Source organism: Kribbella sp. NPDC059898, assembly GCF_042730855.1.
GTDB lineage: Bacteria > Actinomycetota > Actinomycetes > Propionibacteriales > Kribbellaceae > Kribbella.
The window spans coordinates 1-56,236 of sequence record NZ_JBHWKR010000006.1; the positions used below are offsets into that span (position 1 = coordinate 1).

56 protein-coding genes and 1 pseudogene (1 of these 57 cut by a window edge) are annotated in these 56,236 nt (G+C 70.1%); 39 read left to right on the plus strand and 18 right to left on the minus strand.

What is annotated here, in order from left to right:
• Positions 1-189: 189 nt before the first annotated feature.
• Entirely contained in the window at positions 190-351 is a 162-nt protein-coding gene (locus ACFV9C_RS19915; RefSeq protein WP_380195532.1) for a hypothetical protein, read from the minus strand.
• Positions 352-423: 72 nt separating this feature from the next.
• Between ACFV9C_RS19915 and ACFV9C_RS19920 the strand changes: the two genes are divergently transcribed.
• The 4 genes from ACFV9C_RS19920 (at position 424) to ACFV9C_RS19935 (ending at position 3,474) form a co-directional block, all read left to right on the plus strand.
• The gene (locus ACFV9C_RS19920; protein WP_380195534.1) at positions 424-1,059 is read left to right on the plus strand and encodes a hypothetical protein; all 636 of its coding nucleotides are present in this window, start codon (positions 424-426) and stop codon (positions 1,057-1,059) included.
• A 42-nt stretch (positions 1,060-1,101) separates the two neighbouring features.
• Positions 1,102-1,860, plus strand: coding sequence for an SAM-dependent methyltransferase (locus ACFV9C_RS19925; protein WP_380195535.1), 759 nt, complete (start codon positions 1,102-1,104; stop codon positions 1,858-1,860).
• Positions 1,861-2,056: 196 nt separating this feature from the next.
• Positions 2,057-2,284 (plus strand): hypothetical protein, encoded by a 228-nt coding sequence (locus ACFV9C_RS19930; RefSeq protein ID WP_380195537.1) that lies wholly within the window; start codon positions 2,057-2,059, stop codon positions 2,282-2,284.
• Between the two features lie 80 nt (positions 2,285-2,364).
• A complete protein-coding gene (locus ACFV9C_RS19935; protein ID WP_380195538.1) occupies positions 2,365-3,474 on the plus strand; it encodes a Gfo/Idh/MocA family protein in 1,110 nt (369 codons plus the stop codon).
• On the opposite strand, the gene ACFV9C_RS19940 is transcribed toward ACFV9C_RS19935, so the two are convergent.
• On the minus strand, positions 3,471-3,908 hold the full coding sequence (locus tag ACFV9C_RS19940) for a VOC family protein (protein WP_380195540.1): 438 nt from the start codon (positions 3,906-3,908) through the stop codon (positions 3,471-3,473). The two genes, ACFV9C_RS19935 and ACFV9C_RS19940, sit on opposite strands and share 4 nt — an antisense overlap.
• 58 nt (positions 3,909-3,966) lie before the next feature.
• On the opposite strand from ACFV9C_RS19940, the gene ACFV9C_RS19945 reads away from it, so the two are divergent.
• Both ACFV9C_RS19945 and ACFV9C_RS19950 read left to right on the plus strand, forming a co-directional pair.
• The gene (locus ACFV9C_RS19945) at positions 3,967-4,491 is read left to right on the plus strand and encodes a hypothetical protein (protein ID WP_380195542.1); all 525 of its coding nucleotides are present in this window, start codon (positions 3,967-3,969) and stop codon (positions 4,489-4,491) included.
• Between the two features lie 59 nt (positions 4,492-4,550).
• Positions 4,551-5,621 (plus strand): glycoside hydrolase family 172 protein, encoded by a 1,071-nt coding sequence (locus tag ACFV9C_RS19950; RefSeq protein ID WP_380195544.1) that lies wholly within the window; start codon positions 4,551-4,553, stop codon positions 5,619-5,621.
• Here the strand turns inward: ACFV9C_RS19950 and ACFV9C_RS19955 are convergent.
• From ACFV9C_RS19955 to thiO, 5 genes are all read right to left on the minus strand, one after another.
• Positions 5,618-6,817 (minus strand): glucoamylase, encoded by a 1,200-nt coding sequence (locus tag ACFV9C_RS19955; RefSeq protein ID WP_380195546.1) that lies wholly within the window; start codon positions 6,815-6,817, stop codon positions 5,618-5,620. The two genes, ACFV9C_RS19950 and ACFV9C_RS19955, sit on opposite strands and share 4 nt — an antisense overlap.
• A gap of 8 nt (positions 6,818-6,825) precedes the next feature.
• On the minus strand, positions 6,826-7,707 hold the full coding sequence (locus tag ACFV9C_RS19960) for a DMT family transporter (protein ID WP_380195548.1): 882 nt from the start codon (positions 7,705-7,707) through the stop codon (positions 6,826-6,828).
• A gap of 39 nt (positions 7,708-7,746) precedes the next feature.
• On the minus strand, positions 7,747-9,702 hold the full coding sequence (pknB, locus tag ACFV9C_RS19965) for a Stk1 family PASTA domain-containing Ser/Thr kinase (protein ID WP_380195550.1): 1,956 nt from the start codon (positions 9,700-9,702) through the stop codon (positions 7,747-7,749).
• Between the two features lie 73 nt (positions 9,703-9,775).
• Positions 9,776-10,711 (minus strand): LysM peptidoglycan-binding domain-containing protein, encoded by a 936-nt coding sequence (locus ACFV9C_RS19970; RefSeq protein WP_380195552.1) that lies wholly within the window; start codon positions 10,709-10,711, stop codon positions 9,776-9,778.
• Between the two features lie 162 nt (positions 10,712-10,873).
• Entirely contained in the window at positions 10,874-12,001 is a 1,128-nt protein-coding gene (gene thiO, locus ACFV9C_RS19975) for a glycine oxidase ThiO (protein WP_380195554.1), read from the minus strand.
• Between the two features lie 42 nt (positions 12,002-12,043).
• Between thiO and thiE the strand changes: the two genes are divergently transcribed.
• The 4 genes from thiE to ACFV9C_RS19995 are packed head-to-tail and all read left to right on the plus strand — an operon-like array spanning position 12,044 to position 14,001.
• Complete coding sequence (gene thiE / locus ACFV9C_RS19980) at positions 12,044-12,685, plus strand: thiamine phosphate synthase (RefSeq protein ID WP_380195556.1); 642 nt, start codon at positions 12,044-12,046, stop codon at positions 12,683-12,685.
• On the plus strand, positions 12,682-13,113 hold the full coding sequence (locus ACFV9C_RS19985; RefSeq protein WP_380195557.1) for a ribonuclease domain-containing protein: 432 nt from the start codon (positions 12,682-12,684) through the stop codon (positions 13,111-13,113). The genes thiE and ACFV9C_RS19985 overlap by 4 nt, the downstream gene beginning before the upstream one ends.
• On the plus strand, positions 13,110-13,526 hold the full coding sequence (locus tag ACFV9C_RS19990) for a barstar family protein (protein ID WP_380195559.1): 417 nt from the start codon (positions 13,110-13,112) through the stop codon (positions 13,524-13,526). The genes ACFV9C_RS19985 and ACFV9C_RS19990 overlap by 4 nt, the downstream gene beginning before the upstream one ends.
• A gap of 55 nt (positions 13,527-13,581) precedes the next feature.
• Positions 13,582-14,001: a helix-turn-helix domain-containing protein gene (locus tag ACFV9C_RS19995; RefSeq protein WP_380195561.1), complete on the plus strand. Its 420-nt coding sequence runs from the start codon at positions 13,582-13,584 to the stop codon at positions 13,999-14,001.
• 3 nt (positions 14,002-14,004) lie between these two features.
• Here the strand turns inward: ACFV9C_RS19995 and ACFV9C_RS20000 are convergent, their stop codons facing one another.
• Positions 14,005-15,072, minus strand: coding sequence for a polyprenyl synthetase family protein (locus ACFV9C_RS20000; RefSeq protein WP_380195563.1), 1,068 nt, complete (start codon positions 15,070-15,072; stop codon positions 14,005-14,007).
• A gap of 58 nt (positions 15,073-15,130) precedes the next feature.
• Between ACFV9C_RS20000 and metF the strand changes: the two genes are divergently transcribed.
• Both metF and ACFV9C_RS20010 read left to right on the plus strand, forming a co-directional pair.
• Positions 15,131-16,048, plus strand: coding sequence for a methylenetetrahydrofolate reductase [NAD(P)H] (gene metF / locus ACFV9C_RS20005; protein WP_380195565.1), 918 nt, complete (start codon positions 15,131-15,133; stop codon positions 16,046-16,048).
• 4 nt (positions 16,049-16,052) lie between these two features.
• A complete protein-coding gene (locus tag ACFV9C_RS20010) occupies positions 16,053-16,592 on the plus strand; it encodes a SixA phosphatase family protein (protein WP_380195567.1) in 540 nt (179 codons plus the stop codon).
• On the opposite strand, the gene ACFV9C_RS20015 is transcribed toward ACFV9C_RS20010, so the two are convergent.
• From ACFV9C_RS20015 to ACFV9C_RS20030, 4 genes are all read right to left on the minus strand, one after another.
• Positions 16,589-17,995 (minus strand): alpha/beta hydrolase, encoded by a 1,407-nt coding sequence (locus tag ACFV9C_RS20015; RefSeq protein ID WP_380195569.1) that lies wholly within the window; start codon positions 17,993-17,995, stop codon positions 16,589-16,591. The genes ACFV9C_RS20010 and ACFV9C_RS20015 overlap by 4 nt on opposite strands.
• 36 nt (positions 17,996-18,031) lie before the next feature.
• Complete coding sequence (locus ACFV9C_RS20020; RefSeq protein ID WP_380195571.1) at positions 18,032-20,248, minus strand: HelD family protein; 2,217 nt, start codon at positions 20,246-20,248, stop codon at positions 18,032-18,034.
• A gap of 79 nt (positions 20,249-20,327) precedes the next feature.
• A complete protein-coding gene (locus tag ACFV9C_RS20025; RefSeq protein ID WP_380195573.1) occupies positions 20,328-21,635 on the minus strand; it encodes a phytoene desaturase family protein in 1,308 nt (435 codons plus the stop codon).
• On the minus strand, positions 21,628-22,221 hold the full coding sequence (locus tag ACFV9C_RS20030) for a DUF4126 domain-containing protein (RefSeq protein ID WP_380195575.1): 594 nt from the start codon (positions 22,219-22,221) through the stop codon (positions 21,628-21,630). Before ACFV9C_RS20030 ends, ACFV9C_RS20025 begins: the two co-directional genes overlap by 8 nt.
• Positions 22,222-22,393: 172 nt before the next feature.
• Here ACFV9C_RS20030 and ACFV9C_RS20035 point away from each other — a divergent pair, with 172 nt between their 5' ends.
• Together ACFV9C_RS20035 and ACFV9C_RS20040 are read left to right on the plus strand one after the other, a co-directional pair.
• The gene (locus ACFV9C_RS20035; RefSeq protein ID WP_380195577.1) at positions 22,394-24,316 is read left to right on the plus strand and encodes an N-acetylmuramoyl-L-alanine amidase; all 1,923 of its coding nucleotides are present in this window, start codon (positions 22,394-22,396) and stop codon (positions 24,314-24,316) included.
• 10 nt (positions 24,317-24,326) lie between these two features.
• Complete coding sequence (locus tag ACFV9C_RS20040; RefSeq protein WP_380195579.1) at positions 24,327-25,052, plus strand: nucleotidyltransferase domain-containing protein; 726 nt, start codon at positions 24,327-24,329, stop codon at positions 25,050-25,052.
• Here the strand turns inward: ACFV9C_RS20040 and ACFV9C_RS20045 are convergent.
• The gene (locus tag ACFV9C_RS20045; protein ID WP_380195581.1) at positions 25,045-25,515 is read right to left on the minus strand and encodes a YbaK/EbsC family protein; all 471 of its coding nucleotides are present in this window, start codon (positions 25,513-25,515) and stop codon (positions 25,045-25,047) included. The genes ACFV9C_RS20040 and ACFV9C_RS20045 overlap by 8 nt on opposite strands.
• A 424-nt stretch (positions 25,516-25,939) precedes the next feature.
• On the opposite strand from ACFV9C_RS20045, the gene ACFV9C_RS20050 reads away from it, so the two are divergent.
• The 6 genes from ACFV9C_RS20050 (at position 25,940) to ACFV9C_RS20075 (ending at position 29,682) form a co-directional block, all read left to right on the plus strand.
• Entirely contained in the window at positions 25,940-26,335 is a 396-nt protein-coding gene (locus ACFV9C_RS20050) for a DUF6504 family protein (RefSeq protein WP_380195583.1), read from the plus strand.
• Positions 26,332-26,805: an SAV_6107 family HEPN domain-containing protein gene (locus tag ACFV9C_RS20055; protein ID WP_380195585.1), complete on the plus strand. Its 474-nt coding sequence runs from the start codon at positions 26,332-26,334 to the stop codon at positions 26,803-26,805. Before ACFV9C_RS20050 ends, ACFV9C_RS20055 begins: the two co-directional genes overlap by 4 nt.
• Before the next feature lie 30 nt (positions 26,806-26,835).
• Complete coding sequence (locus ACFV9C_RS20060) at positions 26,836-27,084, plus strand: hypothetical protein (RefSeq protein ID WP_380195587.1); 249 nt, start codon at positions 26,836-26,838, stop codon at positions 27,082-27,084.
• Positions 27,085-27,109: 25 nt separating this feature from the next.
• Positions 27,110-28,321, plus strand: a complete 1,212-nt coding sequence (locus ACFV9C_RS20065; RefSeq protein WP_380195589.1) for a DUF480 domain-containing protein — start codon at positions 27,110-27,112, stop codon at positions 28,319-28,321.
• Between the two features lie 58 nt (positions 28,322-28,379).
• Complete coding sequence (locus ACFV9C_RS20070) at positions 28,380-29,126, plus strand: methyltransferase domain-containing protein (RefSeq protein WP_380195591.1); 747 nt, start codon at positions 28,380-28,382, stop codon at positions 29,124-29,126.
• Between the two features lie 154 nt (positions 29,127-29,280).
• Positions 29,281-29,682 (plus strand): DUF3040 domain-containing protein, encoded by a 402-nt coding sequence (locus ACFV9C_RS20075; RefSeq protein ID WP_380195593.1) that lies wholly within the window; start codon positions 29,281-29,283, stop codon positions 29,680-29,682.
• Between the two features lie 53 nt (positions 29,683-29,735).
• Here ACFV9C_RS20075 and ACFV9C_RS20080 read toward each other — a convergent pair whose 3' ends face one another.
• The 3 genes from ACFV9C_RS20080 to ACFV9C_RS20090 all read right to left on the minus strand — a co-directional run bounded on the left by ACFV9C_RS20080 (position 29,736) and on the right by ACFV9C_RS20090 (position 34,455).
• Entirely contained in the window at positions 29,736-32,111 is a 2,376-nt protein-coding gene (locus tag ACFV9C_RS20080; protein WP_380195595.1) for a transglutaminaseTgpA domain-containing protein, read from the minus strand.
• Positions 32,112-32,226: 115 nt separating this feature from the next.
• On the minus strand, positions 32,227-33,513 hold the full coding sequence (locus ACFV9C_RS20085; RefSeq protein WP_380195597.1) for a DUF58 domain-containing protein: 1,287 nt from the start codon (positions 33,511-33,513) through the stop codon (positions 32,227-32,229).
• Positions 33,514-33,516: 3 nt separating this feature from the next.
• Positions 33,517-34,455 carry an AAA family ATPase gene (locus tag ACFV9C_RS20090; RefSeq protein WP_380196241.1) on the minus strand — a complete coding sequence of 313 codons (939 nt, stop codon included), beginning with the start codon at positions 34,453-34,455 and terminating at the stop codon, positions 33,517-33,519.
• A 508-nt stretch (positions 34,456-34,963) separates the two neighbouring features.
• On the opposite strand from ACFV9C_RS20090, the gene mraZ reads away from it, so the two are divergent.
• The 13 genes and pseudogenes from mraZ to ftsZ all read left to right on the plus strand — a co-directional run.
• The gene (mraZ, locus tag ACFV9C_RS20095; RefSeq protein WP_130446673.1) at positions 34,964-35,395 is read left to right on the plus strand and encodes a division/cell wall cluster transcriptional repressor MraZ; all 432 of its coding nucleotides are present in this window, start codon (positions 34,964-34,966) and stop codon (positions 35,393-35,395) included.
• Positions 35,396-35,636: 241 nt separating this feature from the next.
• The gene (gene rsmH / locus ACFV9C_RS20100) at positions 35,637-36,602 is read left to right on the plus strand and encodes a 16S rRNA (cytosine(1402)-N(4))-methyltransferase RsmH (RefSeq protein ID WP_380195598.1); all 966 of its coding nucleotides are present in this window, start codon (positions 35,637-35,639) and stop codon (positions 36,600-36,602) included.
• Positions 36,602-37,222 (plus strand): hypothetical protein, encoded by a 621-nt coding sequence (locus tag ACFV9C_RS20105; protein ID WP_380195600.1) that lies wholly within the window; start codon positions 36,602-36,604, stop codon positions 37,220-37,222. Before rsmH ends, ACFV9C_RS20105 begins: the two co-directional genes overlap by 1 nt.
• Positions 37,223-37,436: 214 nt before the next feature.
• Positions 37,437-39,440, plus strand: a complete 2,004-nt coding sequence (locus ACFV9C_RS20110; RefSeq protein WP_380195602.1) for a peptidoglycan D,D-transpeptidase FtsI family protein — start codon at positions 37,437-37,439, stop codon at positions 39,438-39,440.
• Between the two features lie 68 nt (positions 39,441-39,508).
• Positions 39,509-41,035 carry a UDP-N-acetylmuramoyl-L-alanyl-D-glutamate--2,6-diaminopimelate ligase gene (locus tag ACFV9C_RS20115; RefSeq protein WP_380195604.1) on the plus strand — a complete coding sequence of 509 codons (1,527 nt, stop codon included), beginning with the start codon at positions 39,509-39,511 and terminating at the stop codon, positions 41,033-41,035.
• Positions 41,032-42,423, plus strand: coding sequence for a UDP-N-acetylmuramoyl-tripeptide--D-alanyl-D-alanine ligase (gene murF, locus ACFV9C_RS20120; RefSeq protein ID WP_380195606.1), 1,392 nt, complete (start codon positions 41,032-41,034; stop codon positions 42,421-42,423). The genes ACFV9C_RS20115 and murF overlap by 4 nt, the downstream gene beginning before the upstream one ends.
• Positions 42,424-42,452: 29 nt before the next feature.
• On the plus strand, positions 42,453-43,520 hold the full coding sequence (mraY, locus tag ACFV9C_RS20125; RefSeq protein WP_380196243.1) for a phospho-N-acetylmuramoyl-pentapeptide-transferase: 1,068 nt from the start codon (positions 42,453-42,455) through the stop codon (positions 43,518-43,520).
• Positions 43,517-44,944, plus strand: coding sequence for a UDP-N-acetylmuramoyl-L-alanine--D-glutamate ligase (gene murD, locus ACFV9C_RS20130; RefSeq protein ID WP_380195608.1), 1,428 nt, complete (start codon positions 43,517-43,519; stop codon positions 44,942-44,944). The genes mraY and murD overlap by 4 nt, the downstream gene beginning before the upstream one ends.
• A gap of 4 nt (positions 44,945-44,948) precedes the next feature.
• On the plus strand, positions 44,949-46,196 hold the full coding sequence (ftsW, locus tag ACFV9C_RS20135; RefSeq protein ID WP_380195610.1) for a putative lipid II flippase FtsW: 1,248 nt from the start codon (positions 44,949-44,951) through the stop codon (positions 46,194-46,196).
• Between the two features lie 23 nt (positions 46,197-46,219).
• Positions 46,220-47,308, plus strand: coding sequence for an undecaprenyldiphospho-muramoylpentapeptide beta-N-acetylglucosaminyltransferase (gene murG / locus ACFV9C_RS20140; RefSeq protein ID WP_380195612.1), 1,089 nt, complete (start codon positions 46,220-46,222; stop codon positions 47,306-47,308).
• Positions 47,305-48,765: a UDP-N-acetylmuramate--L-alanine ligase gene (gene murC / locus ACFV9C_RS20145; protein WP_380195614.1), complete on the plus strand. Its 1,461-nt coding sequence runs from the start codon at positions 47,305-47,307 to the stop codon at positions 48,763-48,765. The genes murG and murC overlap by 4 nt, the downstream gene beginning before the upstream one ends.
• Positions 48,766-48,783: 18 nt before the next feature.
• Positions 48,784-49,524, plus strand: coding sequence for a cell division protein FtsQ/DivIB (locus tag ACFV9C_RS20150; RefSeq protein ID WP_380195616.1), 741 nt, complete (start codon positions 48,784-48,786; stop codon positions 49,522-49,524).
• A 161-nt stretch (positions 49,525-49,685) separates the two neighbouring features.
• Positions 49,686-51,026: pseudogene (gene ftsZ, locus ACFV9C_RS20155) on the plus strand (cell division protein FtsZ); the annotation flags it as partial.
• A gap of 244 nt (positions 51,027-51,270) precedes the next feature.
• Here ftsZ and ACFV9C_RS20160 read toward each other — a convergent pair.
• A complete protein-coding gene (locus ACFV9C_RS20160; RefSeq protein ID WP_380195618.1) occupies positions 51,271-51,780 on the minus strand; it encodes an ArsR/SmtB family transcription factor in 510 nt (169 codons plus the stop codon).
• A 56-nt stretch (positions 51,781-51,836) separates the two neighbouring features.
• Here ACFV9C_RS20160 and ACFV9C_RS20165 point away from each other — a divergent pair, with 56 nt between their 5' ends.
• The 6 genes from ACFV9C_RS20165 to ACFV9C_RS20190 all read left to right on the plus strand — a co-directional run bounded on the left by ACFV9C_RS20165 (position 51,837) and on the right by ACFV9C_RS20190 (position 56,069).
• Positions 51,837-52,757 (plus strand): S41 family peptidase, encoded by a 921-nt coding sequence (locus ACFV9C_RS20165; RefSeq protein ID WP_380195620.1) that lies wholly within the window; start codon positions 51,837-51,839, stop codon positions 52,755-52,757.
• 9 nt (positions 52,758-52,766) lie between these two features.
• Positions 52,767-53,495 carry a peptidoglycan editing factor PgeF gene (pgeF, locus tag ACFV9C_RS20170; protein WP_380195622.1) on the plus strand — a complete coding sequence of 243 codons (729 nt, stop codon included), beginning with the start codon at positions 52,767-52,769 and terminating at the stop codon, positions 53,493-53,495.
• Entirely contained in the window at positions 53,492-54,202 is a 711-nt protein-coding gene (locus ACFV9C_RS20175; protein ID WP_380195624.1) for a YggS family pyridoxal phosphate-dependent enzyme, read from the plus strand. The genes pgeF and ACFV9C_RS20175 overlap by 4 nt, the downstream gene beginning before the upstream one ends.
• A gap of 70 nt (positions 54,203-54,272) precedes the next feature.
• Positions 54,273-54,827, plus strand: a complete 555-nt coding sequence (locus tag ACFV9C_RS20180; RefSeq protein ID WP_380195626.1) for a cell division protein SepF — start codon at positions 54,273-54,275, stop codon at positions 54,825-54,827.
• Between the two features lie 50 nt (positions 54,828-54,877).
• A complete protein-coding gene (locus ACFV9C_RS20185) occupies positions 54,878-55,183 on the plus strand; it encodes a YggT family protein (RefSeq protein ID WP_325036415.1) in 306 nt (101 codons plus the stop codon).
• 133 nt (positions 55,184-55,316) lie between these two features.
• The gene (locus tag ACFV9C_RS20190) at positions 55,317-56,069 is read left to right on the plus strand and encodes a DivIVA domain-containing protein (RefSeq protein ID WP_380195628.1); all 753 of its coding nucleotides are present in this window, start codon (positions 55,317-55,319) and stop codon (positions 56,067-56,069) included.
• Positions 56,070-56,229: 160 nt separating this feature from the next.
• Here the strand turns inward: ACFV9C_RS20190 and ileS are convergent, their stop codons facing one another.
• Positions 56,230-56,236 carry the end of an isoleucine--tRNA ligase gene (gene ileS, locus ACFV9C_RS20195; RefSeq protein WP_380195630.1) on the minus strand. The gene runs 3,146 nt beyond the window's last position, so 7 of the gene's 3,153 nt are visible here — the last part of the coding sequence; the start codon falls outside the window, past its right edge; its stop codon occupies positions 56,230-56,232.

Sequence of the window (56,236 nt, forward strand, 5' to 3'; positions counted from 1 at the left end):
GTGGTGCGCAGGATGCCGACGGCGGCGTGTTCTTGATCGTGGGCGTACTCGGCGGCCGCGGTGAGGAGGTCCGCGGTGGAGAGGCCGTCCAGATCGGTGTCGAACATGTGTTCTATTGTAGGTCACGGAATGGTCACGAGCAAATCGGAGGCCCGGGATCCCTTACCTGGAAGGAGAATCGGCGGTAGGTCAGCAGCCTGCGGCGGAGTAGGTGTTGTGCTGGCGGCCCAGACCGCGAAGCTCGATCGAGCACGTCGTCGAGGTTACGTCGAGGCGGCCGTCCGGGAGTTCGAACGGTGTCGGATAGAAGCCGCCGCATTCGTCGTGCAGGTCGACGGCTCCAGTTGCCATCCACCGGATACATACTGCTGCGGTGATCTGAGGCATAGCCGGGATTCTGCCGGATCGGTCTATCTTCGGCGTATGGCTGGGTGGGAGGGGTTGCGGGGTGAGTTGCGGCGGCTGATTGCGGAGGTGTCGGGGGCTTTGCGGGCGTGGCCTGATCCGGACAGTGAGCCGGCGCGGGTGCCGGTTCGGATCATGTTGGCGGCTTGGGCTGCGGACATTGCGGCCGGGTTGCAGGCGACGTACCCGGAGATTGTGGAACGGCAGGTCGGGCTTGATGCAGTATCCGGCGGGGGAGTTGATCAGGCATGTGCGGCCGCCGGAGCTGCGGGGCGCGCCGGGCGGGGGGAGATCGGGATCGACGTGGAAGGCCTTGCTTCGTTGACGGTTCGGTCGGGGTGGGATCTGCGGCAGGACGTGCTCGTGCGGAATCGGGGGGACCGCGAGCAGGTGTTGATCACCAACGGGGAGCTGGCGTCGGTGGTGACCGACAGTTCGGGGCGAGTGGTCGGGGAGTTCGCCGGGCCGCATCCCGTGTCCCGGGTCGGGTTCGCAGTTGGGGCCGGGGAGAGTCGGCCGGTGCCTGTTCTGGTTGGTACGGCGTCACTCGTTCCAGAGCTCGGGTACGCCGTACCTCCCGGCCAGTGGCCCGGCATATATACGGAGACAGGTGAGGAAGGGCAGGCGTCATTGGAGCTCGCTGTTGCCGCGTAAACCGGTTGCTGTGGGGTGGGTGCTCGCACAGACTGCGGGTGCATGGATGATGACGAGCTGGCGAAGCTGCTGAAGAACGAGCGGTATCCGCGGTCCGCGAAGTACTCGGCGCGGTGGGTAGTCGATGCGTCGATGGGGCCGAATCCGGTGTGGCAGGCCGAGGCGCTGGTCGGGTCGATGCCGCTCGAGCCGGGGATGCGGGTGCTTGATCTGGGGTGTGGGAATGCCTGCAGTTCGGTGTTTCTGGCTAAGGAGTTCGGGGTCGAGGTGTGGGCGACCGATCTGTGGGTGAAGCCGGACGAGATTCTGCGGCGGGTGGTCGAGGCCGGGGTTGAGGGTGAGGTCCATCCGATCTACTCGGAGGCTCGGTCCTTGCCGTACGCGGAGGGGTTCTTCGATGCGGCGGTCAGCATCGGCGCGTACCACTACTTCGGGACGGACGACCTCTATCTCGGGTACTTCTCGCGCTTCGTGAAGCCGGGCGGCCGGATCGGGATCGTGCAGCCGGGACCGGTCGAGGAGTACGAGACGCTGCCGCCGGCGCATCTGACGGAGTACTGGAAGTGGGACTTCTGCGCGTGGCACAGCGCGGCGTGGTGGCGGCGTCACTGGGAGAAGACCGGGCTGGTGACGGTCGAGGTTGCCGACCAGTTGCCGTACGGCTGGCAGGACTGGCTGCAGTGGAACGAGGCCTGCGACCTCGACGGCGGCCGCCCGGGCCGCGAGGAAGCCCGCATGCTCCACGCCGACGCCGGCCGAACCCTCGGCCTCACCCGGGTAATAGCCCACCGCAACCACTAGCCACTGCGACACTGTCGGTATGGCGAGGTGGCGACGGCGGAAGACCCGGGATGTCGGGCAGGGACCGGCGGATGTCGCGCGGCGACGGACCGAGATCGTCGGTGTCAGCATCGATCCTCGACATGATGTCGCCAGCGGTGGCACCGGGTTGTTCGAGTTCTGGACAGACCAGGGCGTTCCGGTGCGAGTGCACGACATGGAGCTGATCAGCATCGAGGTGCGACCGGTTGAGCAGGTCTTGATCGTCCAGTTCGAATACACCGAGCGGCAGTGGACGCCGGTGGAAGCTGTTCCGACGCCTGTGGTCGTGATGCGCTTCGAAGGCGTTGCGGTGCGCCGGTGGAATCAGGAGGCAGCCGAGCCGGTCGCGGCGCTGGGACAGGTGGAGGAGTTTGGTACGACGGGCAGGAGGCGTTCGAGCTGACGACGTACGGCGCGATCCTGGAGTTCGGCGCGACGCGCTTGACGGTCACGAGTCGCGCTACCCGCGAATAGCATTCAGGTATGGCGGATTCCGTGCGGATCGGGGTTGTCGGGGCGGGGAGCATTTCGGTTCGGGGGTTGTTGCCGCACTTGTCTCAGCAGGATCTGGTGGGACGGGTGGAACTGGCGGCGGTGTGTGATCCGGTGGCGGGGCGGGCGGAGGCGGCGGCCGCGCGGTTCGGGGTGGGGCGGGCGTTTGCCGAGTACGAGGAACTGCTGGAGCGTGGTGACGTCGACGCGGTGACGATTGCTTCGCCGATCGGGTTGCACTACGAGCAGGGGAAGCTTGCGTTGCAGGCGGGTAAGCATGTGCATTTCAACAAGACGATGACGCTGACGGTGGCCGAGGCGACCGAGTTGATCGAGCTGGCGAAGGACAACGACCTGCGGATCGTCGCCTCGCCGGGGGAGATGCTGCGGCCGCATCACGTCCGGACGCGGGAGCTGATCGCGGACGGTGCGATCGGCACGTTGTCGTGGGTGAGTTGCGGTGCGGCGTTCGGTACGTACCACGAGGACGAGTCGGTGCGCGGCGGGAACGACGTACTGTCGAACATCGATCCGTCGTGGTACTTCCGCAGGCCCGGCGGCGGGCCGGTGTACGACATGACCGTGTACGCGCTGCATTCGGTGACCGGGATCCTCGGGCCGGCGCGGCGGGTGACGGCGATGTCCGGCGTCCGCGTGCCGCTGCGCAAGGACGTGCGAACTGACGCCGACGACAACACCGTGATGCTGATCGACTTCGGTGCCAACCTGTTCTGCGTCGCGACCGGGACCGCCGCCGGCGGGATGCGCGGCGGTTTCGGCGGGGCCTATTACGGTACGGCGGGCACGATCGACGGGCTGCTGCTGAACGACGAGCCCTTCGACTTCCCGCACCGCGACCCGAGCGAGCTCTCGCCTCGCGGACCGGGGAACCAGGCACTGCTTCCGCATGTGACCGGTGTCCATCGGGAGATCGAGGAGCAGCACGTGTACGAGGACGTGATGCAACTCGTCGACTGGGTCCGCGACGACAAGCCGTCGATCGTCACCGCCGAACACGCGCGCCACGTCATCGACATCATCGAGTCCGGGTACCGCGCCGCCGCGACCGGCCGGACGCAGGACCTGACGACGACGTTCTAGATTTGCTGGGCCAGCGCGAGGATGATGCCGGACGGGCCGCGGAGGTAGCAGAGGCGGAAGCCGCCGTCGAAGTGCCCGACGCCGTCGAGGAGTTCGGCACCGTGACGCCGCAGGCGGTCGATGGTGTCGTCGAGGTCGTCGACGGCGAACATCACCCTGTGCATCCCGAGGGTGTTGTGCGGCGGGTTCGGCGGGACCATGTCGATGGTGGCCGGTGAGTGGTACTTCGCCAACTCGAGCCGCCCGCGTCCGTCCGGCATCCGCAGCATGGCGAAGTCGCAGCGGACCCCGGTGAGTCCGACGGTCCGGTCAACCCAGTCGCCCTCGACCTGGCCGCGACCGTCCAGCTCCAGGCCGAGCTCTTCGAAGAACGCGATCGCGGCGTCGAGGTCGTCGACGACGATGCCGACGTTGTCCATCCGAAGAAGCGTCATCCCGGTTTCCCTCCGACGTGGTCCGTGCCGCCACCTTAGGGCGTCTATTGTCGGCGGCATGCAATCTCTGTCTCCGCGGGTACGGGCGTTGGGCGCCGCCGGGGTTTGTCTGCTGATCGCGGTGGTGGCCGGGCTGGCGGTGGACGGCCGGCTGGACCGGCATTGGGTGCTGCGCGGGATGACGGTGTTCCTGGCGGTCTGCTGCGCCGCGTTGCTGCTGGCCGATCAGACCCGGCGGTTGCGGCAGATCGTCACCGCGGTGGGCCTGGCGATGTTCGGGGTGGTGATCCCGGTGACGCAGACGGTCTGGTCGAAGCCGCCGGAGATCGCGTTCGCGCTGCAGGTCGCGACCGACGCCAAGGCCGCGGCCGGGAAGGCGTCCAGCAGCAGCGTCAGCATCGCCGACGTGAAGGCGGCGGCCGAGGCGCGCGGGGGAGCGATCGGATCGTTCCCGACCGAGAAGAGCCCGCAGGTGCGTGGCGCGGACGCCTACCCGATCATCGTCCGCGCCAAGCGCGACCAGGGCCGCCCGTGGGCGTGTGTGTCCTTCACCGGGCTCGACGCGAAGGTCCGCCCCTGCTGACGGTCCACTTCATGGGCAATCGATTTCTCAGGGAACCCGGGGCGGCCTAAGGTCGCGGTATGACACTTGGGAACCTCACCGGCATCAGCGCGCTCGCCGACGTCGAGTCGCGCTCCATCAGTGCGGAGAACCCGACCGGCGAGCCCGGTCAGGGCGGGCGGCGGACCGAGGGGACGGGAGCGCATGCGGCCCGGGACCTCGGGCAGGGGTGGAAGGTCTCGCCGTCGATCGAGATCGGGCCGGGGGAGACCGTGACGCTCGCGGACATCGCCGGGTCGGGGTGCATCACGCACATCTGGCTGACCACGCACGTCGACCACTGGCGCCGGCTGGTGCTGCGGGCGTTCTGGGACGGCGACGACGCGCCCGCGGTCGAGACACCGGTCGGCGACTTCTTCTGCTCGGGCTGGGGCAAGTTCGCCCAGGTCAACTCGCTGCCGGTCGCGGTGAACCCGAACGGCGGGTTCAACTGCTACTGGGAGATGCCGTTCCACCAGCAGGCCAAGCTGACCATCGAGAACACCCACGACGAGCCCGTGGTCGTGTACTTCCAGGTGGACTACTGGCTGGGCGCCGTACCGGACAAGGCGGCGTACCTGCACGCCCAGTGGCGCCGGAGCAACCCGCTGCAGGCCAAGACCGTGCACACGCTCCTGGACGGCGTGGAAGGCCCGGGACACTACGTGGGCACGTACGTCGCGTGGGGCGTCAACAGCACCGGCTGGTGGGGTGAGGGCGAGGTCAAGTTCTACGTCGACGGCGACGACGAGTTCCCGACCATCTGCGGCACGGGCACCGAGGACTACTTCGGCGGCGCGTGGAACTTCGACGTACCTCATCTGGGCGGCTACACCGAGTTCAGTACGCCGTACCTCGGCATGCCGCAGGTGATCCGCCCGGACGGGCAGTACCAGAGCCAGCAGCGGTTCGGGATGTACCGGTTCCACCTGCCAGACCCGGTCCGCTTCAAGGAGAACCTGCGCGTCGACGTACAGGCCCTGGGCTGGCGCTCCGGCGGGCGGTACCTCCCGCTGCAGGACGACATCGCGTCGACCGCGTTCTTCTACTCCGGCAAGACCAGCACCAACCGCCCGGCCACCCCGAGCCACGACGACATGGAGATCTGCTAGGACGGGATCGGCAGGTCGCCGTGCAGCGCCGCGACGGTGAGGATGACCAGGGCCGCGGTCCACGCCAAGGGCGCCTCACCGGCGGGCTGTAGGTCGCGGTTGACCTTCTCGGGCAGCGCGCCGGTCTTGGTGCGGTGATGGTCGAGCCAGGTGAGCAGCGCGTTCGCGGTGTCCTGGTTGCCGCGGGCGGCCGCGCTCAGCGCGAACAGCGCGGTCTGGGGTGTCCACGACACCCCGTCCGCCCGCCAGTCCTCGCCCGGTGTCACGCCGCCGTTCGGTTGCGTCAGTACGTCGTACGCCGTGTCGATCGCCGTACTGACCACCGGACGGGCCGGCGCGAACGGCGGGCCGAGGACCGTCACGATCGCGTCCCGTCCGCCCTGCAACGACACGGGTTCGACGCCCGGCTCGACGAAGCTGGTGGCCCGCGCCGGGATCCGCGGATAGTCCGGGCCGAACACCCGATCGGTTGCCGCGGACAACTTCTCCGCGGCGGTCCACCAGCGCGCGGCCTCCGGCGAATGGTGCAGCGACGTGGCGATCCCGGCCGCGGCGCGCAGACCGGTCAGCAGCGGGGCGACGGTGCCGAGCGTGAGGTCGCGCTCGGGCCGCTCCCAGTAGTCCGGCGAAGGACTCGGCAGCCCGTCCGGGCCGAGCTCGGCCACGATCTCGTCGGCCGACTGCCGGACCATGTCCCAGTACTTGTCGCCCGCCCGGCAGAACCACGTCGCCCACAGCACCCACCCGGACCCGTCGAGCTGCGGCGTACGGCCGTCGGCGGCATGCGCGCCGGTCTCCGTGTACCGCGCCTCCCACCGCCCCTTCGCGGGACGGACGCGATTCAGGAACGCCAGTTCGTCGAGCGCCTTGTCGTACTGCCCGATCGCGCACCGGGCGACCGCGACGAACGACGCGTCCCGCGGCCAGACGTACCGCCAGGGGCCGTTCTCGCCGGCCAGCGTCCCGCCGTTCGGGAGCGTGAGCGCGTCGAGGTCGGCGAGCGCGTGCCGCACCATGTCGTCGTACGGGTCGTTCCCGAGGGTCGAGCGTACCGACGCGTGCTGGATGCCCTCGGAGACGAGCCGCGGCTGCGGGAACCGGACCAGGTTGCTGATCGCGCCGCCGGCGAGCACCGCCAGCAGCAGCGCGATCACGGCGTACGGGAACCACCGGTCGCGTGGCCGGTTCTCCCGCATTACACCTCCTATTGCGCCAAGTGCTGCACTTCCGCCTCGAACTTACGTCGCGGCGCCAGCTCGACCAGGTACATCGCCGACACCACCAGTGCGCCGCCGACCAGCATCCGCCACGTCAAGCTGTCCGAACCGAACAGTACGGCGAACGCCGATGCGAACACCGGCTCCATTGTCATCGCAATCGCCGCGCGGGTCGGAGTCAGGTGTGCCTGTGCCCAGGTCTGCACGATCAAGGCGAGCGCGCCGGCGATCAGCGCCATGTAGACGACGCTGATCCAGTCACGGCCGTTCGACGGCGCCGAGAAGCCGCCCGGGATGGCGCCGATCGCGCACACGATCGTGATCACGACCATCTGCAGCGACGACAGGCCGAACGCGTTCTTGGGCGTGGACCAGGCGCCGAGACCGATGATGTGCAGCGCGTACAGACCCGCGGACGCGAGCGTGAGCAGCTCGCCGGTACCGAGGCTGAACCCGCGCAGCGACAGTACGCCGAGACCGACCGTGGCGAGGATCACGGCGACCCAGGCCCAGCGCCCGATCTTGTGCCGCAGGATGACCGCGCCGAGCAGCGGCGTGAACACGACGTACATCCCGGTGACGAAGCCGGACACGCTCGCCGAGGTGTGCCGCAGGCCCTCGGTCTGGACCAGCTGGGCGATGCCGTAGGTGATGCCGAGGGCAACGGCCCGGCCGCGGTCCAGCCGGCTGAGCCGGGCGATCGCGGGCGGGTGGATCAGGACCAGCGCGACGGACGCGATCAGGAACCGCAACGCCAGGTAGTCGGCGACGTCCATCCTGGTGAGCAGGTCCTTCGTGAGGAAGAACGTCGACCCCCAGGCGGCTGCAACAGCCAGGAGCGCCAGTACAGCAACACGAGGGTGATTCACGCCTGACATCAGATCAGAACGCTGAGCTGGGAAGCAAAATCAGAGCACGGTGATCACGATCGTTGTGCCGGGTTTCACCTTCTGGCCGGCGCCGGGGCTCTGCGCGGCGACGATGTTCAGGCCGAGGTTGAACGGCGCCTTCTGCACGGTCACCTTGAACCCGGCGCTGGTGAGCAGCTGCTGCGCGTCGGAGGTGGTCTTCTTCTTCACGTTCGGCACCTCGACCAGCGGCGGCCCGAGCGAGACGACCAGCGCGACCTTGTCCTTGGCGAACAGGGTGCCGCTGTTCGGGCTCTGGCTGATCACGTCGCCCTCGGGCACCTTGTCGTCGTACTGCGTGGTCCGCGTGACGACGAAGCCGAGCTTCTTCAGCGCTTTGTTCGCGTCCCGGTACGACTTCCCGGTCAGATCCGGTACGCCGATCGGCCGTTTGCCCTTGCTGACCGCGAAGTTCACCGCGGTCCCGGGCTTCACGACCGTGTTGAACTTCGGGCTGATCGCGATCACCCGCCCCTGCGGGACGGCCTCGTTGTACTGCTCGGTGATCTGTCCGGTGATCAGCTTGATCGGCGACAGGGCCTGCTGCGCGGCGTCCAGCGGCAGGCCGACGAGCTGCGGCACCCGGTAGCGCTCGGGTCCCTTCGAGACCGTGAGGCCGATGTCGCCGTTCTTCCGGATCCGGTCGCCCGGGCCCGGGTCGGTGCGGATCACCTTGCCGGCCGGAACGTCCTCCGAGTAGTCCTGGTTGTCCAGGCTGGTCTTGAGCCCCAGCTTCGCCGCCTCGGCCTCGGCCGCCGCGGGTGACATCCCGACGAGCGACGGCGTGGTCGTGTAGCGGTGAATGCCGTAGTACCAGGCGGCGGTCCCGATGCCGATCGCCAGCGCCAGGATCACGATCAGCGCGATCGGCCCGCGCGACCGGCGCTGGGGCGGCGGTGGCGTCTTCGCCGGCGACTTGGCCGGAGCGCCCGTCGGCCGGCCGTGGTCCACCGGTACGACGATCGTGTCGTGCCGGATCGGCTGGTCGCCGGCGTCGCCGCGCGTGTACCCGTCGTCGTACCCGCTGTCCTGCCGGATCTGCTGGATCGGCACGGTCAGGTCGCCGGTCAGCTCCGGGTCGTCCGGCAGGCCCTCGTCGAGCGCGCTGCGGACCCGGTGCACCTGCCGGCTGAACACCCGCGCGTCGGTCGGCCGCAGGTCCCGGTCCCGCGCGGTGGCGCGCTGCACGAGCGCGTCGACGTACGGCGGGATCCCGGGCTGCTCGAGCGACGGCGGCGGTACGTCGTTGTGGACGTGCGCGTACGCGACCTGGATGGGGGTGTCGCCGGAGTGGGGCTTGTTGCCGGTGAGCATCTCGTACAGCAGGATGCCCGCCGAGTACACGTCCGACCGGGCGTCGGCGCTGCCGTCCGTGACCAGCTCGGGCGCGAGGTACGACACCGTGCCCATCAGCAGGCCCTGGGTGGCGGTGTTGCCGCTGGCACTGACCGCGCGGGCCAGGCCGAAGTCGGCGACCTTCACCACGCCCTTGTCGGAGATCAGCACGTTCTCGGGCTTGATGTCGCGGTGCACGATGCCCGCGTCGTGGGCGGCCGAGAGCGCGGACAGGACCGGCGTCAGCAGGTCGAGCGCGCGGGCGGGGGAGAGCGGCGCCTCCTCGCGGATGACGTCCCGCAGCGTACGGCCGGGGACGTACTCCATCGCGAGGAACAGGGTGCCGTTGTCGTCGCCCTGGTCGAAGACAGCCACCACGTTCGGGTTGGACAGCCGGGCGGCGGCCCGGGCCTCGGCCACGAACCGGCGGGTGAACTGGGCGTCGTCGCCGAGCCCGTCGTGCATCACCTTGAGCGCGACAGTCCGGTCCAGCCGCATGTCCAGCGCCTGGTAGACGGTGGCCATCCCACCCTTGGCGACACGTGCGCCCACGCGGTACCGACCGTCGAGCACGCGCCCGACGAGGCGGTCGCTGACCTGCGTGTCCACGTCGTCCGTCACTTGCGGTGAGCCGCCTCTCCCCAAACCGTTCTGGAGAGAGTGTAGATAACGCCGCAGCGTTACTGAGCCAGGCTCACCGCAGGGGGTTCCAGCCGCGTTCCAGCTGCGCCTTGATCCGGAGGACGTTCGCCACGTACGCCTTGGTGTCGGCGTACATGCCGTTCTTCTTCACTCCGCCGAGGCCCTGGTAGTAGCCGGCCACCGCGATGTCCAGCTTGGCGGCCCCGGTCAGGCGGCTGAGGAGTACGACGCCCGCCGTGACGTTGTCGTGCGCGTTCAGCAGGTCGAGTTCGCGGCTGACGATCCGGGACGCGAACCGGCCGGTGGAGGGGATCACCTGCATGGCGCCGATCGCGTTCGCGGGGGAGACCACGCGCTGCTTCCAGCCGGACTCCTGCCAGGCGACGGCGAGCGCGAGCTGCGGGTCGACTCCGTACCGCTTCGACGAACTCACGATCAGTGACCGCATCTGCGACCGGGTCGGCTGCTTGCGGTTCTTCAGGATCGCCCGGTTGCGGTTCGCCTGGGCGACGATGTGGTCGGCGTACTTGCGGCCGGCGAACGTGTTGTCGGTGCGTGCCTTGGGCCGGATCTTCACCGGGACCTGCAGCGACTTGCCGGCAAAGATCGGGTCGCTCGGTTTCAGCTTGTTCGCGGCGAGCAGGTTGGCCTGGGAGCAGTGGAAGCGCTTCGCGATCCCGGAGATGGTGTCGCCGGACTTCACGACGTACGTCACCCGGCCCAGCTGGGAGCGCTTCGCAGGCGTGCTGCTGGTGGTCGGCGCCGGCACCTTCAGCACCTCGCCGGCGTAGATCGCGTTGCCGTTGCCCGGGAGCTTGTTCAGCGCGACCAGGTTGCTGACCGTGGTGCCGTACCGGCCGGCGATGTGGCTGAGCGTGTCGCCCTCCTTGACCTTGTAGGCGCCCAGCCCGGGCGAGCCCGCGGTAATCACGGCCGCGGTCAGCACCGGCACCGCGAGCCCGGTCAGGATCCGAACAATGTTGCGCATCGCAACCAACTCCCCGTTGTGTACGTCACTTGACCCTAAGTGCTGAGGTTGGTGTGACAACAGGTGCTGATGGGGTTGGTGTGACGCCTGTAACGTAAAGGTTACAATTCAACACTGAACTACATTGGTGTGATTCACCCGGTTGCCCAGGGCAACCGCGAGTCAGCGGCCGAAGCGGCTGGCCAGGAACGGTTTCGCGAGGTCCGGAAGCGCTCCGGTGCGCACCGTCTCGGCCAGCACCTGTGCGGTGACCGGCGTCAGCAGGACGCCGTTCCGGTAGTGGCCGGTTGCCCAGAGCAACCGATCCAGACCGGACGGGCCGAGGACCGGTGCGTTGTCCGGTGTCGCGGGACGCAGCCCCGCGATCGTCTCGACCAGTTCGAGCTCGTCGGTGATCGGCAGTACCGTGCGCGCGTCGCGGAGCAGGTTGAACACGCCGCCGGCCAGCACGCGGGTGTCGTAGCCGAGTTCGGTGCTCGTGGCACCGACCACGAGTTCGCCGCCGGGTCGCGGTACGAGGTACACCGAGAAGCCGCGGGCCGTCGCGCGCACGGTGTGCTGCAGCGCCGGGCGGTACGCCTCCGGGACCCGCAGGCGCAGTACTTCGCCCTTCACGGGACGTACTGGTGGCCGCAGCTCTTCCGGTACGCCGTCCAGCTGCGAAGACCAGGGCCCCGCCGCCACGACGATCTGCCCCGCGTCCACCGTGTCGCCGTTGTCGAGTTGTACGCCGGTTGCCGTCGTACCGGAGGTGATCACGCGCGTCACGCGCTGCCGGATGAGGTGGACGCCGGACAGCTCAAGTGCCTTCAAGAGTGTTGCGAGGGCCTGCCTGTTGTCGACGGAGTGGTCGCCCGGGACCCATACGCCGCCGGAGACGCCGGTAGCGAGCAGGGGCTCGCGACGGCGGGCATCGCGGCCGGACAGGTCCTCCACCTCCAGGCCGAGCCGGCGCTGGTAGTCCGCGACCCGGCGGAGCACGGCCATGTCGTCGGCGTCGTACGCGACCGAGAGGGTGCCGGTCTGGTGCAGCCCGGCCGGCTGGCCGGTCAGCTCCTCCAGCTCAGCGGCAAATGCGGGCCAGGCGTTGACCGACGCCAGGTTGAGCGCGAGCAGCTCGTCTTCGCCGAACTCCACCTCGGTGACCGGAGCCAGCATCCCGGCGGCAACGTTCGACGTTTGCCCGCCCGGCGTCGGGTCGCACACCGTCACGTGAAGACCGTCCACAGCCAGCCGCCACGCCGTCGCCAGCCCGATCAGTCCGCCGCCTACAACAACCACATCTGGCATGCCGTAAACCCTACGTCTGGTGGGCCATGGCAGGCTTTGCGTGTGACTGACCACACCGACCGTCTCGCGGATGCCCGGCTGTACCTGTGCACGGACGCACGGGAGAAGCAGGGGGATCTCGCGCAGTTCCTGGACGCCGCGCTGGCCGGTGGCGTGGACATCGTGCAGCTCCGGCAGAAGGAGATGGAGGCCGCGGACGAGCTGGCCGCGCTGGAGGTGTTCGCGGACGCCTGCAAGCGGCACGGCAAGCTGCTGGCGGTGAACGACCGCGCGGACATCGCGTTCGCGGCCGGTGCCGACGTACTGCACCTCGGGCAGCGGGACCTCCCGGTGCACGCGGCGCGGGCGATCGTCGGGCCGGGGCCGATCGTCGGGCGGTCGACGCACTCGTTCAGCCAGGTGAACGCCGCGGTCGACGAGGTCGGTTCGGACTACTTCTGCGTCGGGCCGACCTGGGCGACGCCGACCAAGCCGGGACGTCAGGCGGCCGGCCTGGAGCTGGTGTCCTACGCCGCGGGCCGCCGGCAGCCGAAGCCGTGGTTCGCGATCGGCGGGATCGACCTGGAGCGGCTGGACGAGGTGGTCGAGGCCGGTGCGACCCGCGTGGTCGTCGTCCGGGCGATCACCGAGGCGGACGACCCGGGTGCGGCGGCGGCCGAGTTCAGCCGGAGGCTCCGCGGGTGATCGGCAACCAGAAGACCGCGCGGATCGTCGCGGTCGTGGTGATCGCGATGCTGGTGATCACGTTGGCGGCGTCGCTGTTCGGGTGCGCTGCGAAGACGAAGACCAGCACGTCCGGCGGCACCGATCCGGCCAGCGGCCTGACGTACGTCGCGGTCGCGGACCTGCCGAAGGAGGCGCGGGACACGCTGAAGCTGATCGACCAGGGCGGGCCGTTCCCGTACAGCCGCGACGGCGTCGTGTTCGGCAACCTGGAGAAGATCCTGCCGAAGCACGACCGCGGCTACTACCACGAGTACACGGTGAAAACGCCGGGGGAGAAGGCCCGTGGCGCCCGCCGGATCATCTCCGGCAACGGTGGCGAGCGGTACTACACCGATGACCACTACAAGTCGTTCCGCCGGATCGCGGAGGACGGGGGTACGTCATGACGTCGCTGAAGGCGCTGCGGCCGGGGGTGTACCACTGGCCGGATGCTCCCGGCGCCGACGACGTACGGCGGAAGGCTGCCGCCGCCGGGTTCGGGTTCGTGCTGCTCGACACGTCCGAGATCCACGACAAGACCGGGTTCCTGGACCTGTGCGCGACGGCGTTCGACCTGCCGCGCTGGTTCGGGCGGAACTGGGACGCGCTCGCCGACTCGCTCAGCGACCGCTCGACCGGCGCCCCCGAGGTGGTGCTGTGGACCGGCGTCCGGAACCTGCTCGACCATGACCACGACACCGTCGACGTGGCGCTGCAGATCTTCGCCGAGGACACCACGAACTCCGGCCAGCTCCGCGTCCTGGTCGCCGAGGCGAGTACGCCGGACCTGCTGCGGGCGTTGCCGCAAATTACCCTATGAGCCTGGAATCGGCCATGTATAGGGAATTCTAAGGAAAGTGTCTTAGTCTGACAGCATGGCCCAGGAGCTGTACTCGGTGGAGCAGGTGGCGAACCGCCTGGGCCTGCACGTCCGCACGATCCGCAACTACGTCCGCGACGGCCGCCTGAAGGCCGTCCGGATCGGGAAGCAGTACCGGATCAGCCGCGAGGACCTGGAGGCGTTCACCGGTACGACGGCCGCGGTCGTCGACGTGGACAGCTCCGCCCGGCACGTCGAGGCGTCGAGCATCGTGCACATCGACGCGGTCGACCGGGCCACCGCCGACCGGATCGGCACCCACATCGACGGCGCGCTGAACCGGCCGGAGGCGGACGGCCTGAAGGCCGAGACGATCTACGACGACGAACGCGCCGTCCTCAAGGTGATCGTGCTCGGCAGCCTGCCCGCCACCGCGGACCTGCTCCGGCTGATCAACCTGCTCGCGGACCAGTAGCCGCTACACGCTCCGCGAGGTGGCCGCGACCGCCAGGTCGGTGAGCGCCTTGCGAGCGGTGTCGTCGGCCAGCGGCGCCCGATCGAGGGCGTCCAGCGCGTCCTCGGTGCGGTCGGTGATCAGCTCCTCGCAGGCCTGTACGGCGCGCGAGTCCTGGAGGATCTCGCGGAGCAGCTGGATCTCGTCGTCGTCCAGGTCCGGCCGCCCGAACAGCCGGTTGAACTCGGTCAGCTGGATCTCCGACGCGTGGTCGACGGCGTACGCGATCAGCACCGTCCGCTTGCCCTCGCGGAGGTCGTCGCCGGCCGGCTTCCCGGTCAGCGCCGGGTCGCCGAACACGCCGAGCAGGTCGTCGCGGAGCTGGAACGCCTCGCCCAGCGGCAGCCCGTACCCGGACAGCGACGCGATCAGCCGCTCGTCCCCGCCGGCCAGCGCGGCGCCGATGTGCAGCGGCCGCTCGATCGTGTACGTCGCCGACTTGTAGCGCAGCACCCGCAGGGCGAGGTCCATGTCGGACTCGCCGCTCGCCTGCGCGACCAGGTCGAGGTACTGCCCGGCGGTCACCTCGACGCGGACGGCGTCGAAGTACTGCTCGGCCCGGGCCAGTGCCGCGGCGTCGAAGCCGGACGTGTGCAGCAGCTCGTCGGCCCAGATCAGGCACAGGTCGCCGAGCAGGATCGCGGCGCCGACCCCGAAGCCGACCGGGTCGCCGCCGCGGCCGGTCTTCGCGGCACGCTCCCGCTGCAGCGCCTCGAACCGGCGATGCGCGGCCGGCGCACCCCGGCGTACGTCGGAGGAATCCATCACGTCGTCGTGCACGAGCGCGCTGACGTGCAGCATCTCCAGACTCGCCGCGGCGGGCAGGATCGGCAGCGACGCATCGCCGCCGGCGGCCCGGTAACCCCAGTAGCAGAACGACGGCCGGAGCCGCTTGCCGCCGCTGGTCGCGTCCCGCGCCGCCCGCACCTGCTCGGTCAGCTCCGGCCCGATCGCCGCCAGCCGCTCCTCCTGCCGGTCCAGGAACTCGCTCAGCGCCTGCTGGATCCCGGCCGGGATGTCCACATCGTCCACGTCTCGGAGCGTAGTCGGTCTGCGGACGGCGGCGTTCGGCGCGGGTAACCTGAGGCGCATGGCGAACGGACTTCCCTCGACGCTGCCCGGCGGTGCGCCGAGCATCCGCGAGTTGCTCGCGTCCGGGGAGCGGTCCTTCTCGTTCGAGTTCTTCCCGCCGAAGACCCCGGAGGCGGAGGAGGTGCTGTGGCGCTCGATCCGCGAGATCGAGCAGCTCCGGCCGACGTTCGTCTCGATCACGTACGGCGCCGGCGGCAGCACCCGGGACGGGACGATCCGGGTCACCGAGCGGGTCGCGCAGGACACCTCGCTGACCCCGCTCGGGCACCTGACCTGCGTCGCGCACTCCCGGGACGAGCTGCGCTCGGTGATCGGCGCGTACGCCGGATCCGGCGTCCGGAACATGCTCGCGCTCCGCGGCGACCCGCCCGGCGGGCCCAACCAGCGGTGGGTCGCGCACCCCGACGGGCTGAACCACGCGATCGAGCTGGTCGAGCTGATCCGTTCGCTCGGCGACTTCTGCGTCGGCGTGGCCGCCTTCCCGGACAAGCATCCGGAGGCGGCCTCGCCGGCGGCGGACGCGCAGGTGCTGGCCGCGAAGGCGCGGGCCGGTGCGGACTACGCGATCACCCAGATGTTCTTCGGCGCCGACGACTACTTCCGGCTGGTCGACCGGGCGGCCGCGCTCGGCTGCGACATCCCGGTGCTGCCCGGCATCATGCCGGTGACCAACATCAAGCAGATCCAGCGGATGGCGGAGCTCACCGGCATGGCGTTGCCGGCCTCCGTCACCGAGCGGTTGCACGCCGTCGAGGACGATCCGGCCGCGGTCCGGGAGACCGGCATCGAGATCGCCACCGAGCTGTGCGAACGCCTGCTCGCCGGCGGCGCCCCGGGCATTCATTTCATTACCTTGAACAGATCCACCGCAACACGACAGGTCTTCCGCAACCTCCGGCCCGCCGTCGTATCCTGACGCAATGGCTGACCCGTCGGACCTGTTGATCGACCGAACTCTCGTCCTGCTCCGGCACGCGAAGGCGGTGCCGCCGGAGACCAGGCCGGATCTGCCGGATCTCGAACGCCCGCTCGCCGACCGCGGCCGCGCGGACGCAGGCGCGGCCGGCCGGCACCTCGTTGCCCAGGGCATCGAACCGGACCTGGTGCTGTGCTCGCCCTCGAAGCGCACCCGGGAGACCTGGAAGCTGGTCGCCGAGGCCGGCGTCACCGCCAAGGACGTCTGGTACGACAAGCGGATCTACAACGCCGACACCGAGTCCCTGCTGGACGTCATCCACGAAGCGCCGTCCGAGGCCCGCACGGTGGTCGTGGTCGGGCACGCGCCGGGCATCCCGTGGCTGGCCGACGAGCTCGCGCTGGACGGCACCAGCCCGGAGCGGATCGAGCTCACCCAGAAGTACCCGACCACCGGACTCGCGATCCTGCACCTCACCACCCACTGGGCCGACCTCGCCGCGAACGAGGCCGACCTGGTGGAGTACGTCGTACCGCGGGCTTAGCTTGGTGCCGGGCAGGTGCCGTCCGCCGGTAGCTGCCCGGTCAGCAGGTACTTCTCCGCCTTGCCGTCGATGCAGGGATTGTTCGAGAACAAGTACGACGCGTGGTTGCCGCCGTTGTCGGTGAGCAGCTTCGAGCCCGTGAGGACCGCGTGCATCCGTCGCGCGCCGAGCAGCGGTGTCGCCGGGTCGTCGCGACTCTGCAGCAGAAGCACCCGTACGGCGGACCTGATCGGCGACTGCCGCACCGGAGCGACCGGCCAGAACGCGCAGGGCGCGCTGTACCACGTGTTCATCCAAGCGAACTGCGGTGCGCGCCGATCGGCGACCGCGGTGTCCCAATGCCACGCGCGCCAGTTCCGCGGCCAGCCAGGATCCGTGCAGTTGTAAGCGAGCAGCCCCGGATCCACCGACTGCAACGCGAACTGGTCCGTGATTGACAGCAACCCGGACGGGTCACCGTGCCGGTACTGAACCAGGGCGTCCGCCAGCGACGACCACAGGTCGTCCGTATAGAGCGCGGACGCCAGCATGTCGTCCAGCTCGGCCGTGCCGGCCCGTCCGCCGGCAGGCTTCTTCGCCAGATCGCTCCGCGCCTTCTGCCAAACCGCCGCGACAGCCTTCGCCGTCGTACCAAGGTGGTATGTCTTGTCCTGCCGCGCGATCCAACCGAACAGCTGACCGGACCGTGCCTGGAAGGCCGGGTCCTGCTCGTACGTCGTCCTGTACGTCGACACCAGCGGGTCGACCACGCTGTTCAGGATCATCCGCCCGGTGTGCTGCGGGAACAGGGTCGCGTACGTCGCTCCGAGCTTCGTCCCGTACGAATAGCCCAGGTAGTCGAGCTTGTCGCGGCCGAGCGCGATCCGGATCCGGTCCATGTCACGGGCAGCGTTCTCGGTGGTGATGTACGGCAGCAGGTCCTTTGCGTACCGGCCGCACTGCTGGGCGATCTGCTTGGCCTGCTGAACGCGTTGCTGTTCTTGCTGCGCGTTCGCGGGCTTGTAGGGGAGTGCCGGGTGCTTCACCAGTTTGCTGGTGTCGCCACAGCTCACCGGCGTACTGTCCCCGACACCGCGCGGGTCGAAGCTGAACACGGCGTACTGCTCGGCGACCTTCTCCGGCAGTGCTGCGTTCACCATCTGCTCCAGGCCGATCCCCGGAGCGCCAGGGCCTCCCGGGTTGACCAGTAGGGCGTGCGGCGCGGACAGACTGCCGACGCCGGAGATGGTCAGCGTGATCTGCTTCCCGTTCGGCTTCGCGTAGTCGAGCGGGACCTTCAGCGTCGCGCACGACACCTGCCGGAACGCCCCGGAGTCGGGCGGGCACTCGCCCCATTTCAGCTTCGGCGCGGCTGCTGCGGGCACAGTGAGTTGCGTGGCCATCGCGACGACAGCGACGGCCACGCCCAGAACCTTGGTCAAAGCGCTACTTCCTGGGAGTCAGGAGTCGCGGGCGGGCAACCAATGGGTAGTGCTGTTGATGGTAATCAAACGTTGGGTCGCCCGGGTCAGGACGACGTACAGCGCGCGTACGCCGCCCAAGGTGTCGCTGACGATCCGGTCCGGCTCGACCACCACGACAGCGTCGTACTCGAGGCCCTTCGAGTCCAAGGGGCTGACGGCAACGACCCGCGGATCGCCGATCTCGGCCAGCACCGGCTCCACCGCCGGTCGCAGTGCCGGCGGCACGATCACGCCGACCGTGCCCTCGACCAGTTGCAGCAGCTCCGCCGCCGCGTCGCCGGCCGCCTCCGCGACCTTGCCCGCGTCGAAGATCCGGTGCTCGGGCTCGACGCCCGTACTGCGGACCGCGTCCGGCAGGTCGGCGTCCGGGATCGACTGCCGGATCACCGCACCGGCGAACGCGTAGATCTCGGCCGAGTTCCGGTAGTTGGTGGACAGCCGGAACGTGTGCCGCCGCAGGTGCGACAGCATCGAGTCCATCGCGGCCTGTGCCTCGGCCGGGTCCCGCCAGGAGCTCTGCGCGAGGTCGCCGACGATCGTCCAGCTGGCCTGCGGGCCGCGCCGGGTGACCATCCGCCACTGCATGGGGGAGAGGTCCTGCGCCTCGTCCACCAGGACGTGCGCGTACTCCTCCGGCTCCTCGGCCTCGCGGGCCGCCGCGGCCCGGGCCCGGCGCTCGGAGCTGGTCAGGACTTCGTTGACGCCGTCGCTCAGCCCCTCCAGCCAGTCGAACTCCTCGTCGGTGTTCTCCACGATCGGCGGGCGCCCCAGGAACGTACTGAGCTCGTCCAGCAGCGCCACGTCCGCGACGGTGAACTCGTCCGTCGTCCGGATCGCGGTGGCGAGCGCGTCGATCTCGGCAGGCGTCAGGTCGTTGCGGGCCCAGCGCTGCAGGCGGCGCGCGTCGCCGAGCCAGCGCAGCACCGACTCGGCGGTCAGCATCGGCCACCACTGGCTGAAGAACGTCCGGAACGCCGGGGTGTCGGTCACGCGGTCGCCGAACGCCTCACGGTCGCCCAGCGGCCCGTTCCGCAGATCCTCCGGGAACCGCTGCCACAGCGCCGCGATCAGACCCTTACGGGCCTCGGCGGCCGCGCGGTTCCGGACCGTACGCCGGAGCGCGTTGCGGCGGACGTTGTCGAGCTGGTTGGCGTCCAGCTCGACCGTCGCGCCGCCGATGAACACCCGCAAGTTCGCCGGCGCGTTCGGCACCCGGTCGCGCGCGGCGCGGGACAGCACGCCGCGCATCCGCAGCGAGCCCTTGACCCCGGCCACGACCGCACTGTCGACGGCCGTCGCTTTGACCCCGTCGACGAGCTCACCGACGGCCCGCAGCGAGACCGTGTTCTCACCGAGGCTCGGGAGGACTCGCTCGATGTACGCCATGAAGGCGGCCGACGGTCCGACCACGAGTACGCCGCCACGCTCGAAGCGCCGGCGGTCGCTGTAGAGGAGGTACGCCGCACGATGCAGCGCGACCACCGTCTTGCCGGTACCGGGTCCGCCACCGATGACCGTGACGCCGCGGGCCGGTGCCCGGATCGCCTCGTCCTGCTCGGCCTGGATGGTCGCGACGATGTCCCGCATCGTGTGCCCCCGGGCCCGCGACAGCGAGGCCATCAACGCGCCCTCGCCCAGCACCGGCAGGTCCTCCGGCGCGCGGTCCGGCGCCAGCAGGTCGTCCTCGAGGCCGGCGATCCGGGCGCCCTTGTTCCGCAGCACGCGCCGCCGGACGACCTTCTGCCGGTCGGTCGGCGTGGCCCGGTAGAACGGTTCGGCCGCGGGCGCCCGCCAGTCGATCACCAGCGGTTCGTACTCCGCGTCGCGAACGCCGATCCGCCCGACGTACAGCTTGTCGAGATCGGCCGCGGTCGCGGCGGCCGGCTGGTCGTCGCCGTGGTCGGAGTCGAGCCGGCCGAACACCAGGCCCTCGTGCTCCGCGTCCAGCTCCGCGATCCGGCGGGCGGCCGCGAACACCAGCACGTCCCGCTCGTACAGACCGGTCTGCTCCTCCTCGCGGACGCGGCCGACGTTCTGCGCCTGCCCGCGCTGGTGACCTTCGACCGCGATCCGGGACGCGGACCGGGCGGCCTCCTCGACCCGGCCGTACACCAGGTCGACGTGTTGTTGCTCAGCCGCCAGCTCCGCCCGCTCGACAGTCTCGTGATCGGCCGATGTGGGGGTTTGATCCACCGAGGTCCTCTCCCGCCGGGACTTAGAACACAGGAACAACCAATCTTAGTTGGCTCCTCTGTCCAACCCGACAGGGGCCTCAGGCCTTCCCGATGGCGTCCGCGACAATCGCCGCCCCCAGTGTGGTGGCGGGCACACCGGAGCCGGGGTGGGCGCCCGCGCCGACGCAGTACAGCCCCTTCACCGGCGACACGTTGGAGGCCCGGCGGCGGGCTGTCTTGTAGCCCTCCCAGGCCACACCGGCCCACCAGGACGGCGACGTCTGCCGCGACACGACGTTGTCCCTGACATGCAGGCCACGGGCGACCAAGAGGTCCAGTACGTCGTCGGTGGGGTAGCCGTGGACCAGCACTGACCACGCTTGGTGACCGGCCGGTGCTGTACCACCTGTCCGTACGACGACGGTCGGCGTACCGTGCAGCACGGTCTCGAACGGCAGCTCCGGCACCGGGTCCTTCAGCCCCAGGTGTACGACGTACGCCGCCTGTGCCTGGTGGGTCGACAGGATCCGCTTCCGGACCTTCTTGGCGGCCGGATCGTCGACCATGGACTCGTAGAGCACGCGCGGGTCGATGTCGCTCACCACGATGTCCGCGGAGATCGCTTCACCGTCCGAGAGCCGTACGCCGCTGACCGCACCGTTGGTCGTCGTCACACCGACCACCTCGGCGCTCGTCCGGACGGTGATCTTCCGCTCGCTCGCGCGTTGCACCAGCGCGTCCGCCAGGGCGCCGAACCCGCCGTCGATCGTCCAGCGGCCGAACGTGCGTTCCAGGTACGACCACACGCCGACGTACCCGGGGGTCAGGCTCGCGTCCGAACCACCTTGCGCTGCGAAGTGCCGCAGTACCGCGCGGCCGCGGTCGTCGGTCAGCTCGCGCTCGGCGACCTTCTCCAGCGACTGCCAGGGCTTGAGCGCGCGGACCGTCTTGAGCGGCAGCTTGTCCTCGAGCGGCGGCTCGAGTGAGGTCTTACGGAGCAGTTGCCAGATGTCGCCGTACGCGTCGACCAGCTTGGTCCACTGTGCGGCAACGGGTGCTCCGGCCAGGTCGGTCCACGCTTCCTCCTGTGCCCCGCGGTCGCTGACCGGCAGGTCGAGCACGGAGCCGTCGGCGAACATGTGGCGGCGCGGCTCGGTCACCGGCTCCAGCTGGACCAGGGTCTCGATCGGCCGGCCGCTCTTGCGGAACAGGTCGCGCAGGGCGGCCGGGAGCGTCGTACTGGCGGCTCCCGCGTCCCAAGTGAAGCCGTCGGCCTCGACACGGCCCAGCACGCCGCCCAGGTGCTCGTCGCGTTCGCAGACGGTCACCTGGTGGCCGAGCTTCGCCAGCCGCACCGCACTCGCGAGACCGGCCAGACCGGACCCGACCACAATCACTTCAGCCACTGTTTCCACGTTTCTCTCGCCACGCCTTGAACCTCAGATACCCCCGACGGATCAGCCTGAACGCGAAATAGACCGCGATCAGCCCGAGGATCAGCAGCACGCCGGCGATGATCAGCGCCGCCACCGGATGGAAGACGGCCAGCGAGACCACACCGGCGACCGCGACATCCTCTCCCGAGGACGCGGCGATGTTGGTGACCGGCTCGGGGGAGGTGTTGATCGCGAGCCGCAGACTCGACTTCACCGCGTGCGAGAGCAGCGCCACCAGACCGCCGGTGGTCGCGATCAGGGCCTGGTGCAGCGTGCTCGCCTGGCCGGACAGCAGCGCGGCCAGGATCGCGCCGATGGTCGGCCGGATCACGGTCGAGATCGCGTCCCACGCGGAGTCGACGTACGGGATCTTGTCGGCCACGAACTCGAACGCGAACAGCACCCCGGCGGCGATCAGCACCGGCGTCGTGGTGAGCGCGTGCGGTACTTCGTCGGCGCCGGCGAACCGGCCGAGCAGACCGAGGATCAGCACACAGACATAGGCGTTCACGCCACTGGCCCAGCCTGTCGTCACCGCCAGCGGCAGCGCTTCCATCGTGGTACTCCGTCAGGTGTGGTCGGCAGGACGATTTCGTCAGTATCTCGTCAGTATCGAACCCTGTGGTGTGAGTTTTGGTTAACCGTTGACATCCGCGTCGCCTCGACTCACAGTGACTAGGCTGCCAGTCTGTGTGACCGGCACCCGCCCACGGGTTCAGGAGATCATCATGCTGCGTCGTCCGAAGATTCTTGCCGCACTGGCTGCGGTAGCTGTGCCGACCGCGCTGGTCGGCGTGTCGTTGGGAAGTCCACCGGCCGAGGCCTCACAGCCCGGCACCCCCGGCGTCTCCGGTCAGTCGGCGTACGGCGCCGCGGCCGCGAAGTACGGCGTACCGGAGCAGGTGCTGCTGGCCGTGTCGTACGCGGAGTCCCGCTGGGACGACCACGCCGGCGCGCCGAGCACCACCGGCGGGTACGGCCCGATGCACCTCACCGGCCTCGGCGCCTCCGAGGTGGCCGACCTGTCCGGCAAGCAGAAGGTCGCGACGGCCGAGTCCCTGCAGACGCTGAAGAAGGCGTCCGAGCTGACCGGCCTCGACCAGTCCACGCTGCGCACGGACACGACCGCGAACATCGACGGCGGTGCCGCGGTGCTCGCGTCGTACCAGAAGTCGCTCGGCCTGCCGACCGGCGCGAGCACGTCGGCCGCCGACTGGTACGGCGCGGTCGCGTCGTACGCCGAGGCGGGCGACAAGGTCGGCGCGGCCGGGTTCGCCGACGACGTGTACTCGATCCTGGCGAAGGGCGCCGCGCGGACCACGAACACCGGCCAGCAGATCGTGATGCCGGCGCTCGCGGTGAAGCCGGACAAGTCCCAGCTGGGCAAGCTCTCGCTGCCGGCCGGCGTCCAGCCGTCCACGTCGAACGTGGAGTGCCCCCCGACGCTCGGCTGCGAGTGGCTGCCGGCGCCGTACTCCGAGTTCGGTACGGCGGGCGACTACGGCAACCACGACCTCGCGAACCGGCCCAAGACAGGGAAGATCAACTACATCGTCATCCACGACACCGAAGGCACCTGGCAGGGCGTGCTGAACCTGGTGCAGGACCCGACGTACGTGAGCTGGAACTACACCATGCGCTCGTCCGACGGCCACACCTGGCAGCACGTGAAGGCCAAGGACGTCGCGTGGCACGCCGGCAACTGGTACGTGAACATGCACAGCATCGGCATCGAGCACGAGGGCTTCGCGCCGCAGGGTGCGACCTGGTTCACCGAGTCGCTGTACCGCAACTCGGCCAAGCTGGTGCGGTACCTGGCCGTGAAGAACAACATCCCGCTCGACCGTGCGCACATCATCGGCCACGACCAGGTGCCGGGCACCGTCCCGTCCACGGTCCGCGGCATGCACTGGGACCCGGGACCGTACTGGGACTGGGAGCACTACTTCGACCTGCTCGGCGCGCCGATCTGGGGCAAGTCCGTGCTGCCGGTGAAGGCCGGTTCGGTCGTGACGGTCAAGCCGGGCTTCGCGGGCAACGTGCAGGTCGTCGACAACTGCGACACTCCGGGTACGCCGTGCAAGCCGCAGGGCACCAACTTCGTGTACCTGCGCCAGGCGCCGGACGACAACGCCCCGCTGGTCAAGGACGTCGGCCTGCACCCGGACGGTTCGGCCGGCACCACCGACGTGTCCGACATGGGCTCTCGCGCGGCCGCCGGTTCGCAGTACGTCGTGGCGGAGCGCCAGGGTGACTGGGTGGCGGTCTGGTACCTCGGGGCGAAGGGCTGGTTCAAGAGCCCGGTCTCCGCGCCGGACGCGTTCGCCAAGCCCGGTCTGGTCGTGAAGCCGAAGGCGGGTAAGACGTCGGTGCCGGTGTACGGGCGCGCGTACCCGGAGCAGGCGGCGTACCCGGCCGGAATCCCTTACCAGACGGTGACTCCGCTGCAGTACACGATCGGTGAGGGCCAGGCCTACCCGGTCGCGGACCTGGGCATCGAGACCGACTACTACCGGGCCGTGACGTTCGACGGGCAGGCCCCGGCGGACCACGTCCAGGTGCTCGGCAAGGACAAGTACTACGAGATCTGGTTCGGCCACCGGATGGCGTACGTCCGGGCTGCCGACGTGGACGTCCGTCCGGCCGTCTAGTCTGTCGCGCGTGATCGACGAAGCCGTCCAGCCGTTGCTGGACGGCTTCGTTACGTCCGTACGGGATGTCGCCGAGGTGCGGGCGGTCTGGTTGCACGGATCGCTGGCGCTGGGGGACTACCAGCTCGGCCGCAGTGACCTGGACGTGATCGTCGTCGTCTCCGAGCCGCCGCCCGACTCCGTCGCGGAGCTGCACCGCGAGCTGATGCGGTCGGATCCGTTGGCCACCAAGCTGCACTGCTCGTACATGACCGACCTCGCGGACCTGTCCGTGCGGCACCCGACGTTCGCCCAGGAGCGGTACTTCGACCGGCCGGTGACGCCGGTGACCCGCCGGGAGCTTGCCATCGGCAACCGTACGCTGTTCGGGCCGGCGCCGGCCGAGCTGCTGCCGCCGGTGTCCGACGAGGAGCTGTTCGAGTTCGTCCGCCGGGACCTGCGCGAGTTCTGGCTGCCGGTCACCCGCAAACGGACGCCGTGGTACGCCGACATCTGGGTCGACCTGAGCCTGCTGACGATCGCCCGGGCGCACGTGACGCTGGCGACCGGCGACCTGATCACCAAGCGGGCCGCGCTCGACATCCTGCCCCGGCTCGGAGCGCCCGCCGACGTCGTCGAGGACATCCGGCGGCGCCGGTACGCCGACGAGGTACGGACCGGGCCGTGGTGGCGGCACACCCGCGCCGGGCTGACCCGGCGGTTCGTGCGGACCGCCATCCCCGCGGTCCTCAGTTGACGGCGATCTCCGTGCCGTCGGTGAGCTTCAGCAGCTCGTCGTAGCTGGTCGGGAAGACCGAGTGCGGGATCCCCGCCGCGGCCCAGATCACGTCGTACCGCGCCAGCGCCGTGTCGACGTACGTCGGGACCCGGCCCGGGTGCCCGACCGGGGCGACGCCGCCGATCGACTGGCCGGTGTGCTCCTTGACGAACTCCGGGGTGGCCCGCTTCAGCTTCCCGATCCCGAGCCCGGCGGCCACCTTCGCGGTGTCCACCCGGTGCGCGCCCGAGGTCAGGATCAGCACCGGGGTGCCGTCGCCGTCGAAGATCAGGCTGTTCGCGATCGCTCCGACCTCGCAGCCGAGCTCCGCCGCCGCGGCGGCCGCGGTCGGCACCGCCTCGTCCAGGATCACGATCTCTGCGGTGGCCCCGGCCGCCCGCAGCGCGTCGGCCACCTTCTGCACATTGGGATGACTGCTCACCCTGGTGAGCATAGGACCCCTGTCACGCCACTTTCCGAAAACTGTCGGTGGCGCCCGCCAGGATGAACTCATGGACACCGAGAGCGCGCCCGGCACCCCCGTTCGGACGCTCACGGCTGCCCACCTCCCGTTCCCCGACGCGCCGTCGCCGGTTCCCGTTGACGACTGTCGGCAGGCGACGATACGCTTCCTGTGTTCGAACAGATGTTCGATTGCCTCGGACCCGGCTTCGTCGGGAGGCCGGACCGGGGTGGACCGGGCAGCTGGACGACTCCGGTGCGGAGTTGCGGCCGCATCGGAATCCGGTGGCCCCGGCGGGCCGCGCACCCGGGTGGTCCTCGACCCCCACCCCGGGCGCACCCGCCGGGCCGCCGGCCCCGGACCGGCCGTTCAGCAGGACGTGGAACACAGGAGGCGATGGAGCATGTGGGAGTTCGACGACGCCGTCGAGGTGCACTCGGTGCCGGTGGACGGCGTGCAGATCCCCGACCAGTTCCTGTGGCGCGGCCGGCTCTGGCGGGTCCGCGCGGTCCGCTCGCAGTGGACCGAGACCGCCGCCTGGTGGGAGCGCGGCGTGATCGGCCCCGGCCGGATCCACGACCCGCTGGCCCACACCGACACGCTCGCCCGGATCGACGCGGCCACGGTCGCGGAGGTGTGCACGGCGGCCGTCGGCGTGCTGGACGCGGAATGGGGCCCGGAGCGCACGGTGTTCCGGGTGGAAGCCGGCTGTGGCCGGCTCGGACGGCAGGAGATGTTCGATCTCGCCCACGACCCGCACTCGGGCCGTTGGCAACTGGAGAGGGTGACCGACCGATGACCGTTTCACCGGTGTCGCCGGCCGCGGCCGGCGCGGCCAGCCGTGAGCTGTCCCGTGCCCGGGCCGCGCTGGCCGAGGCGACCGAGACCACCGACCACCTGATCCGCTACTCGAGCGCGCACGTCGCGGCGCTCCGGGTCGCGGCCGCGGTCCTCGCCGTCCGCGCCCGCCCGGTCCGCTCGGGCAGCCGCCGCCGGGTGCAGCGCAACGCCTGGGTGCTGCTCGCCGAGGTCGCGCCGGAGTTCGGCGAGTGGGCCACGTTCTTCGCCGCCGGTGCCGCCCAGCGCGCGGCCGCCGAGGCCGGGCTGGAGCGCGCCGTCAGCGCCCGCGAGGCCGACGACCTGGTCCGCGCGGTCGACACGTTCTACACCCAGGTGGAGGCGAGCCTGCGGCTCTCCACCAGCCCGGTGCTCACCGCGACCACCGATCCGCAGTCCGTCCTCACCCAGTCCTGGATGCAGGCGAGCTGAACCACCCCCGTTGTTGAGGAGATCCCGACCGTGAGCGAAACCACGAGAGGCCTGGGCAAGGACCTGTGCGCTCGCGTCCATGCCGTGACCGGCGCCGAGTGCTACCTGCCGGACACCCATTACCCGCGACCACACCAGTCCCTGGCCGGCGACTGCTGGCACGACGGCCTCTGCACCCGGTGCGCCGGCTCCGGCCTGTATGCCGACGCCCTCTGCCCGGCCTGCAACGGCACCGCGTTCGAGCCACTGACGCTTCCCGAGACCTACCAACCCGGCTGACCGCCGCGTGCCTTAGGGTCGCGCTGTGAGCGGACTTCCCGTGTTGGACGTCGACGAGCAGCGGGTTCTCGGGAGCTTGCTGGAGAAGCAGTCGACGGTGCCGGCGTCGTACCCGTTGACGGCGAACGCGTTGCGGTCGGCCTGCAACCAGACCAGCAATCGCGAGCCCGTCGTGGACTACGACCAGGGCACCGTCGAGCGGGTCGCCCGCGGGCTGCGGGATCGCGAGCTGCTGCGGATCGTCTGGGTCGACATCGGTCGCCGGACGTTGAAGTACCACCAGATCCTGGACGAGAAGCTCGGGCTCGAGGAGGACGAGCGGGCGCTGGTCACGGTGCTGCTGCTCCGCGGCGCGCAGGCGCCGGGGGAGTTGCGGACTCGGACCGAGCGGCTGCACCGGTTCGAGGACCGCGCCGCCGTCGAGGCCTGCCTGCAACGGATGGCCGCGCGTCCCGAGCCGCTCGTCCACGAGCTCGAACGCCGCGCCGGGCAGCACGACCGGCGCTGGATCCACCTGCTCGGCCCGGTGCCCGAGGCGGAATCGGCCCCCGTGGTGGAGTCCGTCGACCGCGACACCGTGATCGCCGACGGCGCGGCGGCCCGGGACGAGCGGGTGCGGTCGGCGTACGACGCGGTGGCGACGGCGTACGCGGACGAGCTGCTCGACGAGCTGGACGGGCTGCCGTTCGAGCGCTGGCTGCTGGACCGGGTGATCGCCGACGCCGACGGTCGCCCGATCGTCGAGGTCGGCGCGGGGCCTGGGCACGTGACGGCGTACCTCGCCGACCGGGACGCGGACGCGACCGGTCTGGACCTGTCGCCGGAGATGGTGGACGAGGCGCGCCGGCGGTTCCCGCGGCTCAGGTTCGAGGTCGGGGACCTGCGGCGACTCGGCCGCCCGCCGACGAGTTCCGGCTGGGCGGCGGTGCTCGCCTGGTACTCGCTGATCCACCTCGCGGCATCGGAGCTGCCGGACACGATCGCCGCGCTGACCCGGCCGATGGACCCGGGCGCGCTGCTGGTGATCGCGCTGCACGCCGGCGACGAGATCCGGCACGTCGACGAGTTCCTGGGCCACGAGGTCAGCCTCGACTACGTGCTGCACAACCCGGCCCAGCTCGTGCGGCTGCTCGAATCCGCCGGCCTGACCGACATCGAGTGGTACCTCCGCGGATCGCTCGCGACGCACGCCGAAACCACCGACCGGCTGTACGTCCTGGCCCGTACTCCGTCCTGATCGGCGCGTGCCAGTAGGGTGTGGCGCGGCGGTGTGGGACCTGGGCTGGAGGGGTTTGATGGTGGAGCGGCGGCGACGCGGCGTACGGACGGCGTTGGTCGGCGAGGCGCTGCGCGTTGCGTTGGCGGCGCGGGAGCGGACAGATCCGGGCGCCGGCCTGGACATCGTCGACCTCGGCGGCGGGACCGGCGGGTTCGCGGTGCCGCTGGCGGTCGAGGGGCACCGGGTGACGGTCGTCGATCCGAGCCCGGACGCGCTCGCCTCCCTCGAACGCCGCGCCCGCGACGAAGGCGTCAGTGAACTTGTTCGCGGCGTCCAGGGCGACGCGGCGGAGCTCTTGGGCCTGACCGGCGAGTCGACCGCGGACGCGGTCCTGTGCCACGGGGTGCTCGAGGTCGTCGACGACCCGGTGCAGGCGCTGCAGGCGATGGCGTCGGTGCTGCGCGAGGGCGGCGTACTGAGCCTGCTCGTCGCGCAGCGCAACGCAGTGGTGCTGGCGCGGGCACTGGCCGGGCACCTGGCCGACGCGCGGATCGCGCTGCAGGACCCGGACGGGCGCTGGGGCGCCACCGATCCGATGCCACGCCGGTTCGACGAGGCGGGGATCACGGCGCAGCTGGCCGACGCCGGGTTCATGGTGCACACGGTGCACGGCGTGCGGACGTTCGCCGACCTGGTGCCGTCCGCGTTCGTCGACGCCGAGCCGGGCGCGGCCGACTCGCTGGCCGAGCTCGAGCGCGCGGCGAGCCAGCACCCGGCGTTCCGCGCGCTGGCCACCCAGCTGCACATCCTCGCCACCCGCTGAGCGGTCGCGACGCAGAGTGACGGCGGCGCGACCTCGCGAGGGCAGTTGCGCGACCGTGACGCGCTGGACAGGCGGTCAGGGTTTCGTGTGACGCGGGCGCGGCCTAGACTGGAGGCGGCCTATCGAGATCGCGCTCATCATGGAGGGATCGACGGTGCCCCTCTCGGAAGAAGAGCAGCGCCAGTTCGAGCAGCTCGAACGTGCCCTTGCTGCGGAAGACCCGAAGTTCGTTTCCGCCATGCGTGGGACCAATGTGCGCTTGTACTACCGGCGCCGCGCAGTACTTGCCGGCGTTGGTTTCGTGCTGGGCATCGCGGTGCTGATGACCGGTGCGATCCTGCCCAACACCATCATCGGAGTCATCGGCTTCGTGATGATGGTGGCCTGCCTGTACGTCGCCGCGCTGAGCATGAAGCGGATCAGCAACGCGGGAGAGTCCGACGACATCCCGCCGCCTCCGCCGACCAAGCGCCACCGGACCAAGCACGACTCGTCCGGCACGTTCATGGAGCGCATGGAGGACCGTTGGCGCCGGCGCCGCGAGGAAGACCTCTGACAGTCTGACTTCCGGCCACACCCGCGCCCTCGAGGCCGGGTGTGGCCGCTTCTTCATCCTCGATGTGATCCGGCTGTAGAGCGCCGCGGGAGCAGCAGCGAGCGGAGCCGGGCCAGCAGCAGGTCGAACTCGTCCAGCAGGTCGGACGCCTCGGTCGTGCCGCGGCTCAGGTACCAGCGCCAGGACGGCGGCAGCAGCCGCGCCCGCCACCGGCGTCGGCCCGGCGCCTGCGACCACAGCGCCTGCCGTACGGCGGCCGCGTCCTCGCGCAGGTCCAGCTCGGCGTTCGCGTTGCCGGCGTACCGCAGGGCCTCGATGCCGCGGGCCAGCCGGCGCGCCGCCGGATGGGTCTCCGCGGGCAGCTTCGTCATCAGCCACTGACCCGACTGCCGCGGCGTCGAGATCTCCGACCAGTCGAGGTTCAGGTCCCGAGCGGTGTCCCGTACCTCCGCCCACAGCCCTTCGGCCCCGGCCCGTCCCGGCGGGCGCAGGTACCGCCGCCGGCGGGTGAGGGTCCGGACCAGCCACGGGACGCAGATCAGCAGGAACGCGCCGAGTACGCCGGCGATGGCCTGCCCGCCGCCGTTCCTGAACCAGTTGCCGGTACCGGCCGCCGTACCGCCGGACTGGTCCGCCAGGTTCGGGTCGTGCCGCGGCTTGTCGATCGGCGCGGTCTGCTTGGCGCCCGGCGTGGTCGGCTCGGAGGTCGTCGACGGCGTGGTCGGCTCGATGCTCCCGTCGGCGGGGACCGTCCAGCCCGGCGTGGTCGACACCCGCGCGGACGGCGTCGGCTCGAACCGGACCCAGCCGGTGCCCTGGAAGTACAGCTCCGGCCAGGCGTGCATGTCGTGCATCCGGACCGTGTAGACGCCGTCCTTGCCGGCCGTCCCGGGCAGGAACCCGATCCCGACCCGGGCCGGGATCCCGAGGATCCGGGCCATCAGCGCCATCCCGGTCGCGAACTGCTCGCAGTACCCGGACTTGCTGGTCAGCAGGAAGTCCTCGAGCGCGGCCATCCCGCTGCCCTTGACGTTCTGCGTGCTGTACGTGAACCCGCCGCCGGTGCGGAACCAGTCCTGCAGCAGCACCGCGGCCTCGAACTTGTTGTCCTTGGCGTCCGCGGTCACCCGGTAGGCCAGCTGCTTGATGCTCTCCGGCGTACGCTCCGGGACGACCATCGTGAACTTGTCCGGGGCGGCGGTGGTGATCGAGTCGTGCAGCTGCTGCGGCGTCGGCTCGATGTCGTACGCCGTCAGCTTGTACTTCTTGCCCGCGACGATGCCGCCGTCGCCGGACATCACGTCCAGCGCACCGGAGTCGTAGTTCCAGTCGTTCTTCAGCGAGATCGACTTCAGCGGGTAGGGAGCCGGGACGAGCTGCGAGCGGAGGTCGCGGGTGACGTTGATGTCCATCGTGGTCACCGGCACCTTCGACAGGTCGCCGTTGAAGCCGGGCGGGGGCGTCAGGTCGCTGCCGTTCAGCTTGTTCTCCTGGCCGCGCGGCGCGATCTGCCAGGTGTTGCCGTCGAACAGGTCGAGCGCGGTCAGCCGCAGGTAGCTGCCGCCGGTCGGGCCGCCCTTGTACGTCAGCGCGACCACGTTCTCGCCGCGCTTCAGGTTGCGGCCCATGTCGAGCATCGGGTTGGTCGACGAGATCGACGCGCCGATCCCGGTGCCGGAACTGCCGCCGGCCAGGCCGTTGCCGATCACGCCTTCCGGCAGCGACGGCAGCAACGCGGGCAGCAGGGCGGCGATCGCGACCACGGTCAGGCCGATCCGGCGGCCGGCCTGGCCGAGCGCCGACGCCTCGACCGGCTCGGCCGCGTCCAGGTGCGAGACGCCCGAGATCCGGCGGCCCCAGCGGCTGAGCCGGCTGCGGCCCTCCGCGGACAGCAGCACGATGTAGCCGATCGCCGGCGGGATGAACAGCAGCCACGGCAGCCCGCCGTGCACGGTCGCGGCCGGCACCGTGTACATGATCAGCAGCAACAGCCCGGACCATGCGGCCTGCCGGAGCTGGACGGCGATCACGTGGATCAGGAAGCCGGTCACCGCGATCACGGTCACGGCGAAGAGCGTCAGGTGCGGGTCCGGCGGCAGCGGTGCGCTGAACCGGTTGATCGAGTCCATCGCGTCGACCATCTGCGAGTTGAACTCGATCGCGGTCGCCTTCCACGGGAACAGCCCGAACTTCATCGTGCTGTGCAGGAAGAACAACGAGAGCAGCTCGGCCAGCACGAGCAGCTGGACGATCGGTACGACGATCCGCGGGATGCGCAGGTTCTGCAGCAGGACGCCGACGGCGGTGATCAGCGCACACAGGAACGCACTGACGAACAGGAACGGCCCGGAGAACACCGGCGTCAGCACCAACGACCCCAGCGCGGTCGCTCCCCAGGCAGCGATGGAAATCCTTGCGTGACCGGTCATCGGGCCTCCCGGCCTGGACTGAGGAGCGGAGGGAGCGAAGCGACCGGAGCGACGAGGGAAGGCCGGGAGCTCGAGCCCGATGACCCGCCGCGACGGAGTCGTGGCATATGTGCAGTCATGCGATGCGTCCACTTCTGAGTCCGAGGCCGGACCAGACGGTGGGGAGGTGGTCGCCGCGGCGGACTCTGGCTACTCGCCAGCCGTTGCGGCGGAGTTCGTTCTCGGTGGCGTCCGTGGCCGCGGTCAGGCGGGCCGCTTTCTCGGTGGCCTCGGCGCCGACCGCCCAGCTGGCCGCGTCCAGCACCAGTGCGACACCCGTCGCCTGGCCGGTCCGCCAGCGGTTCAGCGAGGTCACGTCGTCGGTGCTGCACGCGCCGAGGACGGCGATCACCAGGCTCGGGTCCTGCGCGTGCCGGTCGACGGTCAGCAGCGGGCCGACCTCGGCGTACTTGTGCTCCTCGACCGTCGCGCACTCGGTCAGCAGCTGTTGCTGGTTGAGCGGCTGGTGGACCGCGGCGGACGTCCGGTGCGTGATCGCGGACAGCGTCGTCGGCCCGCCGAGCATCGTGGTGACGTACCCGCGGCGCAACCGGTCGATGCCGATCGACGCGATCGCGCTGACGGCCCACTCCAGGCTCGACGACGGCCCGTGCCCGTGGTGCGAGATCACCCGCGCGTCCAGGAACAGCGCACACCGGCTCTGCCACGGCTGTTCCTCGCGGCGGACCATCAGCTCGCCGCGCCGCGCCGTCGACCGCCAATGCACCCGGCGCAGGTCGTCGCCGTCGCGGTACTCGCGGACCGTCGCGTCCTCTTCACCCGCGGCCGCGATCGCCCGCGGCCGGTTCTCACCGGACCCGGCGCGGTCGGCGCCGAGCCGTATTTCGGGAAGCTTGTAGACCCGCGGCGTGACCAGCAGGTGCTGGCTGCGCGTGAATGTCCGGCTCGTCTCCACCAGCCCGAACGGGTCGGCGACCGTCAGCATCAACGGCCCGACCTGGAACAGCCCCCGGACGTCGGACTTCACCGGGTAGGTGACGGTACGGCGCCAGTTCGGGCTGACCCGGTCGACGACGAAGCGCGGCCGATGGCCCAGTACATAAGGAATGCGGTCCTCGAGCAGCAGCAGCCCCGCGGGCATCCGCCCCTGGTTGCTCAACGTCAGCTCGACGGTGGCCTGCGTCCCGACCGGGACCTGGTCCGGCGCGAGGCTCCGGCGTACCTGCAACCGCAGCCGCGTCCGGCCGACGACCAGCGCCGCCACCACCGGCAGCGCGGCCAGCAGGATGCCGACGCGCAGCAGGTCCTTCTGGCCGAGCAGCAACGCGCACAGCGACGCGGTGATCCCGGCGGCGACGAACGCCCGCCCTCGGGTGGTCAGTCCGCGCAGTGCCTGCCGCATGTCTCAGTCCCGACGGCTGCGGGGGAGCGGCACGCTGGCCACCAGCCCGGCGATGATGTCGGCCGCACCGCGCCCACCGAGATGCGCCTCGGCCGCCGGCAGCACGCGGTGCGCGAGCACCGGTACCGCCAGTTCCTGGATGTCGTCGGGCAGCACGAACTCGCGGGAGTCGAGCGCCGCCGCCGCGCGCGCCGCGCGGACCAGGTGCAGCGTCGACCGCGGGCTGGCGCCCAGCCGGAGCTCCTGCGAACGGCGGGTCGCGCCGACGAGCGCGACGGCGTACTCCTTCACCGACTCCGACACGTGCACCGACTGCACGGTCTTCACCAGCCGGAGGATCTGCTGCCCGTCCGTGACCGGCTGCAGGTTCGCCAGCGGGTCGTCGGCCGCGTGCCCGTCCAGCATCCGCAGCTCGGCGGCCGGCTCCGGGTAGCCCATCGACACCCGCGCCATGAACCGGTCGCGCTGTGCCTCCGGCAGCGGGTAGGTGCCTTCCATCTCGATCGGGTTCTGCGTCGCGATCACCATGAACGGCGCTTCCAGGCCGTACGTCGTGGTGTCGACGGTGACCTGGCGCTCCTCCATCGACTCGAGCAGCGCGGCCTGCGTCTTCGGCGAGGCCCGGTTGATCTCGTCGCCGACCACGATGTTCGCGAACACCGCGCCGGGCTTGAACTCGAAGTCGCGGATCTCCTGGTTGAAGACCGAGACGCCGGTGATGTCCGACGGCAGCAGGTCCGGCGTGAACTGGATCCGGCGCACGCTGCAGTCGATCGACTTCGCCAGCGCCTTGGCCAGCATCGTCTTGCCGACGCCCGGCACGTCCTCGATCAGCAGGTGCCCCTCGGCGAGCAGGACCGTGATGGCGACCTCGATCACGTCGGGCTTGCCCTCGATCACCTGCTCCATGGCCCGGCGGACCCGGCCCGTCACCTCGGCCAGCTCGTCGAAGTCCCCGGCCCCTGCCAGCGGCGAGCTGGTCGCGGTGGTGCTCACTCTGAGTCCTCCCCATTCGTTGACTGCCGACACATTCTCACCCTCAGTAGGGGTCGAGCCAAGAGTTTCGTGGCTTGGCGGATCGATCGTCATCGGCGCACACCCTCGGGGTCGATAGTCGTCCCTCCAAGCGTACGGGCGGCACCAGCGGCGTGTGGGGCGTACGACGCCGCGAATCGGCACCTGGTTCACGAGCGGATCCGGCAAATGGTTCATGGCTGCCCGGCGCACCGTCCTCCACTTTCCTCCACCGGGGCCTCCACTGGGCTCCGCTGGGCTCTGCTGAGGCGGCAGCGACACGCGGGCGCCGAGCGTGGATTCAGGCGGCACGGGGGCGGAATGGGGCGGAAGTTGGTTGACGGTGGTGGAAAGTGGAGTAAGGTGGAGCGCAGTGGAACTGAGGTGGTGGAAAGCACTCGCCTGAGTCGGAGAGTCCGCAACGGGGAGGTGGAGCGTGTTCCTCGGAACTCACTTCCCCAAGCTCGACGACAAGGGCCGGCTGTTCCTGCCGGCGAAGTTCCGCGACGAGCTGGCCGACGGTCTGGTGATCACACGAGGGCAGGAGCGATCGCTCTCGGTGTGGCCGGAACGTGAGTTCGTCCAGCTGACCGAGCAGTTGAAGCAGGCTCCGATCACCAACAAGGGTGCGCGGGACTACCTACGGATGTTGTTCGCCGGCGCCTCCAACGAGATGCCGGACAAGCAGGGCCGGGTCACCATCCCACCGATGCTGCGGGACTACGCAAGCCTGGACCGCGACTGCGTCGTCATCGGGGCGATGAACCGGGTGGAGATCTGGAACACGGAGAACTGGAACCGGTACTCCGCGGAGCAGGAGCAGGCGTTCGCCGACCTCTCCGAGGAAGTACTGCCCGGAATCTTCTAAAGCTGAACAGAGTGCGTGGACCGAGAGACACCGACCGTCCGGTGAGATCACGGGTCCGACTTCCGACCTGGAGTGTTGGCGTCACTTCCCCGGCGCCAAGACCGAGCAGGTACTTCCCCGGAAGGCGTACCCGCGATCTGACCGGACGGTGCTGTCTACCCGAAGCGCCACAGCACCAGCACATGACCTGCGGGGGCAGGGTCGTTCCCGCAGCTGTAGGTAAGTGACGGGAAGGGTCGAGATGGACGCTGCGGAGCGGCATGTGCCGGTGATGCTGGAGCGCGTGGTCGCGCTGCTGGCACCGGCGCTCGCGCGTCCCGGCGCCGTCTTCGTCGACGCGACCCTCGGCCTCGGCGGGCACTCGGAGGCGTTCCTGACGCAGTTCCCCGAGATCCGGCTGATCGGCGTCGACCGGGACCCGAACGCACTGCGGCTGGCCGGCGAGCGGCTGGCCCGCTTCGAGCAGCGGCTCACGCTCGTGCACGCGGTGTACGACGAGTTGCCGCGGGCGCTCGCGGACCTCGGCGTACCGGCGATCGACGGCATCCTGTTCGACCTCGGCGTCTCGTCGATGCAGCTGGACGAGGCGGACCGCGGGTTCGCGTACTCGCAGGACGCCCCGCTGGACATGCGGATGGACCCGACCCGCGGCATCACCGCGGCCGAGATCGTGAACACCTACAGCGCGGCCGACCTGGCCCGTATCCTGTTCCAGTACGGCGAGGAGAAGTTCGCCCGCCGGATCGCGGACCGGATCGTCCGGGAGCGGGCGGCCGAGCCGTTCACGAACACCGCGCGGCTGTCCGAGCTGGTCCGGGACGCGATCCCGCAGGCCGGCAAGCGGACCGGGGGACACCCGGCGAAGCGGACCTTCCAGGCGCTGCGGATCGAGGTGAACGGCGAACTCGACGTCCTGCGTCGCGCGCTGCCGGCCGCCCTCGACGCGCTGGCGCTGCACGGCCGGATCGTCGTGATGAGTTACCACTCGCTCGAGGACCGGATCACCAAGCAGGCGTTCGCGCCGGGCACCAAGTCCGACGTACCGGACGACCTGCCGGTGATCCCGGCCGGGCACGAACCGTATCTGAAGCTACTGACCCGGGGTGCCGAACGGCCGACCGAGGAGGAGGTCGCGGTGAACCCGCGGGCCGCCTCCGCTCGCGTGCGGGCGGCCGAGCGGATCCGGGAGAAGGGACTGGTGGCCTGATGAGTACCGTCTTCAGCCCGCAGAAAGCGCGGGTGACGCCGGCCCCTGGCACCACAGGCGCGAAGAAGGAGCAGCCGCGGCTGCGGGTCGTGTACGGCGCGCCGTTCCGGCCGCCGCGGATGCCGTTCGTGATCTTCGTGGTGTCGCTGCTGGCCGCCGGGCTGGTCGGTCTGCTGCTGCTGAACACGCAGCTGCAGAGCGGGACGTTCGACATCACCAAGCTGAACAGCCAGGCGAACGACCTGCGCGATCAGCAGCAGCAGCTGGAGAAGCAGGTACGGGCGCTGGAGTCGCCGCAGAACCTGTCCGACCGGGCACTGAAGATGGGCATGGTGCCGAACCCGAACCCGGTGTTCCTGCGGTTGTCCGACGGGCGTGTGCTCGGCGTACCGGCCGAGGGCAAGGCGGGTGCCGGTACGGCGATGTTCGGCCAGCAGACGCCGGCCGCCAAGACGACCACCAAGCCGGTCACGCCGGTCAAACCGGTGACGCCGGTGAAGCCGGGGACCGGGACCGCGAACACGCACACGACGACCACCACGAAGCCGCCGGCCGGCACCAAGCCGCCGGCCACGACGCGGGGCTCCACCACGAGGGCCGCCACGACCACACGGGGATGATCGGATGACGGACCGACGGGGAAACGAGCCGCCACGCAAGCGTGGTACCGAACCAGGCCGGGGCAATCCACCCCGCAAGGCTCAGCCCCGTCGCCCATCCGCTACAGACAGTGCCCGCACCACCCCCCAACGCCCCGAATCCACCCGCGACCGCCTCCTCCGCAAGGCGCGTGAGGAGCAGGAGCGCGCGACCAGGGCCGAGGCCCCGCGTCCGGTGAAGAAGGCCGCTGCCAAGCGACCCACGAGCGGTACGCCGTCCACCCGCAAGCAGGTGCCGGCGAAGAAGGCCGCGGCCAGCCGGCCGGTCAAGAAGACGGCTGCGACGAAGGCAGCCGGGAAGAAGACGGCTGCGAAGAAGACGACCGGCAAGAAGCGGCCGCCGCAGAATCGGCCTCAGCCTCGGCCGAAGAAGCGGAAGGTGCGGAAGGCGCCGCGGATGCTGCGGCTGGGGCGGCCCGCGTTGCGGTTGCGGCTGACCTTCGGGGTGATGGCGTTCGTACTGTCGTTGTTTGCCGGCCGGCTCGTACTCCTCCAGGGCGTCGACCCGGACAGCTACGCGGCCGCCGCGACCAAGGAGAACGCGCGCGCGTTCATCCTGCACGCCGACCGCGGCACCATCGAGGACCGCAACGGCGTCGAGCTGGCGGTCACCGAGGACGCGGTCGCGATCACCGCCGACCCGCAGCAGACCAAGCCGGTCGCGCAGCAGCTGGCCGCGATCCTCGCCCCGAAGCTGCCCGGTACGACGGCCGCCAAGCTGATCGCGGCGCTGTCCGGGCCGGGCCGGTTCGCGTACCTCGCGCACCAGGTCAGCCCGACGACGTGGAGCGCGATCCAGGCCGAGATCAAGGCCGCGAACGTGCCGATCACCAAGCAGAACAAGGGCAAGCCGCTGACGGAGCAGGCCAAGCTGCTGGGCGGCCTGTACACCGAGCAGGAGCCGATCCGCAGCCACCCGAACGGCACTATCGCCGCGAGCATCGTCGGAGTGACCGGCGGCGACGGCAAGGGCCTGTCCGGGCTGGAGTACGGCCTGAACGACAAGCTCTCCGGCGTCGACGGCAAGGCCGTCTACGAGGTGGATGCCCGCGGCAACCAGATCCCGAACGCGAACCACACCGTCCAGGAGCCGAAGCCGGGCGTCGGCGTGCAGCTGACCCTGGACACCGACCTGCAGTTCTTCGCCGAGAAGCGGATCCAGCAGGCGGTCCAGCAGTACAAGGCGAGCGCCGGCACGGTCGTGGTGATGGACGTGAAGACCGGCGACCTGCTCGCGCTGGCGAACTACCCGTCGTTCGACCCGAACGACAAGAAGACCTGGAAGAACCTGGGCAACACCGCGCTCGACCGCAGCTTCGAGCCGGGCAGTGTGCAGAAGGTGGTCACGATGGCCGCGCTCGCCGACGCCGGCCTGATCAACCTGAACACCAAGATCCAGGTGCCGGGCACGATCGACGTGCAGCGCCGGATCATCAAGGACCACTGGGCGCACGACACGATGAACCTGACCGTCTCCGGGATCATCGCGAAGTCGTCGAACGTCGGCACGATCATGCTCTCGCACCGGATGCCGATCCCGCGGTTCGTGAAGTACCTGCACGACTTCGGCTTCGGCGAGCCGACCGGGCTGAACTTCCCCGGCGAGACGAACGGCCGGCTGGCCCCGGGCGACGAGTGGCCGGAGATCACCCGGTCGAACGTCGCGTTCGGCCAGGGCCTGTCGGTGAACGCCGTCCAGGAGGCCGCCGCGGTGAACGCGGTCGCGAACGGCGGCGTGTACGAGCCGCCGAAACTGATCCGGAACTACATCCAGGCCGACGGCACGCTGACCCCGAACCAGACCGCGCCGTCGCGCCGGGTGGTGAGCGAGAAGGCCGCCAAGGAGGTCACCACGATGATGGAGTCGGTGACCGCGAAGAAGGGCACCGCGCCGCAGGCCGCCATCGACGGGTACCTGGTGGCGGGCAAGACCGGTACGGCGCAGCAGGTCGTCCCGGGCACCGGGAAGTACGGCGCCTGGGCGACTTCTTTCGCCGGATTTGCTCCTGCCGACAACCCACGGTTCGTGACGTACGTCGTACTGCACGATCCCCAGGGTGCCCGGGGTGGTGGTCTCCAAGGAGGACCGGTGTTCCGAGACGTGATGAGCTACGCGCTGCAGAAGTACGTCGTCCCGCCGACCGGGGCGACACAGCCGAGCATCCCGCTCACCTGGTGATGAACCGGCCGTTGGTGACGCAGGGTCAGGTAGGAGTCACAGGGTCCGTGGCGGTAGCCTCAGGGCCCGTGTCCACCCCTACCGCCGCAGGCGGCGCGGTCGCAGCGATCAGGCCCCGGCACGTCGTGCCGGTCAGCCTCGCCGACCTCGCGAACGTCGCCCACGCACAGCTCCCGGCATCGTCGCCGGTGAGCGTGACCGGCGTATCCCTCGACTCGCGGTCCATCCTTCCCGGCGACCTGTACGCCGCGATGCCCGGTGCGGTCACGCACGGTGCGGAGTTCGTCGCGAAAGCCCAGCAGGCGGGCGCCGTCGCCGTACTGACCGACCCGGCCGGCGCCGGGCGCGCCGCGGCCGGCGGGCTGCCGGTGCTGGTCGTCGACCGGCCGCGCAGTGTGCTCGGAGCGGTCGCCTCCCGGATCTACGGCGAGCCGACCAGCGAGCTCCGGCTGCTCGGGGTGACGGGCACCAACGGCAAGACCACCACGAGCTTCCTGCTGGATTCGGTCCTGCGGCAGCTCGGACCGTCGGCCCTGATCGGGACGATTCAAACGCGTGTCGGCGACGAGGTCGTGAAGAGCGTCCGGACCACTCCGGAGGCGACCGACCTGCAGGCTCTGTTCGCGGTGATGCGCGAGCGGGCGGTCGCGTGGTGTGCGATGGAGGTGTCGAGCCACGCGCTGGCATTGGGCCGGGTCGACGGCGCGCGGTTCGCGGTCGCCGGGTTCCTGAACCTGACGCAGGACCACCTCGACTTCCACAAGACGTTCGAGGAGTACTTCCAGGCGAAGGCCTCGTTGTTCACCCCGGAGCGGTGTGATGTCGCGGTGGTGACGATCGACGACGAGTACGGGCGCCGGCTGGCGGCGCAGACCGTCGTACCGCTGGTCACCGTGTCGGCGACGGGTGCCGCGGACTGGACCGTCGCGCACCGGCACCGCTCGGAGCACGGCACGACGGTGCTGGACATCCAGGGGCCGGGGGAGACGGTGACGGTCGAGATCGGGCTGCCGGGCGACTTCAACGTGGCGAACGCGCTGCTCGCGACCGCGATGCTGCGGCAGCTCGACGTCCCCGCCGAGGCGATCGCGGCCGGGCTGCGGACCGCGACCGTGCCGGGCCGGATGGAGATGTTCACCCGGGAGGACGGGCTGGCGGTGATCGTGGACTACGCGCACACGCCGGACGCGGTCGCGCTGGCGCTGCGGGCCGCCCGTGGCGCGACCAAGGGCCGGTTGTTCGCGGTCCTCGGCTGCGGCGGCGACCGGGACCCGTGGAAGCGGCCCGCGATGGGCGCCGAGGCGGCGAAGGCGGCGGACGTGGTGATCGTCACCGACGACAACCCGCGCGGCGAGGACCCGGCCGCGATCCGCGCCGCCGCGCTCGCGGGCGCCCGGAACGCCGTACCGAACGTCGACCTGCACGAGATCGGGGACCGCCGGCAGGCGATCGCGTCGGCGATCGGGCTGGCCGGACCGGGTGACACCGTGGTCGTTCTCGGCAAGGGTCATGAGACAGGCCAGGACGTCGGCGGTGTGATCCACCCGTTCGACGACCGCGAAACCGTGCGTGAGCTGTTGGAGGCAGATCGGTGATCCCTGTCAGTTGCGGCGAGATCGCCGACGTCGTCCGCGGCGAGCTGGTGGGGGCCGACCCCGCCGCGGTCGTGGACGGCGCGGTCACGATCGACTCGCGGGAGGCCGGCCCGGGCGGGCTGTTCGTCGCGCTGCCCGGCGAGCGCGTCGACGGCCACGACTTCGTCGGTACGGCGACCGCGGCCGGCGTCACGGTCTCGCTGACCACCCGCCCGGTGGACGGCAGCCCGTGCATCGTCGTCGACGACGCGGAGCGCGCGCTCGGCGACCTGGCCCGGCTGGTGGTCGGCCGGCTGCCGGACCTGACCGTGATCGCGCTGACCGGGTCGACCGGCAAGACCAGCACCAAGGACCTGATCGGCCAGCTGATCCGCCCGTACGGCGAGACGGTGTGCCCGGAGGGCTCGTTCAACAACGAGCTCGGCCACCCGCTGACCGCGCTGCACGCGACGCCGGCCACGAAGTACCTGGTCGCCGAGATGGGCGCCCGGCACACCGGCGACATCACCTACCTGTCCGGCATCACGCCGCCGGCGGTCGGCCTGGTGCTGAACGTCGGTACGTCGCACCTCGGCGAGTTCGGGTCCCAGGACAACATCGCGATCGCCAAGGGCGAGCTGATCGAGGCCGTGAAGCCCGGCGGTACGGCGGTGCTGAACGCCGACGACCATCGGGTGGCCGCGATGCGGAGCCGGACGCAGGAGAAGGTGCTGACCTTCGGCGAGGCGAACGAGGCGGACGTCCGCGCCACCGACGTGAAGGTCGACGGCGAGGGCAGGCCGGCGTTCACGCTGCACATCGACGACTTCAGCGGTGCCGTACAGCTGCAACTGATCGGTGAGCACTACGTCTCCAACGCGCTCGCCGCCGCGGCGGTCGCGCTGGCGGTCGGGCTGACGCCGGAGCAGATCGCCGACGGGCTGAGCGCCGCGCAGCGGGTGTCCGCCGCGCGGATGGAGCTGACCGAGCGGGCCGACGGCGTGACGATCATCAACGACGCGTTCAACGCGAACCCGGACTCGACCCGTGCCGCGCTCAAGTCGCTGGTCGCGATCGGCCGGTCCCGGGGCGCGCGGACCTGGGCGGTGCTCGGCGAGATGCTCGAGCTCGGCGACACCTCGGGCGCCGAGCACGACGCGATCGGCCGGCTGGCCGTCCGGCTGGACGTGAACCGGCTGGTCGTGGTCGGCGCGGGCGCGAAGCCGATGCACCTCGGCGCCTCGCTGGAAGGCTCGTGGGGCAACGAGTCCACGTTCGTCGAGACCATCGATGAGGCGCTGGAGCTGCTGCGCGCCGAGCTGCGCGCGGGTGACGTGGTCCTGGTGAAGTCCTCGAAGGCGGCCAAACTCCGCAGCCTCGCAGACGCCCTGGTGGAGGCACAGCAGTGATCTCGATCCTGTTCGGCGGCGCCGTCTCGATGGTGCTGACCCTGATCGGCACCCGCTGGGCGATCAAGTGGCTGGCCAAGCGCGGCTACGGCCAGGAGATCCGCGACGACGGCCTCAAGTCACACATGATCAAACGCGGTACGCCGACCATGGGCGGCACCGTGTTCATCGCGGCCACCATCGTCGGGTACTTCTCCGCGAAGGTGTTCGTGATGATCACCACCGGCAACGGCAGCGGCCCGAGCGCCTCGGCGCTGCTGGTGCTGTTCCTGTTCGCGGGCATGGGCGCGGTCGGGTTCCTGGACGACTTCATCAAGATCTTCCGGCAGCGCAGCCTCGGCCTGCGCAGCAAGGCGAAACTGGCCGGCCAGACGCTGGTCGCGGTGATCTTCGCGGTGCTCGCGCTGCAGTTCCCCGACGACCGCGGGCAGCGGCCGGCGTCGCCGTTCATCTCGTTCATCCGGGACATCGGCTGGCTGGAGCTGCCGGCCATCCTGGTGATCATCTGGGTCCTGCTGCTGATCGCGGGGATGTCCAACGGTGTGAACCTCGCGGACGGCCTGGACGGCCTGGCCACGGGCGCGTCGATGATGGTGTTCGGCGCCTACACGCTGATCTGCATCTGGCAGTTCAACCAGAGCTGCGCGACCGAGCGCGGCGTCGGCGCCAAGTGTTACGAGGTCCGGGATCCACGCGACCTCGCGGTCGTGGCGGCGTGTCTGACCGGTGCGCTGTTCGGGTTCCTCTGGTGGAACGCGTCGCCCGCGAAGATCTTCATGGGCGACACCGGCTCGCTGTCCCTCGGTGGCGCGCTCGCGGGGATGGCCGTGATGACCCGCACCGAGCTGCTGGTGCTGGTGCTCGGCGGCCTGTTCGTCGTCATCACCGCGTCGGTGATCCTGCAGGTCGGCTACTTCAAGATCACCAAACAGGCGACCGGCGTCGGGAAACGGCTGTTCCTGATCGCGCCTCTGCATCACCACTTCGAGATGCTCGGCTGGGAACAGGTCAACGTGGTGATCCGGTTCTGGATCATCCAGGGCCTGTGTGTGGTGATCGGCTTGGGCATCTTCTACGCAGAGTGGGTGACCGGATGAAGACCCGTACTGACGCAGGCTGGGACACGACGCGGTTCGTCGTACTCGGCTTCGGTACCGCGGGCTACGCCTGCGCCGACTCACTGCTCCAGGCCGGCGCGGAGCACCTCGTCGTACTGGACGACCGGGACACCGAGGCGCTGCGCGAGAAGGCGCGGATCCTGGAGACCCTCGGCGCCACGATCACGCTCGGCCCGGGCAGCACGCAGGAGCTGCCGAAGGACGTCGACGTCGTCGTGACGTCTCCCGGCGTACCGCCGCACGCGCCGCTGCTCGCGCAGGCGGCCGAGCGCGACGTACCGATCTGGAGCGAGATCGAGCTCGCCTGGCGGCTCCGGGACCCGGCGAACGCCGCGCCCTGGCTGTGCATCACCGGCACCAACGGCAAGACCACGACCGTGCAGATGCTGACCGCGATGCTGCGGGCGGCCGGCCACCGGGCCGTTGCCGCGGGCAACGTCGGGCTGCCGCTGCTCGAGGCCGTGATGGACCCCGAGCCGTACGACGTGATCGCGGTCGAGCTGTCGTCGTACCAGCTGCACTTCACGCACTCGATGTCGGCGCACTCGGCGGCCGTGCTGAACATCGCCCCGGACCACGTCGACTGGCACGGCTCGCTCGAGGCGTACGCCGCGGACAAGGGCCGGATCTTCGAGAACTGCCAGGTCGCGTGCGTGTACAACGTCGCCGACCCGGCCACCGAGCGCCTGGTCGAGGAGGCCGACGTGATCGAGGGCTGCCGCGCGATCGGCTTCACCCTCGGTACGCCGGGGCTCTCGATGCTCGGCCTCGTCGACGACCTGCTCGTCGACCGTGCGTTCGTGGAGCAGCGCAAGACGTCCGCGCTCGAGCTGGCGTCGATCGACGACATCACGCCGCCCGCGCCGCACAACGTCGCGAACGCGCTGGCGGCGGCCGCACTGGCCCGCGCGTTCGGCGTACCGGCGACGGCTGTCCGGGACGCGCTGCGCGGGTTCCGGCCGGACGCGCACCGGATCGCGCATGTCGCGGACGTTGCCGGGGTCAACTATGTCGACGACTCGAAGGCCACCAACCCGCACGCCGCACAGGCCTCGCTGCTCGCGTACGAGCACGTGGTGTGGATCGCCGGCGGTCAGGCCAAAGGCGCCACGTTCGACGACCTCGTGATCGCAGCCCGCCAACGTTTGCGTGCCGTCGTACTCCTCGGCCAGGACAAGGCGGTGATCGCCGAAGCTCTCGAGCGACACGCACCGGATGTCCCGAGGATCGTCGTCGAGTCAACGGACACTGGAGCCATGGAGACCGTGGTGGGGGAGGCGGCGAAGCTCGCACAGGTGGGTGACACCGTGCTGCTCGCTCCCGGCTGCGCGTCCTGGGACATGTTCGCCAACTACGGAGCCCGCGGCGACGCCTTCGCCGAAGCCGTACGCCGACTGGGGTGATCGTGTGACGTCGGTCGCGGACCAGCAGGAGGACCGCAAGAGCAGCGAACGCCCGTGGATCGCCGCGATCCGGGAGGTCCTCGACCGGCCGCTCACGTCGTACCACATCGTGCTCGGCGCGACCGGGCTGCTGCTGGTGCTCGGGCTGATGATGGTGCTGTCGGCGTCCAGCGTGCTGTCGTTCCGCGTGTACGGGAGCAGCTACACGATCTTCACCCGGCAGCTGATCTGGGTCGCCGTCGGCCTCCCGATGGCGTACGTCGCCTCCCGGATGACGCCGCGGCACTTCCGGATGCTCGCGTACGTCGCGCTGCTCGGCTCGACGTTCCTGCTGGTGCTGACGTTCGTCCCGGGCCTCGGCGTCGGCGTGAACGGCAACACGAACTGGCTGCGCCTCGGCGGGCCGCTGCAGATCCAGCCGAGCGAGTTCGCGAAGCTCGCGATGGTGATGTGGTGCGCGGACCTGTACGCCCGCAAGGAGAAGCTGCTCACCCAGTGGAAGCACCTGCTGGTCCCGATGGTCCCGGTCTGCGGCCTGGTGATCGCGCTCGTGGTCGGTCAGCACGACCTCGGTACGGCGCTGGTCCTGATGGCCGTGATGATCGGCATGATCTGGGTCGTCGGCGCACCCACCCGGCTGTTCGTCGCGACGATCGGCGTGGTCGGGCTGGTGGCGACGTACTTCGTCAACGCGGAGCGGTACCGGATGCAGCGCGTGACGTCGTTCCTGGACCCGTTCGGCGACCCGTCCGGGGTCGGCTGGCAGGCGTACCACTCGTTCTACGCGCTCTCGACCGGCGGCTGGTGGGGTGTCGGGATCGGCAACAGCCGGCAGAAGTGGGGCAACCTGCCCGAGGCGCACACCGACTTCATCTTCTCGGTGATCGGCGAGGAACTCGGCCTGGTCGGTTCGCTGACCGTGCTCGCGCTGTTCCTGCTGCTGGCCTACGCCGGCGTCCGGATCGCGACCCGGAACACCCAGCCGTTCGTCCGGTACGCCGCCGCGGGGATCACCGTCTGGATCATGGCGCAGACCGTGGTCAACCTCGGCGCCGTGATCGGACTGCTACCCATCGTGGGTATCCCGCTCCCGCTTTTGTCGTACGGTGGTTCCGCACTGCTGCCGACGCTGATCGCGGTCGGCATGCTGCTGTCCTTCGCGAAGGCCGAGCCCGGCGCGCAGGCCGCCCTGAAAGAAACCCGGCGACCTCGTTTCGGCTGGTTGTCTTCGCGGCGTATGTCAAACAAGTGAACCCCGCGGGAGCGTTGAAAGCTGTGCCCAGCATCGTTCTGGCCGGTGGCGGTAGCGCCGGTCACACCTCACCCCTGATCGCCACGGCGGACGCTCTGCGCCGGATCGACCCGACCATCGAGATCCTCGCCCTCGGGACCGAGCGCGGCCTGGAGACCCGGGTGGTGCCCGAGGCCGGGTACCGGCTGGAGCTGATCCCGCCGGTGCCGCTGCCGCGGAAGCCCACGCCCGCGCTGTTCGCCGTACCGGGCAAGATGCTCGCCTCGGTGAGCGCCGCCCGGAAGGTCCTCGACGAGGCCAAGGCGGACGTCCTGGTCGGCTTCGGCGGCTACGTGTCGACCCCGGCGTACGTCGCCGCCTGGCGGCGGAAGACCCCGATCGTCGTGCACGAGGGCAACGCGGTGCCGGGGATCGCGAACAAGTTCGCCGCCAAATACTGCACCCAGAACGTGAAGACCTCGTTCCCGGGCTCCGAGCTGCCGCACGCGGAGTACGTCGGGCTGCCGATCCGGCGGGCGATCTCGACGCTGGACCGGGCCGCGCGGCGGGCCGAGGCGCGGCAGTTCTTCGGGCTGCACCCGGACGCGCCGACGCTGTTCGTGACCGGTGGATCACAGGGCGCGCAGCGGATCAACGAGTCCGTCTCCGGCGCCGCCGCGGACCTGCAGGCGGCCGGCATCCAGGTGCTGCACGCGATTGGCCCGAAGAACACCCTCGAGGTCCCGCAGACCGGCCCGCTGCCGTACGACGTGCTGAACTACGTCGACCGGATGGACCTGGCGTACGCCGCCGCGGACCTGGTGGTCTGCCGCTCGGGCGCGAACACGGTGACCGAGGTGTCCGGGGTCGGCTTGCCGGCGATCTACGTCCCGCTGCCGATCGGTAACGGTGAGCAGCGGCTGAACGCGAAGCCGGTCATCGACGCCGGCGGCGGCGTGCTGATCGACAACGCCGACCTGACCGTCGACTGGGTCCGAGCGAACGTGCCGCAACTTCTGCTGGACCGCGAGCGTCTGACAGCCATGTCCACAGCTGCGACCGGTGTCATCCGGACCGACGCCGACGACCGATTGGCGCGGATCATCCTCGATGTGGTGAGGTCTGCGTCGTGATCGTCACCGCTCCTGACACCCTGCTGCCGGCCGAGAAGCTGGGCCGGGTGCACTTCGTCGGCATCGGCGGCGCCGGGATGTCCGGGATCGCCCGGATCATGGCCGCCCGCGGGATCGAGGTGTCCGGCTCGGACGCCAAGGACGGCAAGGTGCTGGCCGCGCTCCGGGCACTCGGCGCGACCTGCTGGGTCGGGCACGAGGCCGGGCACGTGGCCGCCGTGGACACCGTGGTGGTCTCCACGGCGATCCGCGAGACCAACCCCGAGGTGGTCGCCGCCCGCGCGGCCGGGATCCCGATCCTGCCGCGGGCCGCGGCACTGGCCTCGGTCATGGTCGGCCGCCGCACGATCGCGGTCGCCGGGACACACGGCAAGACCACCACCACGTCGATGCTCACGGTCGCGCTGCAGCACTGCGGCGCCGACCCGTCGTACGCGATAGGTGGGAACCTCAACGAGTCCGGGTCGAACGCGCACGACGGCAACGGCGACCTGTTCGTCGCCGAGGCCGACGAGTCGGACAAGTCGTTCCTGACCTACTCGCCCGAGGTGTCGATCGTCACGTCGGTCGAGCCGGACCACCTGGACAACTACGGCGACGAGGCCAGCTACCGGCGGGCGTTCGAGGAGTTCTGCGCGCGGGTGCTGCCCGGCGGGTTCATGGTGATCTGCCAGGACGACGCGGGCGCGCGGCGGTTGGCGACGTACGCGCGGGACCGCGGGATCGACGTACGGACGTACGGCGAGTCCGAGCACGCGGACCTGCGGGTGACCGAACTCACGGCGACCGGGGCGACGCAGTCGTTCGTGCCGGTGTACCACGGGCGGAAGCTGCCGGTGGTGAACCTGCAGCAGGCCGGCAAGCACAACGCGCTGAACGCGTCCGCCGCCCTCAGCGCGGGCCTCGGGCTCGGGTTCTCCGCGGCCGACCTGGCCGAGGGGCTGGCCGCGTTCACCGGGACCGGCCGGCGGTTCGAGTTCAAGGGGCTCGAGGACGGCGTCCGGGTGTTCGACTCGTACGCGCACCACCCGACCGAGTTGGCCGTCGACCTGACCGCGGCCCGCCAGGTGGCGGGGGAGGGCCGCGTGATCGCGTGCTTCCAGCCGCACCTGTTCAGCCGGACGCGGATCTTCGCGACCGAGTTCTCCGAGGCGCTGGCGCTGGCCGACGAGGTCGTGGTGATGGACATCTTCGCGGCCCGCGAGGACCCGGAGCCCGGCGTCACCGGCGCGCTGATCGCGAACCACGTGCCGCTGAAGCCGGACCAGGTCCGGTTCGAGCCGTCCTGGTCCGCCGTACCGCAGCTGGTCGCCGACCTGGCCGAGCCGGGCGACCTGGTGGTCACGCTCGGGGCCGGCGATGTGACGCTGATCGGCCCGGAAGTCGTTGGTCTGCTGGCCGAACGCAGCGCTACCCGCGAGCCTGCGCCGGAGCCCGTCACCCCTGTGGTTTCGTAAAAGGGTGGGGTTTCTTGTATGACCCAGAGCGTCGACCTCGCTCGGGCGGAGCAGCGGTTCGCGCGTCGGCTACGGCTGGTGCGCAGGCGTAGCTGGTTGCCCTGGGCCATCGGCGGCGGGCTGGTCGTGCTGGCCGGCCTGATCGTCTGGCTGTTCTACTTCTCCTCCGCGTTCGCGGTCTCCGGGGTCCGGATCAGCGGTGCCGACACGGTGCCGGTGGCAACGATCGAGCAGACCGCGGCGGCCCCGATCGGCACCCCGCTGGCGAAGGTGGACCTGCGGGCGATCGCGGACCGGGTGCGGACCATCCCGGCGGTCGCGGACGCCCAGGTGACCCGGGCTTGGCCGCGGAAGATCGTGATCGTGGTCACCGAACGGGTCCCGGTCGTGGTGGTCACCGACGGCTCGCGGTACGAGCTGGTGGACGCCACGGGTACGTCGTACCGGACGGTGCCGGACCGGCCGGCCGGGCTGCCGGAGGCGCGGGTCACCGGGGTCCGGCGGGACGTCACCGTGCACTCGGTGGTGACGGTCTCGGCGGCACTGCCGGAAGCCCTGCGGAGCCAGGTGGGATCGATCACGGCGACGTCGCCGGACTCGATCACGCTGAACCTCAGCTCCGGGGTGAAGGTCGTTTGGGGTAGTTCCGATGACAGTGCGCGCAAGGCGGAGGTACTCAGCGTGCTGATGAAGCGGGACGCGAAGGTGTACGACGTCTCGGCGCCCGATCTCCCTGTCACCAAAGGGGAAAAACGGTGACGGCGCACTCGGCATCTCATGTGCGGCGAGGCGCGTGGACTTTGGCGGGAAGCGTCCCGTAGCGTTCCGCGTAATCTAAAGTTGACATAAGTCTAAGCATCCACTTGAGGTTCAGTCTTTTCGCTGGACAACGGGAAACGAACGAGGCGAGAGGCGCGGACGTGGCGGCACCGCAGAACTACCTGGCACTCATCAAGGTCGTCGGCATCGGCGGAGGCGGCGTGAATGCCGTCAACCGGATGATCGAGCACGGTCTGAAGGGCGTTGAGTTCATCGCCATCAACACCGACGCCCAGGCGTTGCTGATGAGCGACGCGGACGTCAAGCTCGACATCGGCCGGGAGGAGACCCGCGGCCTCGGCGCCGGGGCGAACCCGGCGATCGGGCAGAAGGCCGCGGAGGACCACGCCGAGGAGATCGAGGAGGCGCTCAAGGGCGCCGACATGGTCTTCGTCACGGCCGGCGAGGGCGGCGGCACCGGTACCGGCGGCGCGCCCGTGGTGGCGCGGATCGCCCGGTCGCTGGGCGCGCTGACCATCGGTGTGGTGACCCGGCCGTTCTCCTTCGAGGGCAAGCGCCGCGCGACCCAGGCCGAGGACGGCATCGCCACCCTCCGCGAGGAGGTCGACACGCTGATCGTGATTCCGAACGACCGGCTGCTGACGATCTCCGACCGCGCCGTGTCCGTCCTGGACGCGTTCAAGCAGGCCGACCAGGTGCTGCTGCAGGGTGTTTCCGGCATCACCGACCTGATCACCACCCCGGGTCTGATCAACGTGGACTTCGCCGACGTCAAGGCGGTCATGTCGAACGCCGGCTCCGCGCTGATGGGCATCGGCTCGTCCCGCGGCGAGGACCGCGCGGTGGCGGCCGCTGAGGCGGCCATCTCGTCTCCGTTGCTGGAGGCAAGCATCGAGGGCGCGCACGGCGTGCTGCTGTCGATCGCGGGCGGCTCCGACCTCGGGCTGTTCGAGATCAACGAGGCCGCGCAGCTGGTGTCGGAGTCCGCGCACTCGGACGCGAACATCATCTTCGGCGCGGTGATCGACGACGCACTCGGCGACGAGGTCCGGGTCACGGTGATCGCGGCCGGCTTCGACGGCGGCATGCCGAAGCGCCGCGAACAGGCCATGAACCAGGCCCGGCCGCAGTCCTCCCGCCCGGCGAACCAGAACTACTCGCAGCCGATGACGGTCTCCAACCCGACCCAGACCCCGCCCCCACCCGCCAACCAGCAAGGCGGCTTCGGCCAGCAGAGCGGCTTTGGCCAGCAGGGCGGTGGCCAGGCAGGCACCGGTCAGGGCGGCTTCAGCCAGTCCGGCTCGGGCCAGGCAGGCGCGGGACAAGCGGGTGCGGGGCAGGGCGGCTTCACTCAGGCCGGCAACCCCGCCCAGGGCCAGCCGGGTTCCGCCGCTCAGCAACAAGTCCCTGGTCAGCAGTCCGGTCAGCCGCAGGCGGCACCTTCGTCCACCCCGCAGACCGACGACACCGTCCCGGTCCCGGCCCCGACGGAGCCCCGCACCGGCACCACGAACTCCGCCCGCCCGCAAGCAGGCGACGGAGTACGCACGGTCCAGTCCGGCCAGTCGCCGCACACCCCGGCCTCCCCGTCGACCCAGCACTCCTGGCCGACCAACGGCCCGAGCACCGCGACGGGCGGCTCCACCTCGCAGACCCCGAAGCCGAAGAAGCAGGAGCCCGAGGAAGACCTCGACATCCCCGACTTCCTCAAGTAATCCCGGGGCCTCACCCCCCGGCCTGGCGCGGCCGGTACACCGACACCACGACGCCGTACCGCGCCTCGTCCGGTCCGGCGTCGCTCAACCCGTCGACCAGTTCGCTCAGGGTCGCGCCGAGTTCTTCGGCCTGGGCTGCCGTCAATCGCAGGTTCCGCACCGTGAACAGCGGATCGCCGTCGGCCGTCTCCAGATCGGCCGCGACCGCCTGCAGCGCAACGGTGTTGTTGGCCCGCGCACCCTCACCAGTGAACCCGAACCGCCGCACGGACCGCCGGTAGTACTGCTCGGTCCCACCCCGCACCTGCCGGGTCTCGGCCACATGCACCATCCCGGCATCGCGCAGCACGCCCAGATGATGCGCCACGTTGCCTTTCGCCGTCCCGAGCGCAGCCGCCAGCTGGCTGATCGTCGCCGCTTCCTGCCCGAGCGCGAACAGCAGCCGGTGCCGCAACGGGTGTCCGAGCGCCTTGAACTGCGCGGCGCTCGACACCTCCAGGTGATCGATGATCTCAGCCATGAATCAAGCGTCGAGATTTCTTGACGCTTTGTCAATCCGGATGCTCTACTCCTGCCATGGAAACCGAAGAGATCAGGTCCGTCCTCGGCCGCCTGGGTGCGTTGGTCGGCGAGCACTACGTCTTCCCGGAGGTCGGCACCGAGGTCGCGGCCCGGCTCGCGGCAGCGGTCGGCGACGGCGCGTACGACGAACTCCGCACCCCGGAGGCACTCGCCGAACGCGTCACCGCCGACCTCCAGCAGGGCAATCGCGACAAGCATCTGCGGCTCGTGTTCCGTCGCGACGGGCTGCCGGACGAGACCGACCCGGTGGCGGAGGAGGCGCACTGGCGCCGCCGGGCCGCCCTCGACGCCGGCGGGATGGCCCGCGTCGAACGGCTCGACGGCAACATCGGACTGCTCGAGATCCGGCCGCTGCTGTATCCGCCCGAGCACGCCGCCGCGGCGGTCACGGCCGCGCTGTCGCTGCTGGCGTCGACCGACGCGCTGATCCTCGACCTGCGCCGTTGCCTCGGCGGATCGCCCGACCAGGTCGCGTTCGTCTGCGGTTACCTGTTCGACTCCGCAGAGCCGATCCACCTGCAGGACCTGGTCACGCGGGCCGACGGTACGACGCGCCAGTTCTGGACACCGGCGTACGTCCCGGGTCCGCGGTACGACGGCAGCAAGCCGATCTGGGTGCTGACGAGTACGTCGACGTTCTCGGGCGGCGAGGAACTGGCGTACAACCTGCAGCAGTTCCAGCGCGGGGTCGTCGTGGGGGAGCGGACCGCCGGAGGTGCGCACCCGCGCCGCGGCTTCAAGCTGCACGAACAGCTCGAGGCCTCGGTGCCGGTGGCGCGCTCGGTCAACCAGGTCTCCGGGACGAACTGGGAAGGTACGGGCGTCGCTCCTGACGTCGAGGTCCCGGCCGCGCAGGCGTTCGACGAGGCGTACCGCCGCGCGGCCGAGCACGCTGTCGGGGTCGCCGCTGGGTAATCTTCAGTCGTGTTCGGCTACGACGAGGTTCTCTCCGCCGCCCGGGTCGCGTTCACCGATCGGTACGGCGGCGCCAGCAAACCGCCGTACGGCGAGTTCAATCTCGGCACCGCGGCCGGACCGGACGTCGACGGCGTGCGCGCGAACTTCCGGCAGGTCGCGACCGAGTTCGGCGTACCCGTCGAGCACGTGGTCGTCCTCCATCAGGTGCACGGCCGCGACGTCCACGTCGTCCGTCCGGGTGACGAGTTGCCGCTGAGCCCGTCGCCGAAGGCGGACGGCCTGGTCACCACCCGCACCGACGTCGTCCTCGCGGTCCGCGCCGCCGACTGCCTTCCCGTGCTGCTCTCCGCCGACGGCGTGATCGGCGCCGCACACTCCGGCCGCAAGGGCATGTACGTCGGCGTCGTCCCGGCGACCGTCGACGCGATGCGTGAGCTCGGCGCCGGGCGGATCACCGCCGTTCTCGGGCCGTACGCCTGCGGCCGGTGCTACGAAGTACCCGAGGAGATGCGGGCCGAGGTCGCCGCGCAGGTGCCGGCGTCGTACTCCGAGACGAGCTGGGGGACGCCCGCGCTGGACGTCGCGGCCGGCGTACGGGCGCAACTGGCCGCGCTCGACGTCGAGGTGGTCGACGCGACCGCCTGCACGATCGAGTCCGAGAGCCTGTACTCGTACCGCCGCGAAGGTCCGGAGAGCGGCCGGATGGCGGGCCTGATCAAGCTGGTCTCGGCGTGAGCCGCGCCGACGAGCTCCGGCTGAACCTGGAGCAGGTGCGGGAACGGATCGAGAAGGCCTGTCAGGCGGCCGGGAGGGCCCGGGACGAGGTGACCCTTGTCGCGATCACCAAAACCTTCCCAGTCAGCGACGTACGGGCGCTGGCGGACCTCGGGATCACCGACGTCGGGGAGAACCGCGAGCAGGAACTGAAGGAGAAGGCGCCGGACTGCCCGGACCTCGCCTGGCACTTCGTCGGGCAGCTGCAGTCGAAGAAGTCACGCTCGGTGGTGCGGTACGCGTCGGTGGTGCACTCGGTCGACCGTCCGGCACTCGTCGACGCGCTCTCGAAGGCCGCGGTCGCCGAGCGGAAGCCGGTGCGGTGCCTGATCCAGGTGAGCCTGGCGGCGTACGGGTCCGCGGACGCGGCGACCGGCGCGAGCCGGGGCGGGGTCGCGCCTGCCGACGTACCGGAACTGGCCGCGGTGATCGCGGCGGCCGACGGGCTCGAGCTCGGTGGGGTGATGGCGGTCGCGCCGCTCGGTGCGGAGCCGGAGAAAGCCTTTGCGGGACTGCGTGACGTAGCGTCGCGGCTACGCTCCGAACATCCTGGTGCCGACTGGATCTCCGCCGGGATGACCGGCGATCTGGAGGCCGCGATCAAGCAGGGTGCGACACACGTTCGGCTCGGGCGCGCATTACTCGGTACGCGGTCTCCACTGGGTTAGTGTCGACATCGAGCGGGTTTCGCTTCCTGCTCACTGTTGTCGTCGAACCGGATCGAGGTGCTGAGGGGCCATGAGCGGCGCACTGCGCAAGATGGGTGTGTACCTCGGCTTGGTCGAGGACGGGGAGCGCTACAACGCCCGTTATGACGACACGTACGACGACGAGTACGACGAAGAGTTGGACGAGGCAGTCGACGGGGACTCCCAGGAAACCGTGCCGGTGGCTGCCGGCCGGGAGAGCCGCGAGACCCGGGAGCACCGCGAGGAGCGTCCGGAGCCGAGCGGTGCCACGGTCAGCAAGTTCCCAGACCGGCGCGGGGTCGCGCCGTCCCCGGAGGTTACCGAGTTGGCCCGCATCACCACCGTGCACCCGCGCAGCTATAACGAAGCGCGCGTCATCGGTGAGCACTTCCGCGACGGCACGCCCGTCATCATGAACCTGACCGAGATGGATCACTCCGACGCGAAGCGGCTCGTGGACTTCGCCGCCGGCCTGATCTTCTGCTGCCGGGGCTCGATCGAGCGGATCACCACCAAGGTGTTCCTGGTCTGCCCGCCGAACGTCACGGTCGCCGCCGAGGAGAAGGAGAAGATCGCCGCGGACGGGTTCTACAACCAGAGCTGAGGCTCTGGTTCGCGACCACGCTTTCGGCGTCTTCTACACTCGTCTTCGACATGAATGCTCTAGCTCTCGTCCTCATCGTTCTGTACTGGGTGCTGCTCGCCTTCTTCCTGGTGCTGGTGGCCAGGTTCGTCCTCGGCCTGATCGTGATGTTCGCGCCGCAGTGGCACCCGAAGGGGCCGTTGCTGCTGCTGTTCGAGCTGATCTACTCGATCACGGACCCGTTCCTGAAGCCGTTGCGGCGGATCCTGCCGCCGATCGGGGCCGGTGGTGTGCGGATCGATCTGTCCACCTTGATGCTGTTCGTGATCGTCTCGGTGGCGATGGCCATCAACTCGACGGCCCTTCGATCGTTGTAAGGGTGAGACCGCGAGGAGTGGGTAGATAGAGCCCGGATTCCGTTCTAAGACAACGAAGCGATAACGTGATCTACTGAGTCGCCAAGGCGAGACCACGGGGACTCCGCCAAGACACAGACAAACGAGGTGAAAGATGCCGCTGACGCCGGATGACGTCCGCTCGAAGCAGTTCACGCCCGTCCGACTACGGGAGGGCTACGACGTCACAGAGGTCGACTCCTTCCTCGACGAGGTGGAAGCCGAGCTCGAGCGACTTCTCGCCGAGAACGAGGAGCTGCGGGCCAAGCTCGCGGCGGCCCAGCGCGCAGGCGCGGACCAGCAGCGGCCGGTCGACCAGACCGCCGCGCTGCCGCCCGTCGTGCAGCAGCCGAAGCCCCCGGTCGTGGTCGAGAAGCCCGAGGAGAAGCCGCCGGTGGTGGCGCCTCCGACCGCGGCTGCGGCGGCAGGCACCGTCGGTGACGCCTCCAGCTCCGCGGTGCGGCTGCTGGAGATGGCCACCAAGCACTCCGACGACCTGGTCCAGGAGGCGAAGGACACCGCCGACAAGATCATCGGCGAGGCCCGCGCCAAGGCGGAGCGGCTGGAGAACGAGGCGCGCGGCAAGGCCGACCGGATGACCGGTGAGGCCCGCGCCCGCGCCGAGAAGCTCGACGGCGAGATCGCCGAGCGGCGCGCGCAGATGCTCGGCACCCTGGAGAAGCAGAAGGGTCAGCTCGAGCGCACGATCGACGACCTGCACGCGTACGAGCGGGAGTACCGCAGCCGCCTGAAGACCTACTTCACCGAGCAGCTCAAGGCGCTCGGCAACGGCGACGACACGCTCAGCCCGCGGAACGGTTTCCGTCCCGAGGCCCGCGCCCAGGCCCACGGCGGCCACGGCGTCTGAGTAGTTCCTGAGAAGAGGCGGTGCTATCCGGCGGCACCGCCTCTTCTGCATGTCCGGACCCGTTTGACTGACGGTCCCACTGCCGTGACAGCCGGTCAGGACCACCGACCCTCGCGGCGCGAGCCCGTCGGTCTGGGGCTCGCGCCGGTCAGACGCCCGGTTAGGCC

Excerpts from the sequence above, each read along its gene's own strand:
- murD (WP_380195608.1), top strand. The coding sequence starts at position 43,517 with ATGAAGACCCGTACTGACGCAGGCTGGGACACGACGCGGTTCGTCGTA.
- ACFV9C_RS20055 (WP_380195585.1), top strand. The coding sequence starts at position 26,332 with ATGACCGTTTCACCGGTGTCGCCGGCCGCGGCCGGCGCGGCCAGCCGT.
- ACFV9C_RS20010 (WP_380195567.1), top strand. The coding sequence starts at position 16,053 with ATGGCTGACCCGTCGGACCTGTTGATCGACCGAACTCTCGTCCTGCTC.
- metF (WP_380195565.1), top strand. The coding sequence starts at position 15,131 with ATGGCGAACGGACTTCCCTCGACGCTGCCCGGCGGTGCGCCGAGCATC.
- ACFV9C_RS20030 (WP_380195575.1), bottom strand. The coding sequence starts at position 22,221 with ATGGAAGCGCTGCCGCTGGCGGTGACGACAGGCTGGGCCAGTGGCGTG.
- ACFV9C_RS19915 (WP_380195532.1), bottom strand. The coding sequence starts at position 351 with ATGGCAACTGGAGCCGTCGACCTGCACGACGAATGCGGCGGCTTCTAT.
- ACFV9C_RS20035 (WP_380195577.1), top strand. The coding sequence starts at position 22,394 with ATGCTGCGTCGTCCGAAGATTCTTGCCGCACTGGCTGCGGTAGCTGTG.
- ACFV9C_RS20085 (WP_380195597.1), bottom strand. The coding sequence starts at position 33,513 with ATGCGGCAGGCACTGCGCGGACTGACCACCCGAGGGCGGGCGTTCGTC.
- ACFV9C_RS19940 (WP_380195540.1), bottom strand. The coding sequence starts at position 3,908 with ATGACGCTTCTTCGGATGGACAACGTCGGCATCGTCGTCGACGACCTC.
- ACFV9C_RS19945 (WP_380195542.1), top strand. The coding sequence starts at position 3,967 with ATGCAATCTCTGTCTCCGCGGGTACGGGCGTTGGGCGCCGCCGGGGTT.
- mraY (WP_380196243.1), top strand. The coding sequence starts at position 42,453 with ATGGTGCTGACCCTGATCGGCACCCGCTGGGCGATCAAGTGGCTGGCC.
- ACFV9C_RS20190 (WP_380195628.1), top strand. The coding sequence starts at position 55,317 with ATGCCGCTGACGCCGGATGACGTCCGCTCGAAGCAGTTCACGCCCGTC.
- ACFV9C_RS20180 (WP_380195626.1), top strand. The coding sequence starts at position 54,273 with ATGAGCGGCGCACTGCGCAAGATGGGTGTGTACCTCGGCTTGGTCGAG.
- ACFV9C_RS19930 (WP_380195537.1), top strand. The coding sequence starts at position 2,057 with ATGGAGCTGATCAGCATCGAGGTGCGACCGGTTGAGCAGGTCTTGATC.
- ACFV9C_RS20070 (WP_380195591.1), top strand. The coding sequence starts at position 28,380 with ATGGTGGAGCGGCGGCGACGCGGCGTACGGACGGCGTTGGTCGGCGAG.
- ACFV9C_RS20165 (WP_380195620.1), top strand. The coding sequence starts at position 51,837 with ATGGAAACCGAAGAGATCAGGTCCGTCCTCGGCCGCCTGGGTGCGTTG.
- ACFV9C_RS19955 (WP_380195546.1), bottom strand. The coding sequence starts at position 6,817 with ATGCGGGAGAACCGGCCACGCGACCGGTGGTTCCCGTACGCCGTGATC.
- rsmH (WP_380195598.1), top strand. The coding sequence starts at position 35,637 with ATGGACGCTGCGGAGCGGCATGTGCCGGTGATGCTGGAGCGCGTGGTC.
- ACFV9C_RS20160 (WP_380195618.1), bottom strand. The coding sequence starts at position 51,780 with ATGGCTGAGATCATCGATCACCTGGAGGTGTCGAGCGCCGCGCAGTTC.
- ACFV9C_RS19925 (WP_380195535.1), top strand. The coding sequence starts at position 1,102 with ATGGATGATGACGAGCTGGCGAAGCTGCTGAAGAACGAGCGGTATCCG.
- ACFV9C_RS19935 (WP_380195538.1), top strand. The coding sequence starts at position 2,365 with ATGGCGGATTCCGTGCGGATCGGGGTTGTCGGGGCGGGGAGCATTTCG.
- ACFV9C_RS20185 (WP_325036415.1), top strand. The coding sequence starts at position 54,878 with ATGAATGCTCTAGCTCTCGTCCTCATCGTTCTGTACTGGGTGCTGCTC.
- thiO (WP_380195554.1), bottom strand. The coding sequence starts at position 12,001 with ATGCCAGATGTGGTTGTTGTAGGCGGCGGACTGATCGGGCTGGCGACG.
- ACFV9C_RS20080 (WP_380195595.1), bottom strand. The coding sequence starts at position 32,111 with ATGACCGGTCACGCAAGGATTTCCATCGCTGCCTGGGGAGCGACCGCG.
- ACFV9C_RS19970 (WP_380195552.1), bottom strand. The coding sequence starts at position 10,711 with ATGCGCAACATTGTTCGGATCCTGACCGGGCTCGCGGTGCCGGTGCTG.
- ACFV9C_RS19920 (WP_380195534.1), top strand. The coding sequence starts at position 424 with ATGGCTGGGTGGGAGGGGTTGCGGGGTGAGTTGCGGCGGCTGATTGCG.
- ACFV9C_RS19990 (WP_380195559.1), top strand. The coding sequence starts at position 13,110 with ATGACGTCGCTGAAGGCGCTGCGGCCGGGGGTGTACCACTGGCCGGAT.
- ACFV9C_RS19950 (WP_380195544.1), top strand. The coding sequence starts at position 4,551 with ATGACACTTGGGAACCTCACCGGCATCAGCGCGCTCGCCGACGTCGAG.
- ACFV9C_RS20105 (WP_380195600.1), top strand. The coding sequence starts at position 36,602 with ATGAGTACCGTCTTCAGCCCGCAGAAAGCGCGGGTGACGCCGGCCCCT.
- ACFV9C_RS20150 (WP_380195616.1), top strand. The coding sequence starts at position 48,784 with ATGACCCAGAGCGTCGACCTCGCTCGGGCGGAGCAGCGGTTCGCGCGT.
- ACFV9C_RS19995 (WP_380195561.1), top strand. The coding sequence starts at position 13,582 with ATGGCCCAGGAGCTGTACTCGGTGGAGCAGGTGGCGAACCGCCTGGGC.
- ACFV9C_RS20050 (WP_380195583.1), top strand. The coding sequence starts at position 25,940 with ATGTGGGAGTTCGACGACGCCGTCGAGGTGCACTCGGTGCCGGTGGAC.